Genomic DNA, 56,981 nt, shown 5'->3' with positions numbered 1-56,981 from the left:
CAACCTCGCGGTTCCTATATTCGCCGCGAGCGCACTGCACCCGTCCGCGTCGGCGCTGGTGTGGATCGTCGACACCTACGTGATCTGCTTCGCCTGCCTGGTGATCCCCGGCGGAGCGGCGGGGGATCGCTTCGGGCGCAAGGGAATACTGCTCGCCGGGCTGGCCTTGTTCGGGGTCGGCGCGCTGATCTCCGCGGCGGCGCCGAATGTCGCCGTCCTGCTCGCCGGCCGCGCCGTCACGGGGATCGGCGCCGCCGCCGTGCTGCCGAACACGCTCGCGATCCTGCTGCACGCGGTACCCGCCGAACGCAGGAGCGCGACGATAGCGACCTGGGCCTCGATGACCGGGATCGGCGGAGTCGTCGGCAACATCGGCGGCGGAGCTCTGCTGACGAGCGGGTCGTGGCGCTGGCTCTTCGGTGCGAGCATCCCGGTCGCGTTGATCCTCGCCGCGCTCGTGGGCCTGGTCGCGCCGGTGTCGCCGCGCAGTGACCGAAGCCTCGACCCCCTCGGCACCGTGCTGCTCGTCGGAGCGTCGGTCGCGCTGCTGATCGGCATCGTTCAAGGTCCGGAGGCGGGCTGGGACAGCGCGCTGGTGATCGCCGGATTCTGCTGTGCCGCCGCGCTGTTCGCGCTCTGGACGTTCGTCGAACTGAAAGTGGAGCACCCGCTGCTGGACCCGCGAATACTCCGCCTGCCACGCCTGCGCAGCGCCTGCCTCGGCATGACGGCGGTCTTCTTCGGCATGTTCGCGCTGTTCTACGTCAACGCGTCGTTTCTCCAATACGGCAAGGGATTCGGCGTCCTGCACACCGGGCTGGGCATCATCCCTCTGACCGTCCCGGTCATTCTCGGCACCCGGCACGTCGGACGCCTCGTGCACCGCATCGGTCACGACGCCACCGTCGCCCTCGCTTTCGTGTTCGTCGGCGGCGGACTGCTGGGCATCTCCACGAGCGCCGAGCAGACGCCCTACGCCGCCTACGCCGCATGGCTTGTCGTGACCGGAATCGGTGTGACACTGGCACTTCCGACGCTGTCCGGCGCGATCGCCACGTCACTGCCGCCCGCCCAGGCCGGAGTCGGAGCCGGACTGCAGGCCACCACCCGCGAGTTCGGCAGCGCGCTCGGCGTCGCGGTCATCGGCACTGCGCTCAACTCCCGGTTCGTCGCCGCGCTGCCACCCGATATTCGCGCCGGCCACGATCCGCGCACCGTGGCCGAGGCGCTCGCCGCCACCACCTCCGCGCGTGCCCACGAGGTCGTCGCGGCGTTCGTCTCGGGCGCCGAGTTCGGATTGCGCGTGATCGGCGTGGCTGTGCTCGCCCTCGGGGCCTTGGTCGTCCTGCAATCGCTGCTGTCTCGACGCGGGCAATCGCACTGAGGGGAGCGGTCGTAAGCCGACCCCGCAGACCACCGGCGGCCCAATCGGGTCGCCGGTGAGTACGCCGAATCCTGACACTCGCCTCCCCGACGGACCACGCTGACGAGCCGGGGCGGCCGAGGTGGGATGCGCAACAAAGTCTTCATGTCGATCTTCGGCGAGAGCGGGTATGCGTGTGGCTGAGGCAAGTCGACCGAAGGAGGACAACGTGGCCGTTTCGGCTTCGCGCCCGCAGTATCGTGCCGATCGCCGACACCGTTCCGGCTCGGCCGAGCAGGCGGGTTCCATCCACCTGACCATCGCCGCATGGGTTCTCGTGCTCTGCGTGCTGAGTTTCACGCTGGCACTGCTGTGAAAACCTGGGCCGCGGTGCGTTTCCGCTGCCGAAGCGCACCGTGGCCCGCGTGACGACGAGAGGAGTTCGATCTCGTGGAGGACGTACTACGGCCGCTGATCGTCCTGTTCGGCACGGTCGCCATCACCGTGTCGGCGGGGCTGCTGGTCGACGGGATGTTGCGCTACAGCGCGCGACATCGTCCCGATACGCACCTGCCGATGCTGTTGCGCCGGGTGCAGTCGCCTGTGCAGGCCCTGCTCGGCGCGATCGCGCTGCATGCCGCCTATCCCTTGGCGGAGTTGAACTTACGACAAGACGCGGTGATACGGAACATCCTGGCCGCGGCGGCGATCATGGCGGCGGTGTGGCTGGTCATCCGGGCCGCCGACGCGGTCGCCGAGAACATGCTGCGGCGCTATGCCGGACGCACGAACGAGATTTCGCGCGTGCGCCAGCTGCGCACGCAGCTCGGACTGGTGCGCCGCATCGTCACCTCGGTGCTGGTGGTCACGACCGCCGCGGTGGCGATCCTGCTGCTGTTCCCGAGTCTGCGCACGCTGGGCACCTCGCTGCTGGCTTCGGCCGGCGTGATCGGCATCATCGCGGGCGTCGCGGCGCAGTCGACGTTGAGCAATCTCATGGCCGGGTTGCAGATCGCCTTCGGCGATTCGGTGAAGATCGGCGACACGGTGGTGGTGGAAGGCGAATGGGGGACCGTGGAGGAAATCACCCTGGCCTTTCTCACCGTGCGGATCTGGGACGACCGCAGGCTGACCATGCCGGTCTCCTACTTCAACAGCAAGCCGTACGAGAACTGGTCGCGGGGCGGTTCGCAGCTCACCGGCACGGTGTTCCTGCACCTCGACCACAGCACGCCGGTGCCGTTGCTGCGCGAACACCTGCACGACTACCTTCGTGACCACCCGGAGTGGGATCGCCGCAACTGGAATCTGGTCGTCACCGACAGCACACCGACGAACATCGTGGTGCGCGCGACGATGTCGGCGGCGGACGCCGACGACGCGTGGAACCTGCGCTGCGCGGTCCGCGAGGAACTGCTGGACTGGCTCGGCCGTCACCATCCGCACGCCCTGCCGAAGATTCCCACCGCGATCACCGACGCCGACGGCGAGCGCCGCGCAATGGCCATGGCGGCCAACGGGTCCGGCGATTCGGGCAGTCGCGACGGCGAATGAGAACGAATCGCCGATGTCCGTTCGGTAGCAGCTAGCCGACGAGAACCGAAGTTGTTGGTGGGACTGGTCGTTCTATCAATCTGTCTCTCCGCACAAAGCGCGTCGGGACGTTGCTCAGCTGCCACAAACCCGCCCGAGAGCGGCGGTCGCCGAAGATTGTGCGGGTTACGGTGGCGGGACGTGAACTACCCCGCGGGAGGCTTTCATGTCCGCACAGCAGGCCGATCCGGATCTTACGGTGTCAGGTCGACCGGCATCGACACATCTCGAGGACGTTCGCGCGATCTCACAGCGAATGGTCGGGCACTTTCTGCAAACCGTCGCACCGTGTAACACCCTGCCGGGTGACGCCTTGGGCGGTGACGTGGCCGCGGTGACGCGCGTGTGCATCGAGCTGGCGATGCGCATGCTCGACGGTGGGGAGGGCATCGGTTCGGATATCGAGCGGATCGGCGCGACCGCCGCGCAATGGGCGCGCGAGGGCATCCCGATCGACACCATCCAGCACGCCATACACGAGGGTTTCAAGCTGGGCTTCGATATCGTCCTGGCGAAGGCGACGACCAGCGACCAGCAGAGGCTGGTCAATGTCGCGCGCCGGCTGATGGACATTCTGGACACCATCAGCTCGACCGTGTCGGTCGCCTACGTGCGGGAGCTGAAAGCGGTTGTCAGCGAGCACCATACCGCCGTGCATACGCTCACCTCGGCGCTGCTCGGCGGCAACAGCACCTCCACCATGGCGCGCGAGTGCGGCGTCCCGATCGCCGACGCCTATCACGTGCTGGCGGTGCACATTCCGCCCCACCGTGACGAATCGAACCCCAAGCTCGATCCGAAAGTGGTGGCGCGGCGCAAACTACGTCGCGTGCAGGCGGAGCTGGCCACCCGGTGCGGGGAGAGCGCGCTGTCGCTGTTGAGCGTCGACGGCGGAACGATTCTGCTGCCCGCCGCCGAGTTCGACGACGCCGCACTGGAATTCCTGGTGAAGTGGTTGACGGACGCCGCGCAGACTCCGGTCAGGGCGACCGTGGTGGAGGCGGGACTGCGGCGGATTCCCGAGGCCGCTGACGAGGCGCACGAGCAACTGGACATGGTGCAGCGGTTGCAGTTCGACTCCGGGTTGTACCGGTTCAACGACATGGCGTTGGAGTATCAGCTGACCCGGCCCGGCCCGGCCCGCGACTTCCTGGGCTCGCTGCTGGATCCATTGGAGGAGTATCCGGAGTTCCTCGAGACGCTGAAGACCTATATCGCCACCAATCTGAACCGGCAGCGTACGGCGCGGCTGCTGTATGTGCACACCAACACCGTCGACTACCGCCTCAAACGGATCGGTCAGCTCATCGATTTCGACCCGACCCAGGCGTCCGGGCTGTGGTATCTGCGCTCGGCGATGGTGGCCCGCAGTCACCGTGACGCCGACGTCATTCCGCGGCGGGCCGCGCGGTAGCGGATCATGCGTCGATGCTCAGACGATGCAGCGTTCCATTCCAGGCGAACGGCGGCTGGTATCGATCGCCGACGTGGAGTCCGCAGTCGTAGCCCACGGACAGAATCGTGGGCTCGCGCGGGTTCGTCAGCGGGAGCCGGTGGTTGCCGTGGGCGCCTCCGGCCACCGTGCCGTCCACCATCGCGCCGACGTGCAGGTTCTCGCCCATGGGGCGCAGTACGCAGCCGACGCGGTGCAGACCCGGGGGCAGTATCCGGTCGGCTCGCACGTGCAGTGTTCCGGCTGCGGTCGTGACGGCGACTCGGGGTGTCGAGTCGATGACATAGACGGCCACGCCGCCGCCCCGGTTGCCCAGGGCGAACAGGAGTCCGCGGGATGCGGCTTCCGGCACGTCGATGTCGGCGATGATGCTGCCGCCACCGAACAGTGTGGGCAGTGTTCTCTCGACGACATGTGCTCCGCCGGAGGAGAACACGGTGAATTCGGCGATTGCGAAGGATTGTCGCGCGAAGGCGTCGCCCGGTGACTCGTGGCCGAAATCGGCACTTCGCCAGCGGCACTCGAATCCCTGCGGCAATCTTTGCGTCCGCCACAGTCCGTGGACGGGTGTGTCGTCCACTCTTGTCGCCGAAGGATTGGCAGCCGCCGTCTCGGAGTGCCTTTGCGAACCAGGAAGATCGAATCCATGGAGCGCCTTTTTCGCCTGCACGTCTCGACGATAAGGTGCGTCCGCCGGTATCGATCGCCGAAATCGGCCATTCGTGGAAAACACATGGACGCGCCGGATGCGTTGTCTCCGAGCATATGTCGCTGACGACAAGAATTCGCCAACGGCATTGGCGCAGCCCGGCGTCGATTCGCCGGTGGTTCGCTTCGTCCGGCGAAAACCGTTGTCGGCCGTGAGCCGGGGCGGTCTGGGGCTATTCGGGGCGGACGGCCAGTAGAGCCGGTGTGCCTTGTGGTGCGGTGGAATCCATTTCGTCGATCTGGGCCGCCAGTTCGTCTGTCGGCGCCACCGAGCTCGTTCTGACGAACACCGGCAGCCGGGTGGCCGTCCACAGCAGTGCGGCGATCACGACGATGGGCAGGCGGCCGAGAATGCCGATCGGGCTGGGGGTGAGGGTGTTTCCCAGTTGGCGCACGAGGCTCAATCCCTCGCGCAGGGCGCGGGCCAGTGCGGTCGCTTCGCGTCGGCCGAGACCGTGGCCGGTGCGATGCGCACTTTGCCCCGCCAGCAGCACCGGCACGACGAATGCCGCGTGGGTCCGCAGCCAACCCTGCATATCAGGGTGCACGGTCGAGGGGATCCCGGCGTCGGAAAAGACTGTCGCCCAACGCTCGTCCGAAACGGTCGACGGCGTGCCACGGCGCAGAACGGTGAACTCCAGTTCGCCGTCTCGAATGACTGCCACCACCGCCGGAAAGCCGAATACCGTGCGCTCCGGTCCCACCGCGTCGCGGAAGCGGTCGAGGGATTCGAAGATGTTGAACATGAACATGACAGTGCGCGCGGCGCAGTCGGCCAGGCGCTGTAGCAGTACGTCGACCTCCGACCCGAGGACCGTGACCAGCACGAGATCCCATGGCGTCGTCGTGTCCAACTCGGCGGCGACGCGCACGGCGGCCTGTTCGCCGGTGGCGGTGACGATCGCCTGATCGCGGCGCAGGCGCTCCAGCCGAGATCCGCGTGCGACGACGGTGACATCGTGACCCGCGCGGGAGAGCTGAAAGGCGAAAGTGCTGCCGTGTGCGCAGCGGGTCACCGTTTCGGGAGGGATTCGTTAGTCCGAACCGGACGCCATAGGCGAGAAAAACTCTCTGCCACTTTCAACATATAGCGCACTGGGGGTCTTGCGGCAAGACCCCGGTCGTGCCGCAGAATGTCCGGCCGAAGCCAGTACCTGCTGAAAATCAGGGATCTGTGACGTGCGTGTGCGTCGCGGAGCTGCGCGAAGCAGCTGGCCGAAAACGCAGACCTCGAGGGAATGGGCGGTTCATGTTCGATGTGATCGTTGCCGGGGGCGGACCGACCGGCTTGATGCTGGCCAGTGAGTTGCGGCTGCACGGGGTCCGAGTTCTCGTGCTGGAGAAGGAGGCGGAGCAGACTCCGTTCGTTCGCGCGCTCGGTCTGCACGCGCGCAGTGTCGAGGTGTTGGACCAGCGTGGTCTGCTGGAGCGGTTCCTCGCGCACGGCCAGCAGTTCGCGGTGGGTGGTTTCTTCGCCGGTATCGAGAAGCCGTGGCCCACGCGGCTGGACACCGCGCATCCCTACGTGCTCGGCATCCGGCAGCCCATCACCGATCGCCTGCTGGCCGAACGCGCCGCCGAGCTGGACGCCGAGATCCGGCGCGGCTGCGAGCTGGTCGGCCTGACCCAGAACGAGCACGGGGTGACCGTCGAGCTGGCCGACGGCACGGAGTTGCGCTCGCGCTACCTCGTCGGCTGTGACGGCGGACGCAGCACGGTGCGCAAGCTGATCGGCGTCGGCTTCCCCGGCGAGCCGAGCCGGGTCGAGACGCTGCTGGGCGAGATGGTGGTGGACGCGCCGCCGGAGACGCTGGCCGCCGTGATGGCCGAAGTCCGCAAGACCGAGAAGCGGTTCGGCGCCATGCCGCTCGGGGACGGGGTGCATCGCGTGATCGTGCCCGCCGCGGGGGTGGCCGAGGACCGTACCGTCTCGCCGACACTCGAGGAGTTCAAGCAGCAGCTGCGGGCGGTCGCGGGCACCGACTTCGGCGTGCACTCACCGCGCTGGCTGTCCCGTTTCGGCGACGCGACCCGGCAGGCCGAGCGCTACCGGGTCGGCCGGGTGCTGCTGGCGGGCGACGCGGCGCACATCCACCCGCCGACCGGCGGGCAGGGGCTCAACCTCGGTATCCAGGACGCGTTCAACCTCGGGTGGAAGCTGGCCGCCGAGGTCGACGGATGGGCCCCGGAGGGGCTGCTGGACAGCTACCACGCCGAACGGCATCCGGTGGCCGCCGACGTGCTGGACAACACCCGCGCGATGATGCAGCTGATGTCCCTCGAGCCGGGACCGCAGGCTGTGCGAAAACTGGTGGCGGAACTGATGGATTTCGAGGAGGTCAACCGGTACTTGATCGAGAAGATCACCGCGATCGGGGTCCGCTACGACTTCGGCGAGGGGCATGAGCTGCTCGGACGGCGGATGCGGGACGTGGGGTTGAAGCGGGGGCGCCTCTACGGGCTGATGCACAGCGGCCGCGGACTGCTGCTCGACCAGACCGGCTTGCTGTCGGTTGCCGGGTGGGCGGATCGGGTCGACCACGTCGTCGACGTCAGCGAGGAACTGGACGTGCCCGCCGTGCTGCTGCGGCCGGACGGCCACGTGGCATGGGTCGGTGACGATCAGCGGGATCTGCTCGACAAGTTGCCTCGCTGGTTCGGCGCCGCGAGCTGAATTCGCCAGGGCTGGAAGGGATGTGACGCGGCCGGTGCGGATATCGCACCGGCCCGCTCCACGGACCCGGTCATCCTCCTTCAGTGTGCGGCGTTGGCATCCATCGAGGGCCGGTCGGCGGCAGCGCTCGGTGGCCGATCGTCTGCGCCGGCCCCGATGAATCCGGTGACGACCGCGATCACCAAGACGAATGCGACCAGCGCGCACCCGGTCCGGGTGATATGGAACAGCTCCCAGCGCCGCAGGATGTCGGCATAATCGTCGGGTGGCGTCCCCACCGCCCAGCGCTTGATCTGCTGGTTGATCGGCACGTTCCCGAGGCGGGTCACCAGGAACGACAGGAGCGTCAGCGCGGACGCGCTCCCCGCGACCCATCGCGGCCATGACCTCGATCGCGCTGCCAGCAGCAGCGTGCTCAGGATGGCCAAGCCCATCAGCGACTGCATCACCACGCCGTTGACTCGCATCAGCGCGGTATGAAACGTGAACCGAACCTCGAGGGGCACCTCACGAAACGCGTACAGCACGTTCACCGCGCCGTATCCGAACGCCCCTGCGAGCAGCCCGGGAAACAACAGCGCCGCCGCACGGACGGATTTCGACAGCATCGCAACTCCCATCGCACGATCGCAACACCGAGTTGCGATATCGTCAGCATGCCCGGTTGCCGTCGATATCGCAACAAGGAGTTGCAATGAGTTCTGCCGCGCCCCTCGGACGCGGGCCGAAGGTCCGTGCCGCCGTGCTCGCCGCGACCGTCGACGAGCTGAGCGAACACGGCTACACCGCGTTCACCGTCGACAACGTCGCCCAGCGCGCCGGTGTGCACAAGACGACCGTCTACCGGCGGTGGCCCGACCGTGACGCCCTGATCGCCGATGCGCTGGCCGAGAGCGTCGCCGCGGAGATAGCGATCCCCGACACGGGTTCGATCGAGGGCGATCTTCGCGCGCTCGCGCGGAGTCTGGTCGCGTGGATCAACAGCCCGTCCGGCCAGGCTGTCCTCACGGTCATGGTGTCCAACGCCGCCGGGCTGCCGTCGCCGCCCGACAGCATTCGGCACGTCTTCCGTGATCGAATCCGCCGGGCGCTGCCGGTCGTGCCGCGCGCGATCGCGCGCGGCGAGCTTCCCTCCGGCGCCGATCCCGCGGAACTGATCAAAAGCCTTGCGGCGCCGATCTATTTCCGAGTCCTGATCACCGGCGAGCGGGTGACCGACAGCACGGCGGACGCCGCCGCGGCACTGACGTTGACGGCCGCACGCGCCGGCCTCTTCGGCTGACCGAACATCAGTTCCGTGCGCTGACGCCGCCATCTCCGGCGGAATCACAACAACTCGAAGATGGCAAGCACGCCACGCTATCGAGATCGACTCGGTTGCCTACCGGTCGCGTCCGATTTGTCCCGCGGGGGTCCAGAGCCGCTTCACAATGATCGAAAACACTTCTAGGTCAGCTCGGACTCTCGTGTCGCCCATGCGTATTCCCTCGCCCCGCGGTCGGCACGTCCCCACGACGGGGTGAGGGGAAGGCAGGTCTGATCCATGAAGTGCCAGAGTCGACTGCGCCCAGTGGCGCGACTCGCGTTGTTGATCGGCACGGCGGTGGCCGGACTCGCCGTCGCGCTCCCGGCGCAGGCCGAACCGCTGTGGCCCGGCGGACCGGACATCCCCGGCGTGCCTCCGCTGATCGCGCCCCCACTGATTCCGCCCGCGCCGGTGGTGGCGCCGTGCTCCGCCCAGGCGCGCGGGTGTATGCGCCTGTCGACCAACGAGGCGTGGCTGATGGACAACGGCCGGGTCACCTACGGCCCGACCCCGATCTCGCACGGCAGGCCCGGCTACCTGACCCGGGCGGGCGTCTTCGACGTCGACTTCAAGCGCGAGGACCACTGGAGCACGATGCACCACGTCTGGATGAAGTACGCGGTGTTCTTCGACGGTGACATCGCCACCCACATCGGCCCGATCGAAGAGCAGTCACACGGGTGCATCCGCATGACCCCCGACGGTGCGCGCGAGTTCTTCTACTACCTGGAGCCCGGCGACATCATCGAAGTCGTGCCGTAACGACGTTCCGCTGGATCTTGCGGTCCGATCGGTCACCCATAGGCGCCCGATCGTTTTTAGGTCGGTTGACCTATATTGGGTACGTGAGCGATGAACTCGAATTCGATGCGAATGGCCCGGTCCTGCTCGTGGGCGGATACGGAACCGTCGGCGCCGAGCTGGCGCGGTTGGCGGCCCCGTCGTTGCCGCTGCTGCTCACCGGGCGATCGGTGGAACGAGGGCGCGACCTCGCCGCGGCGACCGGAGCGGCGTTGCGGGTCTGGGATCTGTCCGATCCCGCGCCGTTCCGTGCTCGGGTGCGGGCGGTGGTGAGTGCGGTCAACGACCCCGACGATCGGGTGTTGCGGGCGGCGATCGTCGGCGGGGCGCCGCTGGTCGACATCACCCGCTGGACCGCGCGTCTACAGCGCGCCGCGACGGTGGCGGCGATGCTGAATCCGGTTGCGCCGGTGCTGCTGTCGTCCGCGTGGATGGGCGGGGTCACCAGTCTCGTGGCCGCACATCTGGCCGAGGAGCTCGGCGGCGCCGACACCGTGGAGGTGGCGATCCGCTGGGACCTGCGCGACCGTGCGGGCGCCGACTCGGTGGAGTTCATGGACCGTCTCGGACTGGACTACGAGGTGGTCCAGGACGGGCAGCGGCACACCATCATGCCGCTCACCGACTCCCGCCGCGTCCGCATCGGCGACACCCTGACCCGGGTCGCCCGTATCGATACCCCCGAACAGTTCACCCTGCCGCTGACGCTGGGCGCCGTCACCGCGGCTACCAGGATCGGATTCAGTTCCGCCGCTTCGACTTCGGCGTTGCTGGCGGTCAAACGGCTCGGATTCTTCCGATGGGGACGCGGGGACTGCTTCACCGGCGCCCGCCGGGCCCTGCTGTACGCGCCCGGTGCGGGCGGCACCGCTCAGGTGCGCGTCGACGTCACCCGCGACGGCCTGACCCGCCGCGCGGTGGTGACCGATCCCGCCGGGCAGGCGCATCTCACCGCGGTCGGTGCGTTCCTCGGAGTGCGACGAGTACTCGGCCTCGACGGTGCGCCCGCAGCGAACGGCGTGCGCTTCCCCGAGCAGACTCCGGTGCCGTCGCACGTCCCGGACGCACTCGCCGCCTACGGTGTCGAGACGCGAATCGACACCGTCATCGCGACCGGTAGGGCCGCATGACCCACCCCGGCGGCGAGGCCCGGCGCGCGGGAGCCACCACCAAAGGCGAGCAGCGCCGGGCCGATCTGCTCGACATCGCCGAACGGATCCTCGTCGACTCCGGCTACGGTGAGCTGACCATGCGCGCCGTCGCCGCGAAAGCCGAAGTGCGCCTCGGCCATCTCCAGTACTACTTCCCCACCCGTACCGACCTGGTCGGCGCGGTCCTGCGCCGGACCTTGGAATCGTCGCTCCGGCGCCTCGAACCGCTGCTGGCGCGGCCGGTCGCCGAACAATCCGCCGAAGACCTCGTCCGCACCCTGCTCGCCGAACACGACGATCCCCGGCTGACGCGGATCTACACCGAGCTGTGGGCGCTGGCCGGACGCGACGAGACTGTCGCCTCCGAGATCCAGAAGTTCTACAGCAGCTACCAATCCCATGTCATCGAGGTCATCGTCGCGCGCAATCCCGACCTCGCCCCCGAGATCTGCCGAGCTCGCGCCCGAGTGTTCGCCATCATCGTCGAAGGAGCCGCACTGTTCCGCTCGGGCATAGCCGCTCACCGCGACGAAACCGCAGACCGAGTGCTGATTGCCACCGCAGCAGCACTTCTCGATGGGCGTTAGGTGCCGGACCCGGCCGGATCAGCCTGGCGTGTGCTGGGTGCGGGATGACCGGGCAGAGAGCTCTGGACCCGAGCCTGCCGAAGGTTGCCGCAGCTGCTGTGCGGGAAGACGCGCAGAATCGTTGCGGTGGTGCGAGATTCGGCGACGTCATTGCGGCTCAAGCTGCGAGTAGTGCACCGGCCAGCGCCAGCGCGGTGATCCAGATGGTGGCCGCGGTGGCGAGCACAAGGGGGCGGATGCCGATCCGGCTCAGGGTGCTGCGGTGGACGCCGGTGCCGAGTGCGAACATCGCGGCGGTGAGCAGCGTGATCTGAAGTGTGCGTGCGGCTTCCACGGCGACGGTGGGCACCGCGCCGGTGGTGCGGAGCGCCGCGAAGGCAAGGAAGGCGAGGACGAACAGCGGAACCAACGGTGTGGTGCGGTGTTTCGCGGAGTCTGGGGTGTGGCGGCGGACTTGCCAGCCGATGACTGCGAGGACGGGGGCGAGCAGGACGACGCGGGCGAGTTTCACTACGACGGCGATGGTGAGCGCGCCGCCGCCGAGCGCGCCGCCCGCGGCGACGACTTGCGCGACCTCGTGGATCGCGGCTCCGGCCCAGATACCGCTGGCCGAGTCGCCGAGTTCCATGGCGTGGGCGGTCGCCGGGATGATCGCGATGAGCGCCGTTCCGAACACGACCACCAGCGCGATGGTGGTCAGCAGTTCTTCTTCTTTCGCGTCGACCACGCTGTCCACCGCGGCGACGGCGGCGGCTCCGCAGATGGAGAAGCCGCAGGCGATCAACAGTCGCTGGGTCCAGTTCAGGCCGAGCATCTTGCCGAGCATCATGGTCCCGCCGATACCGAAGACGACGACCGTGACGACCACCGCCAGCGCCGCGGGTCCGAGCCCGAGGATGTCGGTGAACGTCACTTGCAGGCCCAACAGTGCGACGCCGATACGGAGCAGGCGTTTCGAGCAGAACTGCAATCCGGGCTGGACTCGCTGCGGGAGGGAGACCGTGTTCGCGGCGACCGCGCCGACGACGATCGCCGCCAGCAGCGGGCTCAGACCGGGCAGCAACCGCCCCAACATCGAGACGGCAGTGACGGCGACGGCGGCGAGCGCGAGCCCGGGCCAGTACTCCTGTACCCAACTCGTGGTACGGCCGGTGACTCCGTGCGGTCGCGCCGATGCGCCGGCGTCTTCAAGAATGATTGGCGGAGAGAATGTTTCGGAGTGAACCATGATCCTCGGCTGATGTTGTCGCGGGTCGGTGGCGGTCGGCGATGGCGCTCGGGCCGCGCGCCCGGATGCGGGTACCCCCGAGGCGTCGGCCGCCGAAGTGAAGACCTTGCTCACCCGGCGACCTCTGCTCCGGTCGCGGCCCGTGCGGACGTGTCGAGCAGCTCCCGCAGGAGCTCCTCCGCGCGCGGCCAGTAGCCGTAACCGGAGGCGGGATCGAGGTGGCCGACATCACCGAGGCCGACCAGCCGGCTGCCCCATGCCTCGGCCATCGCCGCCGCGCGGCGGAAGGCGGCGAGCGGGTCGGTGGTGCTTGCGGCCACGATGCTCGGGAACGGCAGCCGCCGCCACGGGATCGGCGTCCAGCCGTGCGAGTCGAGCTCCTCGATCGACGGATATCTCTGCGGCAGAGGCGTTTCGAAGTCAGGCGGGGCGGCGAGCAACGCTCCTCGCACCCGCCGGGTGGCCTGCTGGGCCCAGTGCACGGTGGTCATGACGCCCGCGCTGTGTGCGACGAGCACCACGGGGCCGTCGATGTCGCCGAGCACGGCATCGAGTGCGGCGACCTGTGCGGTCCGGCTGAGCCGGTGGTGTTCGAGCGGCGGTACCGTGCGCACCCGATCGAGCCGGTCGGCGAGCAGGGTCTGCCAGTGTTCGGCCACGTGGTCGCGCATTCCGGGGACGATGACGACGGTCGGTTCGACGATGCTGCTCATGGCGTGTGGCGCATCCTTTCGATGATCACAGCGAGGCGGTGGAATTCAGTACGGCGAGCCTGCGCAACCCGGCCGGGTAGGCGCGTTTGCCGAGAATCAGCGCGGCGATGGCGACCAGGTACGTCAGCGGCGCCAGCCGCAGCGCACCGGCGAGCCCGAGGTGGTCGGCGAGCACGCCGACGACGAACGGGCCGAGGGCCAGGCCGAGCAGGCTGTTGGCCAGGGTGAGGGCGCCGAAGGCCGAGGCACGCACGGAGTGGTGGGTGAGAGTGGCGACCATGGCCGCGGCAGGCCCGGACGATCCGCCGGAGAAGAACGCGCCGATGCCGATCAGAAGCAGTTGCGGCGCACCGGTGTCCAGGCTGAAGCCGAGGGTGAGGCACACGAGCGAGATCAGGCAGAACACGATCGCGGCGGTCCATTTGCGGGATATGTCGGCGCGGCCGACGCGGTCGGTGATCATCCCGCAGCCCACCATGCCCGCGCCGACGAGCAGCACGAATATCGAGGCGGTCGCGCCCGCTCTGTCCGGCGCCAGACCGTAGTAGCGGTGGAAGAAACTCGGCATCCACGACAGCAGCACCGCGGCGGTGAAGATTTGCAGGGCGCTGCCGAGGTAGGCGCACAGCACTGCGGGATCGGTGAACAGTGTCGAGACCGGCGCGCGGAACCCTCTGGCGTTCGCGCGCGGCGTCGGCACGGCGGCGTGGCCGGCCAGCTTCGCATCGCTGATCAGGGTCCGGAACAGCGCGGCAAGAATCAGGCCGAAGACGGCCATCGCGGCGAAGGCCCACCGCCAGCCGAACTGGACGGCAATGACGCCGCCCGCGGCCACGCCGAGGACCGATCCGAACGAGCCGCCTGCCATGAACGCCCCGCTCAGCGCGGCGTGCACGTGGGGCGCGAACACGCTGAGCACCACCGCGATGCCGACGCTGCCTTAGGCGGCCTCACCGACCCCGACCAGGAAGCGAGCGCCGAGCATCTGTTCGTAATCGGTGGCGGTCGCGCACACCAAGGTGGCCGCGCTCCACAGGACAGCCATCAGAACCAGGCTGCGCACCCGGCCCCACCGGTCGGCCAGGAGCGAGAGCGGCAACGTCAGCAGGCCGACCATGAGCGCGACAATGCTGCTCAGCGAGGCCAGCTTCGAATCGGACAGTGCCCATTCGGTTTTCAGGAAGGGGAAGACCGCGCTGAGAACCTGTCGCGACATGTAGTCGGCCAGCAGCAGGCCGAAGGCCAGGGCGAAGACGACCCACGGATAGACCCGGCGGATTGCTGGGGCGCGGGTGGCCGCCATGGCCGGGACGGCGGCAGGGGAGCCTGCCGTCCCGGTGGCGGTAGTGTGCAACTCCATTGGTGCTCCTACGAATCCGGTGCGCGGAGACGGTGCGCGCGCACCGGAGCTGTGAAAGGAATCGAGAGCCCGGGGCTCACCTGGGCCGTTGGCCCCGAGGCGGGCGACGCCCGGCGTGGCATCGCCCGGAATGCTCAGGCGTGGTGGGTGAATCCGACCTGGCCGGGCTTGCGATTGGGAGCGAATCCGATCTTGGCCAACGTCTCGTCCGCGTTGGCGTAGCGCTCGTCGAGCTTGTAGATCTCGCGCGCTTCCTTGCCGGTCGCGACTTCGCGGCCGAGTTCACCCGCGAGGCGGACCAGCTGCTCGATCTGCTGCACCGAGGTCATCTTCTGGCCCTTGCGGCCCCACAGGGTGTCCTCGTTACCGCAGCGCGCGTGCAGGCCCATGGCGATGGCCATGGTGTTGACGGGCAGCACGCTGCGCATGAGCGTCTCCAGCGTCAGCACCGCGCCGTCGGGAACACGGCGGATGAACTCCATCATGTTGTAGGGGTTGGGTCCGTCGAAGCCGCCGCCGATGCCGACCCAGGTCACCAAGAGCGGACCGGTGTACGCGCCGCGCCGGATCAACCGCTCCACCGTCTCGAGCTGCGGGATGTTGGCCAGCTGGAAGTGCGGCTGAATCCCGTTGGCCTGCAACCGCTTCAGGTGCTCTTCGACCCAAGCGGGGCCGGCGGGGACGTACATCTCCCGGTAGGCCTCGTATACCTCCGGTCGCGTGAACGACGTGCCCGCGATGTCGTCGCCGGTCATCAGCTCGACGATGTTCATCTGGTTGGTGTTGATGGCGATGGTGACCTGATCCGGTCGCGGGTCGAGTTCGGCGAGCAGGTGCCGGGTGTCGTCGGAAAGCCACTTGGCTTCCGCGCCTTCGCCTTCCGGTGCGAAGGAGATGGAGCCGCCGACCTGGAGGATCATGTCCGGCACCGCCTCGCGCAGGCGGCCGAGCAGCTCGTTGAACTTCGACAGCCGCTTGGAACCCTTGCCGTCGAGTTCACGCACGTGGATGTGCAGTACGGTGGCGCCCGCGTTGTAGCAGTCCACCGCGGCTTGGACGTGCTCGTCCACGGTCAGCGGCAGGTCCTCGCGGAAGTCGTCGATTTCCCACTCCGGGCCGTACGGGGCGGCGGTGATGACCAGCTTCTCTTGGTTCTCCGGGAACAGCGAGTCGTCGTGGAAATACATGAGAGTGCTCCGATCGGGATCGAATCGTGGGATCGCGTGCGAGATGTCGGCAGAAGACCGTGCCGGGTGCGCTCACCGAACACGGCGTCTTCCGTTTCGCTGATCAACTCGCTGTGATGTAACCCACGGTAATCCAGATCACTCACCGATGCTTATCCTCGCGGGACGCGAATTTATTCATTTCGGGACATGCGCATGGCTGCCGCATCCAGGTGCAATGGCCGGCCGGATGCTCTTCGCGCACGAGGCCAGGGATGCGACCGCGCGCCGTTGCGGACACAGGAGCGCTGCAAGTCGGCCGGCGTTCATTCGGTCGGGTGCAAAGGCACTTGCGACAGCCCACCCCAGCACAATCTGATCACGGCATCGATGGCGTCGGATTTCGGGATCGCCCGGCCGGTGTCGAGCCAGTACTGCGCCGCGACCTGGCTCGCGCCCACCAGCCCAGCGGCCAGCAGGCGGGCCTGTTGTGGGTTCAGCCCGGAGTCGTGTGTCACCGCCTCGCAGACCGTGTCCACGCAAGCGTCGGTGGCGCGGCCGATACGCAACTGCACCGAGGGTTCGCTGGCCGCGCTGAATTCGAACACCAACCGGAAACCGTGCGTCTCGTGGTCGACGAAGTCGAAGTATGTCTGCACCGCGGCGCGCACACGCTGCTTGTTGATCGATGTCGAGGCCAGTGCTTGTCGCAGGCTTTCGGTCAGGGTGTCGATATGGTCCTGCAGGACGGCGAGATACAGGTCCAGTTTTCCCGAGAACTGTTTGTACAGTATGGGTTTGGTGTAGCCGGCGCGCTGCGCGATTTCGTCCATGGTGGTCGCGTGATAGCCGCGCGAGACGAAGACCTCGGTGGCGGCGGCGAGGGCGTATCGACGTCGGAAGTCCCGCTGGGCGGCACGGTCCGGCCTCTGCGGTGATGTGGACAGTGGGTATTCGTGGGGTATGGGGTCTGCGGTCATCGCTATGGCCTCCCGGGCGATTGCTCTAGGTCGGCCAGTGCCTTGTGCAGGTGATCGGCGAGGTCCCAGACATCGGGGAAATCGTCGGGGCAGGCGACGATGCCGAAGTCGAGGTGCCCGTCGTAGGACATGACGGTGATGTTGAGGCTGCCTGCCAGTTCGGTGAGCAGGGAGACCGGGTAGCTGTGCTGGACGCGGATTCCGCGGAGGTACAACGGAATTTGCGGGCCGGGGACATTCGAGATGACGAGGTCGACCAGGGGAAGGCTCGGTGCCGCTGCTCGGAGGAGGGCGCGGGTGGGTCGGCCGTGGAGCAGCGGTGTGAGCAGGGAGGTGGCTTTGTGCAGCAGGGTGGGCGGTTGGGTCTGGAATCGCTTCTTGGCTTCGAGCAGGTTGCTGTGCAGCTGTTCGAGCCGATGTTCGGGGTCGGGTTCGGCGATCGGTAGCGCAGTGAGCATGAGGGAGAACTGGTTTCCGGCGGTGCCGAATTGCTCGGGGGTGCGTACGGATACTGGAATCGCGGCCACCAGGGGATGGTCGGCGGGCTGGTCGTGGTCGAGCAGCCAGCGTCGTAGCGCCGAGGTGCACAGCTCCATCACCACGTCGTTGACGGTGCCGTCGACGCGGTCCTTGATGTTTTTGACCGCGTCGAGGGGGAGCGAGGTGTAGGCGAGACTGCGTGTGGGGGTGGTGGGTGCCTTGATCGGAACGTCGGGGTGTTTCGCGCGGAGGTCGTCGCGGGCTTGGAGCAGGGCGGGACCCGCGTGCAGAAGGGACTGAACGCGGATTGCCTGGCGGCCGATCATGTTCGGCAGACTGCGGGCGAGCAGTTCGGCGGTGGACGGGTTGCGGTCGCGGGAGATGCCGTCCGCGGGTGGCGGTGTGGGCAGACTCTCGGGGTGGAGGTCGAGGATGACCGCCATGATCTCGGCGCCGGAGATGCCGTCGATCACCGAGTGGTGGATCTTGGTGTAGACGGCCTGCCGTCCGTCGGCGAGCCCGGAGATCAGATCGCATTCCCACAGTGGTCTGGTGCGGTCCAGCGGTGCGGCGTGCCGTCGTGCCACGTAGTCGGCGAGGTGTTCGTCGCCGGCGTCGTCGGGTAGTCGTATGTGCCGTATGTGGTAGCCGAGATCGATGTAGTCGCAGTCCTCCCAGTACGGCAGATCGAGCCCGAACGGGACCGTGCGCAGGCGACGGCGCAATGGCGCGATCAGGTGGAGGCGGTCGGCGAACAGCTGCCGCAGGGAGGTGACATCCAGCGGCGTTTCGGGGGCCGCGGCGGAGTCCAGCACGGTGACCGTGCCGACATGCATTGGCGCCGAGTCGGTTTCGAGGTCGAGCAGTTGCAGATCCAGCGAACTCAACTGGCGTGGCCTGCCCGGCTCGGGTGCGGCGGGAATGGTGACCGTAGACGTCCGCGCGGGTGTCGGGGTATCTCGGGCGGCGTACAACGACTCGCCGGGTGTGGTGATTCGGAGGCCGACGTCGCGCGGAGCACGTGTATCGGGCGCTGAGGAATGCATGCTTCCCTCTCAGGAGTCACGGTGAGTTTTCGTGCATCGCGGCACGGCGGCGGAAAGCCGTTCGAATGGAGCTGTCGGCGGGCGTAATTCGACCTTGCTCCGAGAACGTGAGCGCAAGTCTAGTTTCGATCGGCAGCACTCGCTGCCCGATCCCACGCCGCGAATTGTGTATTTCGCGTTAACAGTTGGTGCGTGTAACGCTCTGTTAATAGCTAGTGCTGAAGCGTGGTTTCGGGTCGGTAGCAGCGAGAACGTGCTGTATCACACTGGCGGGGCACGGTGCCAGGGTTTGATAGTTGACATATCTCACAGCTGCATTCTGTTCATCTGTCCAAATGTGCTGAGACCAGCGATATCGCCGAATGGGCGCGGGAAAATCAAGGTGGTCGCCTGCGGAGTGGGTGGCCGGATGGGCCTCCGGCTGATATCAAAAGAATTGGCACCGCTGCCTCGTCGGCCGAATTCTGTTGCGTCGTAGACGTATTTCCTGTGTCGAAGTCGACGCTGCTTCCGGACGATGCGACGCCCGGTCGAGTCGCACTCGAGGCGCTGGAATCGGAGTTCGCCGAGCGTCCGGGGCGGATGGTGACCAGCGTCTGCGCATGATCATTCCGGTGGTGCGTAACGACTACCGTGCGGTCGAGGCGTATCCGGCGAAGCGGGAGACCGCGGCACCCACGGTCTCCGCACCCACAATCCTCGCGGTGTGTTCACACGCAGCCGGTCGCACCGCTGTTCCCGCCGGGCATCACCGCGTCGGCTCTGTTGTCCGCGCCGGGTGACAGGGTGCCCCGGCTGTTGTCCGTGATGGAGGCGAGCAGCTGCCAGCGTTCGCCCGTCCAGTTGTACACCCCCACGGTCTGGCCGGTGCGGTTCCAGTAGGAGGTCAAGCGGTCGCCGACGCCGCCGTTGCCGATATCGTGCAGAAAACAATTGGCATCGACCTGAATGATCATGCTGCCCTTGCCATCGGCTCCGTCCCAGCCGCAGAACATCCCGCCCGGGCAGCTGTAGCCCGGCGCCGCGGATGCCGGGGCGGGCGAGATCGTCGTGACGCCTGCGCCCGCGAGCGCGCCGAGCGTCAGAGCGACCGCGGCGAGTGGGACCGTACGCGTGGCGTTTCTGTAGAACATGGGTTCCTCCCTCTGGCAAATCACCCCCTGCGGGTGATGTTGCGAGCGTACGAACCGCCGATGCCCGCGACGTCCGCCGAAATACTCACCGCCCGTACTCATTCGGAGCGGTGGTGGCCGGCCGGCGGCCAGCCCGCTACCGGACTTGTTCAACCGGTTTGAATGCGGCGAGGGCTCGAGGAATGGCCCCATGCTCGTGCTGCCGAGGTCGACAGCCGCCTGTGGATCATGAGGGTTGGCTAGAGCTCGAGTATGTCTCCCTGCGTTGTCCGACACGCATTCGACAAGGCAGGGGGTTTCGTCCGGTTCGGGCGAAGTTTCGGCTACCGGAACCGGTTGCGGAAAGCCCCCTTACGCACCGGCATTCGGCCGATTCTGTGACCCGGAACACGTCCTAGCTGCATGGTTGCCGCTGCGTGGAAGCCAGGTGGAAGCAAGTCGCCGCAGAGGGAACGCAATATTGCGTTTTCTGTTGTGTTCTTGCATCTGTAAGAGCATGATCCAGCTAGCCTAGGTGTGAACAACCGATCCGATGACCGGGATTACCGAATCGAGAGCCAATGATGTTGGTACATAAAGGGTTGGTGTCGGGTGAATCAGGGGTGTGGCGATGAGCGAACACAGTGAGCGAATCCTGTGCCAGCGCGCATCGCACATGCCGGAGCCGAGCGTCAGTGAGGCGAAGGCATGAGCGCGCCGACGGTGGGGGTGCTGCCGACGGCTCCGCAAATTCTGTGTGCGTTTCAGGGACGGCGTTTCCAGGATCGCGAGCTGTTACGGTCCGCGCACGCGCTCGCCGAGCTGCACGCTCGGCGCGCGGAAGTGCGTGACGCCTACCTGGTCGCCGAAATCGATTGTCGACGTAGCGAACTCGTCGACGACATCAACGACTGGATCGCGCAGGAGGTGCCGCAGCACCGCAACGGCGCCTCGCTGCACACCGAGAGCCTCGGCGCCGTGGTCGACCGCATGGCGCGCAGCTGGGTGAACGCGAACCAGGCGATCGACGCCGACGGGCCGCGCAGTGACAACACCCATAAACACTGGTACCACTTGGCAGAACTCGTCGACGGCTACACTGATCTGGTAACCGACGTGGCCGGAGGCCGCCGTCGACTGCCAGGGCAGTAGCTGCTCCCGGCGGCCCGGCGGGGTACCGCGCCACCGCCACGACGGCGACGTCCCCGGGCGGAATGTCATCCGACCAGTGCGTCCGCCCGGACGCGAACGTCGCCGCCCGTAGTGACGGCGGGCGCAACGGGGCGCCCCGCCCGGCGTGCCGCGTGGTCGACTGGCGCGGCACGCCCGATGGTTGCTCGGCCGAGCCGGGCCTGGCACGAATTCGCAAAGCCAGTGCGGCTCATCCGGATTGCCCGATCGAGTGGGGCCGGGCGGGAATTCGCGAAGCTCGCGCGGCTCAGCCAGTTACCGACCGAGTAGAACTCGGTACGAGTTCGCACAGCTTGCTCGGCTCAGCCAGGTTGCGCGGCCGGCAGGCGGGCTCGGCGCCGTTCCCGCCGACGACGTCGAAAGCGGCGAATCCGGCCGGCCAGCACAACGATCAGGGTCAGGCCGATCAGCAGGAACGTTCCCGCGATCATGGCCGCGGCCATCGGATGGAAGATCGCGAGCGTGATGACGCCCGCAACACCGAGATCCTCCAGCGTGCTGGTCACGATATTGCTGGCAGGTTCCGGCGAGGTGTTGATCGCCATCCGGAGGCCGGCCTTGACGAGGTGACTGACCAGCGCGGCGGTGCCGCCCACCGCCGCCGCGGCCAGCTGCGGCAGCGAATCATCGGAACCCGCGAGGAGCGCCGCCACCACGGCGCCCGCGGCCGGACGCACCACGGTGTGCAGCGTGTCCCAGAACGTGTCGAGGTAGGGGATTTTGTCGGCCACCGCCTCGACGAGGAACAGCACCGCCGCGGCGACGAGCACGTCGGTGCGTTGCAGACCCTCCGGCACGTCGTCGGAAAGTCCGGTGATGCCGAACAACCCGAGCAGCAGCACCACGGCGTAGGCGTTGATACCGCTGGCCCAGCCCGCGGTGAAGATCAAGGGGAGCAGCGACACCCTGTGATCCTATGCGGCAGTGCGCTCGTCGCACCGTCCCGAGCGCCCTCACCACAGCGGTCGAGACCTCGCCCAGCTGCTTCCAATACAGCGCAGCTGCTTTCAGTACGGCACCGAGCCTCGAGCACGGACCGCCGCGCCTAGAGCACGCACCGCCGCGCCTAGAGCAGGCTAAGCGCAGGGCCCCGTGCACAGTCAGCACAGCGCCCAGGCGCGCTCGACACAGCGCTCCGAACGCATCAACGCAGCGCCGCACGGCCTTTCAGCCTGCCGAGCAGCACCAGCGCCACCAAGGTGACCAGCACCAGCAGCGTGGTACCGGCCGCCGCGTCGAACACGTCCCCGCGATCGGTCTGCCCGAAGATGGTGACCGGCAGCGTGCGCCAGGTGGCCGGATAGACCATGATGGTCGCGCCGACTTCACCCATCGACAGCGCGATCGCCAACCCCGCCGCCGCGCCGAGCGCGGGCAGCAGCAACGGCAGCGTCACCCGGCAGAGCACCCGGACAGGTCCCGCGCCAAGAGATTCGGCGGCCTGCCGGTAGGCAGGATCGAGCCGGTCGAGGGCGGCCGATACCGCGCTGAAGGCATAGGCGAGCACCAGTACCGCGTGCGCCAGGATGACGATCCACCGGGAACCGCCGAGCAGCAGCGGGCGTTCGTTGAAGGCGACGAGCACGCCGAGGCCGATGGCGACCGAGGGCACCGCGACGGGCAGGTGGAACACGGCGTCGGTCAGCCTGCGGCACCAGGTCGGCGTCTCCCTGGCGGCCAGCGCGGCCCAGGTGCCGACGACGAGCGCGCCCGCGCCCGCCAGCAGCGCCGTCTGCAAGCTCACCGACAGGCTGGCCGCCTCGTCGCCCGACAGCGCCTCCCGGAAGTTGGCCAGGCCGAGATCCGAAGGGAGCGGACCGGTCCAGCTACCGGCCAGCGATGCCGCGACGACGGTGGCGATCGGGGCGACGAAAACGATCGTGACGACCAGACCGAACACCGCCAGTACCGCGGCGCGGCCGGTTCGGGTCCACACCAGCATGGTCACTGTCCTTTCCGCGCGGTCACGCGCGCGAAGACGAAGCGGTAGGCGGCGTAGAGCGTGAGCGACAGCGCGACCTGCACCGAGGCGAGCACCGCGGCGCCGGGCAGGTCGAAGGTCACGATGCCGCGGGTGTAGATCAGCGCGGGCAGCGTGAGGACGCCCTTGGCGCCGGTGAACAGCACGATGCCGAATTCGTTGAGCGTCAGCAACAGAACGAGACTGCCGCCGGCGACCATGGCGGGCCACGCCTCCGGGAGCACGATCTGGCGCAGTACCCGCCACGGCGAGGCGCCGAGACTGGCCGCCACGTCGAGCTGTTCGCGGGGTAGCTGGGCGAAGGCGGCGAGCAGTGGCCGCACCACGAACGGCGTGAAGAAGGTGATCTCCGCGGCGATCACGCCGAGCGGGGTGTGCAGGAAGTTCAGCGCGGGAGTGTCACGGCCGGTGAGGTCGGCGAGCAGCGCGTTGACCGCGCCCGCCGTGCCGTACAGGAACGTGAACGCGAGCGTCACGAGGAACGACGGCAGGGTCAGCACGGTGTCGATCAGCCTGCCGACCAGCGCCGAGCCCGGGAACGGGACGAACGCCAGCACGACGGCGAGGAACGCGCCGAGCACGAGACACCCGGCTGTCGAGGTGAATGCGATGGAAACGGTGCGCCACAACGCGTTTCGGAACGAGTCCGAACCCAGGACCGAGGACCACACCTCGGTCCCGCGCCCGTCCGGGGTGACCGTCGACTCGGTGAGCACCCGCAGGATCGGGTATCCGGCGACGAGGAGCACCACGAGCACCGGCGGCAGCGTCCAGAGTACCGCGCGCCGGGTCCGCCGCCGGGCGTCCGGTGCGGCGGGTTCGGCACTGGCCGCGGGGCGATCCAGCAGCATCGCGCTCATCGCGTTCCTCCTCGTGCGACCGTTCGGCGGGGCGCGACCACGAGACCTCTCATGTGCGCGCTCCGTTTCCATCGGAAGGCGCTGCGGCGGTAGGTGACTCGATACCGACCCGGCGCGGGACGAGCACGCCCGCCGGATCGGGGAATCGCACGCCGACCACCGATCCGGGTGTCGCGGTCGCATGTCCGGGTACGTCCACGGCGAGCGGATCGGGCAATCCGTCCACGTCGACCTCCAGCCGCGTCGACGCGCCGCGCCATATGCTCGTGATCACCGTGCCGCGCAATGCGTTTCGCTCCGCCGCCGTCGTGAGTGTGACCGTGTGCGGCCGGATGCACAGCAGCGCGGCCGAATCCGGGTCCCAAGGGAGGCTGCCGATGCCCGGCTCCGGCGCATGGGCGCGCAGCGTGTGCGTGCCCGCGGTGACCAGCGCGGTGCCCCCGGATACCCGATTCACGATGCACGCCAACAGATTCGCTCCGCCGAGGAAAGCGGCGGTGAAATCGCTGGGAGGCCGCTGCCAGAGGTTCTCGACAGTGTCCACGTCGACCAGCCGGGCGTCGCGCATGACGGCGATCCGATCGGCGAGGGCCAACGCCTCGGTCTGATCGTGCGTGACGTACAGCATGGCGGTGTCCGGCAACGCCTCTCGCAGCTGCCGCAACTCGCCGAGCATGGACTGGCGCAGCTGGGCGTCGAGCGCGGCCAGCGGTTCGTCGAGCAACAGCACCGGGGGCCGGATGGCGAGCGCCCTGGCGATCGCCACGCGCTGCTGCTGGCCGCCGGACAGTTCGCGCGGCAGCCGCTTGGCGTAGTCGGCCATGCCCACCATGGTCAGTGCCTCGCTCACCCGGTCCGCGAGGGCGTTGCGTGGCACGCGATGCGCCTTCAGCCCGAAGGCCACATTGCCGTACACGGTCATGTGCGGGAACAGCGCGTAGGACTGCACCACGACGCCGATGCCGCGTTTGGCCGGGGACAGCTGCGTGACGTCGCGCCCGGCCAGCCGGACCGCGCCCGAGGTCGGCCGGACGAATCCGGCCAACACCTCGAGCGCGGTCGACTTGCCCGACCCGCTCGGGCCGAGCAGCGCGACGGTCTCGCCCGCGGCGACGCGCAAGCTGAAATCGGCCAGTGCGACGGTGGTCTTGCGGCCGGAGCCGTACCGCACGCCGACTCGGTCGAACACGATGGCGGGTTCGCCGTCGGTGGCGGTCCGTGCCGTCCCGGTGGCGGTGGACGATTCGGTGAGCGTGTCGCCGGGGGTCATGTCAGCCTCCGATGGCCTTCTCGTAGGCGGCCACGTCGTCGTTCAGGCCGACGAGGACCTGGGTCCAGTCGGGACGCACGACCTGGACGCCGTGCAGCAGTGCGGCCGGGGTCGTGCCGGAGCCGGTGGCGGGCGCGCCGGTCAGATCGGTGCGGGCCGAGACCGCGAACGCGTCCGGGCCGAGCGTCTGCTGCACCTCCTTGCTCAGCAGGTAGTCCATCAGCTTCCTGGCGGCGTCGGCGTGCGGGGCGCCCTTGGCCAATCCCATGAAATAGGGCAGCGCGACGGTGTGCCTGGCACCGTCGGCCGAAGCGGGGAAGAAGATGCCGAACTTGGAGCCCTTCGAGGTGATCGACTCCGTGTTCATCTGGACGTCGCCGTTGGCGATCAGCAGCTCGCCCTTGTCGACCTTGGGCTGCAGCTTGCCGGTGGAGGCCGAAGGGCCGACGTTGTTGACCTGCAACCGCTTCAGGTAGTCGAGCGCGCCGTCCTTGCCGCGCAGCTGTTGCAGCAGGATCAGCACGGCGGTGCCGTCACCTGCCTGGCCCGGCGTCGAATACTGGAGCTTGCCTCGGTATTCCGGCTTCAGCAGGTCTTCCCAGGTGAGCTTCGAGGCGTCGACGGAGTTGTTCGCGATGAAGTTCAGATAGTTGCCCGCGAGGCTGACGAACCTGCCGTTCGGGTCTTTCTCGGTGGCGGGAAAGGCCGAGGTGTCCACGCCCAGTGGCTGCAAAAGCCCTGCGGCGTCGGCCTTCTGGATGAACGGAGGCAGGGTGACCACGATGTCGGCCTGCGGATTGGACTGCTCCTTCTCGAGGCGGTTGACCACCTCGCCGGAGCCCGCCGCGACGACGTCGACCGCGATGCCGGTCTCGGCGCGGAACTTGTCGAATCGAGTCCTGTACCAGGCGTCGAGGCCGTCGGCGGAGTAGACGGTGACCGTCTGCCCGCCGGAGCCGCCGGAGCCCGTGCCGCCGCAGGCCGCGGTGGCGGCGACCGCGGTGGCGGCGACGACGAGCACGGCGGTCCTGGTCAGGATGCGGGACAGGCGCGTGGGGGAAGTACGCACGATGGGAGCAACTTTCGCTTGGGGTGTCGAATTGTCGGAGGGACGGGACTCAGGCGCGCTCGGCGCGGATCAGCTCGGCGAATTCGGCCACCGAGGGCAGCACGTGGGTGGCGCCCGCGGCGCGCAGCCGCGGTTCGTCGTGCGTGCCGGTCAACGCGCCCGCGACGATGCGCGAGCCCGCGGCTAGGCCCGCGGCGATATCGCTGGTGGTGTCGCCGAGTACAGCGACGCGATCGACGGCGTCGATGCGCAGGCGCAGCAGCGCGGTGAGGACCAGGTCGGGGTAAGGGCGGCCGCGACCGGCGTCGGAGGGCGCCAGCGTGAGGTCGGCGATGTCACGCCAGCCGAGCGCGTCGAGCAGCCGGTCCTGGGTCTCCCGGCTGAAGCCCGTGGTGAGCGCCACCCGTACGCCCGTCGCCCGCAACGCCGAGATGGCCTCGGCCGCACCGGGAATCGGCGCGATGTCGACCTCGTCGATCAGGTCGTCGTAGGCGGCCTCGAAGGCGTGGTTGGCGGTCTGCGCGCGGTCCTCGTCGCCGAGCAGCGCGCGGAACACGGCGATCTTGGACTGGCCCATGGTGTCCAGCACGTACTGCCGGGCCCGTTCTCGCTGCGGCCCTTCGGTTTCCAGTCCCGCGGCGGTCGCGGCCACGTCGAAGGCGCGCAGCACCAGACCGCCGTCGGCCACGGTGGTGCCTGCCATGTCCAGGACGGCGAGGTCGATCGGGTTGTGCGGCATGATGGCTCCTCTCAGAGTCCGAGCAGGTCGGCGGTGTCCTCGCCGAGTACGGGGCCGAGCGTCATGCCGCGGCCGCCGGGGCCGGTGATCACCCAGACGTGCTCGTCGGCCTTGGCGCGGGTGACGATCGCGGCCGGGTCGACGCTTTGGCTGTACACCCCGGCCCAGCGGCGCACGATCGGCGGCAGTTTGCGGCCGAGCAGTTCCTCGGTGACGGAGGTGAGGTGTTCGTAGGGCGCCTCGTCCACGTCGAAGGCGAACGGTTCGGTGTATTCGTGGGTGTCGCCGATGGTGAGGCCGCCGTGCAGGCGCTGCACGCACAGCAGCTGCATCTTGTGCTCGGCCGCGGTGGCGGTCTGGGACTGCTCGCGTTCGAGCGCGTCCACCTCGGGTCCCGCGAAGCCGGGGTAGTAGCGGAAGCTGTCGCCGTCGGCGATCGCCGTGGTCAGCGGCTCGCCCAGCGGCGCGGTCTGCATCATCTGGAGCCGAACCCGGCGCACGGGGATCGTGCCGACCAGCTCCCTGGTCAGCCCGGTGTGCGCGGCGCCGGGGCAGACCAGCGCCAGGTCGGCGGTGAAGGCGCGGCCTCGGTCGTCGAGAACCGTTGTGCCGGAGCCGGTGTCGGTGACCGACCGGGCTTCGGTGGCGTCGTGGAAGGTGTAGCGGCCGGTCGCCGTGAGGTAGGCGCGCAGCGCGGGCAGCGCCTGGCGCGACTCGACCGCGGCGTCGGTCGCGCAGTGCAGACCGGCGAGGTACTTGCCACGCAGCGCCGGGTTGATCGCGCGCACCCGCTCGGGCTCCAGCAGGTCGAAGCCGCGCGCCTCGGCGCTGTCGCTCGCCGCCGCGGCGGCCGCCACCGCCAGTTCCTCGGGGGTGCGCACCAGCGTGATGGATCCGGCCGGGCGGAAGCCGACGCCGGGGACCTTGCCGCCGATCTCCTCCCAGAGCTCGCGCGAACGCAAGGTCAGGTCGAGCTCCGCCGCCGACCGCCCGGACACCCACACCAGGCCGAAATTGCGCACCGTCGCGCCGCGTGCCTCGGGCTCGCGCTCCAGCTGTACGACCTCGTGCCCGCGACGGATCGCGGCCCAGGCGTGGGCGGTGCCGAGAATTCCACCTCCGATGATGACCACTCGCATGGGACCCATGGTGAGCAATGGTCTAGACCGATGGGTGTTCCCCGCGCGAACGTCGGGTTAACAATTGGTATAGACCAATTGCGGGTAGGCTGTCGGGCATGGAAGCAACGGAGGTGACGCGCGGCAGGCGCGGCGAGACGTTCGGCAGGAGCGCCGAATTGGCCATCCCGGAGCGCTTGCCGAAGTCGTATCGGGTGCGCACCGAGCTGGAGGGGATGATCGGCGAGCTGGACGAGGGCGATCCCGTGCCCTCGGAGCGCGAACTGGCCGTGCGGTTCGAAGTCGCCCGCGAGACCGTCCGGCAGGCGTTGCGAGATCTCTTGGTGGAGGGCCGGATTCGGCGGCAGGGCCGGGGGACGGTGGTCTCGCGGCCGAAGATGGTGCAGCCGTTGTCGCTGCGCTCCTACACCGAGGGCGCGCTGAGCCTGGGCCGGGTGCCCGGCCGCATCCTGGTCACCTGGGAGGACGTCCCCGCCGACGCGGACACCGCCCGCGATCTCGGGCTGACCGCAGGCATGCCCGTCATGCACCTGGAGCGGGTGCTGCTCGCCGACGGCGAGCGCATCGGACTGGAGAGCACCTTCCTGCCGCTGACGCGCTTCGCCGGCCTTCGCGACCACTACGACCCGACGACCTCGCTCTACGCCGCGGTGCGCGCCTCGGGCGTGGAATTCGGCGCCGCCACCGAACGCATCGAGACGGTGCTGGCCTCTCCGCGCGAGGCTGCGCTGCTCGAATGCACCACGGCGCTGCCGCTGCTGTTGCTGCACCGGCGCAGCGTCGACGACGACGGAGCTCCGATCGAACGGGTGCGCGCCCTGTACCGTGGCGACCGGATCGCGTTCGAGGCGCGACTGTCGGAGTAGCTCACCGGATCTGCGGGGCCACCTTCGCGCCGAGCAAATCGATGTTGTGCAGCACTTTTTCGTGCGGCAGTGTGCCGACGCTGGTATGCAGCATGAACCGGTCCAGGCCGAGCGTGTCGCGCACCGCGGCGATCTTCTCGGCGACATAGTCCGGCGTGCCGACGAACAACGAGCCGCTCTGCGAGCGCGAGGCGTCGAAGTGTTCGCGGGTCATCGGGCCCCAGCCGCGCTCGCGGCCGATGGTGCTCATGGCCAGCGCGTACGGCTGGTAGAAGTCGGCGACGGCCTGCTCGTCGGTGTCGGCCACGTAGCCGTGCGCGTGCACCGCGACCGGCTGCCGCTCGTGCCCGCCCTCCGTCAGCGCGCGGTGATACAGGTCGACCAGCGGCCGGAAGCGCGCGGGCTGGCCGCCGATGATCGCCAGCGCCAGCGGTAGGCCGAGCAGCCCGGCGCGGATCACCGACTCCGGGCTGCCGCCGACGGCGATCCATACCGGAAGTGGACCGTCGTCGGTGCGCGGATAGGCCACCGCGTCGCGCAGCGGTGCGCGGAACTTCCCGGACCAGGTGACCGGCGCGTCCTCGCGCAGCCGCAGCAGCAGCGCCAGCTTCTCCTCGAACAGCTCGTCGTAATCGCCCAGGTCGTAGCCGAACAGCGGGAACGACTCGGTGAACGAACCGCGCCCGGCCATCAGCTCGGCGCGCCCGCTCGACAGGCCGTCCAGCGTCGCGAAGTCCTGGTACACGCGGACCGGGTCGTCGGAGCTGAGCACGGTGACCGCGCTGGTCAGCTGGATGCGCTCGGTGCGCGCCGCGATCGCCGCCAGCACCACGGCGGGCGCCGACGCGGCGAAGTCCGCGCGGTGGTGTTCGCCGACGCCGTACACGTCCAGGCCCGCGCGCTCGGTCGTCACTGCCTCCTCGACCACCTCGCGCAGGCGCTGCCCGGCGCTCGGCGCGGGCCGGTCGCCGACCGGATACAGCTCGGCGAACGTCGTCAGTCCCAGTTCCACAGTTCGAGTCCCGTCGGTGCGTAGTTACTGTGCCAGGGTAAACGGACTGCGGTCCGGCTCTATTCCGCCCCGGCGCGGGCGGGCGGGTGCCACCGGCCGGGTCCAGATACTCTTGTCCCATGTCCGTGCGTACCCGTAAGCCACTCGTTCCCGGCACGCTCTCGCCCACCCGCGAGGTGCCGCGCTCTATCGAGCGACCGGAGTACGCGTGGAAGAAGACCGTCAACGAGGGGCGCGAGCCCTGGGTGCAGACACCGGAGACCATCGAGAAGATGCGCATCGCGGGCAAGATCGCGGCGCAGGCGCTCGAAGAGGCCGGTAAGGCTGTCGCGCCCGGCGTCACCACCGACGAACTGGACCGCATCGCCCACGAGTTCCTCTGCGACCACGGCGCCTACCCGTCGACGCTGGGCTACAAGGGCTTTCCGAAGTCCTGCTGCACCTCGCTGAACGAGGTGATCTGCCACGGCATTCCGGACTCCACCGTCATCGAGGACGGCGACATCGTCAATATCGACGTCACCGCCTACATCGACGGCGTGCACGGCGACACCAACAAGACCTTCCTCGCGGGCGACGTGGCCGAGGAGGTCCGGCTGCTGGTGGAGCGGACCGAGGAGGCCACCATGCGGGCCATCAAGGCGGTCCGCCCCGGCCGGGCGCTCAATGTGATCGGCCGCGTCATCGAGTCCTACGCCAACCGGTTCGGTTACGGTGTGGTGCGCGACTTCACCGGCCACGGCGTCGGCCCCACCTTCCACAGCGGCCTGGTGATCCTGCACTACGACCAGCCCGCCGTGGAATCGATCATCGAGCCGGGCATGACCTTCACCATCGAGCCGATGATCAACCTCGGCGGCATCGACTACGAGATCTGGGACGACGGCTGGACCGTGGTCACCACGGACCGCAAGTGGACCGCCCAGTTCGAGCACACCCTGGTCGTCACCGAGACCGGCGCGGACATCCTCACCCTGCCGTGAGCGCCGCGCGCGGCGGCGCCCGATCCGGCCGAGCTTCGGAGCGGTCGCGATGAGGGGCGCGCTGCTGATCGCGGGCACCACCTCCGACGCCGGGAAAAGCGTTGTGGTGGCTGGCATCTGCCGCATGCTGGCCAGGAAGGGCGTGCGGGTGGCGCCGTTCAAGGCGCAGAACATGTCCAACAACTCCGTCGTCACGCTGGACGGCGGCGAGATCGGGCGCGCTCAGGCCTTGCAGGCGCGCGCCTGCGGTCTGGAGCCGAGCGTGCGCTTCAACCCGGTCCTGCTGAAGCCGGGCAGCGACCGCCGCTCGCAGCTCGTGGTGCGCGGCAAGGCCGTCGGCACCGTCGGCGCCGCGGACTATTTCCGACACCGGCAGGAGCTCCGCGCGGTCGTCGCCGCCGAACTCGCCGCGCTGCGAGCCGAATTCGACGTGGTCATCTGCGAAGGCGCCGGATCGCCCGCCGAGATCAACCTGCGCGCCACCGATCTGGCCAATATGGGTCTGGCCGAGGCCGCGCGGCTGCCGGTGCTCGTCGTCGGCGACATCGATCGCGGTGGGGTGCTCGCGCATCTGTTCGGCACCCTCGCCGTCCTGGAACCCGCTGACCAGCAGCTCGTTTCGGGATTCGTGATCAACAAGTTTCGCGGCGACGTCGAGCTGCTGCGGCCGGGCCTTGATCGGCTCACCGAGCTGACCGGGCGGCCCACCCTCGGCGTCGTGCCGTTCGCCGAGGATCTGTGGATCGACGCCGAGGATTCGCTCGGCACGATCGCCGACGCCCCGGTCGGTCGCCCGGCCGCACCCGCGGGAACGGAATGGCTGACGGTCGCGGCCGTCCGGCTGCCGCGCATCTCGAACTCCACCGACGTCGAGGCGCTGGCCTGCGAGCCCGGCATCGCGGTGCGCTGGGTGCGCGATCCCTCCCGGCTGGCCGACGCCGACCTGGTGGTGCTGCCGGGCAGCAAGTCGACGGTGTCGGATCTGGAATGGTTGCGCCGCAGCGGAATCGCCGCCGCGCTGGCCGACCGCGCCGCGGCTGGCAAGCCCATCCTCGGCATCTGCGGCGGCTATCAGATGCTGGGCCGCCGCATCGTCGACGACCTGGAATCGGCGGCGGGCGCGATCGACGGACTCGGTCTGCTCGACTTGGACGTCGAGTTCGCCGAGCCGAAGGTGCTGCGCCGCACTGATGGTCGCGGCGCGCCGGGGCCGGACCCAGCCGAGCCGCTCGGCACCGCGGGTATCCCGTTGCACGGCTACGAAATCCACCACGGACGTGTGACGCGCAGCGGTGACCCGGCCTGGCTCGACGCGGCGGGCGAGCCGGAAGGCAGCGTGCGCGGCGCTGTCTGGGGAACGCACCTGCACGGGCTGATGGAGTCCGACGACTTCCGGCGCGCCTGGTTGCGCGAGGTCGCGCGGGACGCGCGGCGCACGGGTTTCCACGTCGCCGAAGGTACTTCGGTCTCCGCCGTGCGCGCCGCCCAACTCGACCTGCTCGCGGATCTGATGGAGCGCCACCTCGACACGAACCTGCTGGCAACGCTCATCACCGAGGGCGTGCCGGAGGGCATGCCGACGCTCCGTTCGGATCTCCTCGCGCCGGACGTCCAGTACCAGCCCTAGGTGGCTCCTCCTCCGCCTTGCCAGGCGACGATCCGATCCACGGAGGCATCCCGCCGGACCTCGAGACAGGGCCTAGCGACGGCCGCTAACGGTGCGGATGGGTGACCTCCTCCGGCAGCGGCTCGCTCATGGCGACCCCCGAGCCGGTCCATGTGTAGGTAATCGACACGGGACCGCCCTGCGGCGCGGCGAACGGCTCGTCGGCGACCAGCCACTTGTACTGCACGGTGACCGAGTCGCCGTTCGAGCCTGCCACGTGCGTGAACGCGTAGGGCTCGAAAGTGGCTGTGCCCAGGTACTTTCCGTCGTGGAAGAACAGCACGTGGATGGGCGCGCCGGCGGATACCCCGCCCACGGCGCGCACCCAGAGCAGCTGTCCGCAGCTGCCCGGCTGGTCGGTCGAGGCGCGGTCCGCCACCCAGCCCTCGCCCAGTCCGGCCAGCGCGCTGCGCACGCCCGGCGACGCGGGGTCGACGCAGCGGCCGGGGCCGCCGATGCCGTTGTCCGGCGCGGTGACGGTGCCAGGGGTGGACGGGCTGGGCTGCGGCGCCGTAGGGGTCACGGGCTGCGGCTGGTTCGTCCCCGGCGCGGCGACGGAGGGCGGGGCCGCATCGTCTGGGGCGGGTTGCCGGGGCCCCGCGGGCGCCGACGTCCCCCCGGGCGCGGATGTCGGCGCGGCCACCGCAGTCGTCCGCTGCGAAGTCGGTGTCGGCTGCGTCGAATCGTCGCTCCCGCAGCCTGCTGTCAGCGCTGCCGCCGCGGCAACCAGCGCGGCCAGTCGAACCCTGTGGTTCATTGTCCCCTCGATTCTGTCGCGACCGTGCCATCACACGCTCGTATGGTCCATCGCGGCCGCACCGGACATCGCTACGCTGGGCAGGGTGAATGCGCCTGCTGGCTTGTTGGTGACGGTTGCCGCCGATCTGGATTCGGTGACGACCGCCGGGCCCGAAGACGATCCGGCCGATGCCGGGGTGAGCCGCGCCGCGATCGCCGCGGTGTGGGAATCGGTGCGCGACTGGTATCGGCTGGGGACCACGCCGGCGATTCAGGTGTGCCTGCGACGGAACGGGAAGATCGTCCTGAACCGGGCGATCGGGCACGGGTGGGGCAACCGGCCGGGCGACGGGCCGGAGGTCGCGCGGGTGCTCGCCACGCCGGACCTGCCGTTCTGCGGGTTCTCCACCGCCAAGGGCGTCTCGGCGGCACTGCTGGCCATGCTGGTCGAGCAGGGCGCGTTCGCGCTGAACGACCCGGTGTGCGAATACATTCCGGAATTCGCCGCCAATGGCAAACAGCGGATCACGATCGGTGACGTGCTGTCGCATTCGGCGGGCGTGCCGTTCGTGACGCCGCCGTATCGGGGGTACCAGCTGGTGGTCGACGAGGAGCTGGCGGTGCGGGCGCTGGCCGATCTGCGACCCAGCTGGCCGCCCGGTCGTTTCCGCGTCTACCACGCGCTGACCAGCGGGTTGATCCAGCGACTGCTGGTGCAGCGGGCGACGGGGAAGCGGATGCGGGAGCATCTGCACGAGCAGGTGCTCGCGCCGCTCGGCTTCCGCTGGACCAACTTCGGCGTGCGACCCGACGAGGTCGATCGAGTGGTGCCGAGCGTGCCGGTCGGTCCTGGTCCGTCGCGGGCGTGGAAGTTTCTGGCGCGCAAGGCGCTCGGCGGCGGCATGGGCGCGGCGATGACCGACGAGGCGACCCGCGCCTTCCTCACCGCGGAACTGCCGTCGGGCAATCTCGTCACCACCGCCTACGAACTGTCCCGCTTCTACGAAATCCTCGCGCGCGGAGGAGAACTCGACGGCGTGCGGATCATGCGGCCGGAAACCCTGAACGCGGCGGTGCGGCCCGCGAAGCGGATACCCGGCATCGCGGGCCGGGTCAGCGTGGCGGGCTACGAACTCGGCGGGAGCCGCTCGAAGTTCGGCCGCCACACCGAAACCCATTTCGGCCGCAGCGGGCTGACCACCCAGTACGGCTGGGCCGATCCCGCCCGCGGCCTTTCCGGCGCCATCCTGACCAACGGCAAGGCGATAGCAGACGCCGACCGCCCCTGGCAGCTGGTCGCCCAGATCTCGGCGGCCATCGCCCGCAAGGAGTCCTGAACCGTACAGCTCTCCCACCGGTGCTCGATGGCCGGTCGGTGCCGCTGATTTCGGGCATTGACCGTAATTCTCGCCTGCCTTACCTTCATGTAAGGAATTCGGTTGCGGGTAAGGCGATTCGGAGGGATCGCGGCCCGAGCCGATGGCCCAGCGGGATGAGGTGCAGGGTATGGCGATCGACAGCAGACCCATCGGTGAGCGGGGAAAGGTCGTGTCCGCGACCGTGACGAGCAAGGGGCAGATCACCATTCCGGTCGACGTGCGCGTGGCGCTCGGGCTGCGCACCGGCGTGGTCGTCGCCTTCGTGCCGACCGATTCGGGCAGCTACGAACTGGTGCCGGAGAACCGGACTGTCAAGTCGCTCAAGGGAATCGTCGGCTGGACCGGTGCGCCGGTGCCGCTCGGCCGAGACGAGACCGGGGGAGTCGCGTCGTGATCGGACTGCACGCCGACATCCTGATCCGCTACCTCGCGCAGGACGACCCCGATCAGGCGGAGCGGGCCGGTCAGGTCATCGAAGGGCTGAGCAAGAACCGCCCCGGCTACGTCACCGTGCTCGTGCTGGCCGAGATCCACCGGGTGCTGCGCCGCCGCTACGGGCTGGACGCCGAGACCGTCACCGAGATCGTGCTCGGCCTGCTCGCCTCCGCCGAGATCGTGATCGAGCGGGCCGACACCGTCCGGCAAGCCCTGCGCCGCTGCGCTGAGGGCGCCGACTTCGAGGACGCGCTCGTCGAACAACTGGGGCGGGAGGCGGGATGCGATCTCACCGTCACCCTGAACCCGGCGGCCGCGACGACCACCGGGATGCGATTGATGGTGTGAGCGGTGCGGCGGACACGCCGCGGGGGTGAGTAGCGGCGGTGTAGCGTACTCGGACATGGAGTCTCGGCGGATCACGGTCGGTGACCGGGCCTGGACCGTGCGGGTCGACGGCCCGGAAACACGGCACACGGTATTGCTCTTGCCCGACGCGGGCGATCCGGTGGACGTATACGACCAGGTCGCCGCGCGGTTGCACACCTCCGACCTGCGCACCCTCGCCGTGGAGTCCGTCGAAGGACTCGACTCGGCCGGGGTGCACGCGATTCTCGACCAGCTCGGCGTCCCCTACGCGCACGTCGCGGCGCGCGGCGCGGGCGCCACGGTGGCCTGGCAGACCTGCTCCGGCCCGTTCGGGCGGTTCATCAGCCTGGTGGTCGCCGACCGCGGCCATCCCGCGTCGCCCGCGGCCGACGGCACCGTCGACGACCCCGGCTGCCGTCCGCTGGAACTCCCAGTGACCGTGCTGGTCACCAAGCGGTTGCCGCGGACGGTCGCCGACGGCTCCGGTCGCTTCGTCTACGGCGAATTCCGCGTGGTGCAGGTCGACGTCGACAACGTGGCCACCGAAGCCGACCACGAAATGGCCACCGAGATCGTGCTACGCACCAGCCTCTGGTGATTCGGCCTTGCGCCGGTACACCGCCAGCCAGTCCAGCCAGTTGTCCATCTCGTCGAAGGCCTTGGCGCGCGGCTCGGGGGCGGAAAGGAACACGTCGTGGCGGGCGCCCTCGATCGGGACGATGTTGGTGCGATCGCCGAGGCAGCCGGACCAGCGCTGGATCTGCCTGACGTCGAGCACCGTGTCGGCCACGTCGGCGGCCGGACCGTACGCGCGCAGGAACTTGGTCAGCCGGGAACGCAGGATCAGCGCGGGCACCCCGATGTCGAGGCCCTGATGCAGCCGGAAGTGACCGCGGCGGATCGCGCGCAGCCAGCCGAAGCGCACCGGCGCACCCGCCAGCGGCTTCCAGTCCAGGTTGTAATCCCACTCGCCCGCCGCGCTCTTGTGCAGGCTGTCGCCGTAGGTGCTGATCGCGCCGCCGGGCATCTCCAGCATGGAACGGAACCGGCCGAGCATGCCGATGATCGGCGTGCCGATCGTCCGGTAGTAGGACGGACCCTGCAGGTCGAACCACGGGCTGTTGAGCACGAGCCCGACGATGCCCGAAGCGGCGACGCCCGCCGTCCGGTTCAGCCGGTCCAGCCACAGCGGCAGGATCAGGCCGCCGGTGGAGTGCGCGACCAGCAGTACCTGCTCACCGGCCTCCGCCTTGACGATGCGCAGCGCCTCGTTCAACTCCTCGTCGTAGAAGGCCAGGTCGGTGACGTAGTGCGGGCTCTGGCCGTCGCGCAGCGAGCGGCCGCACTTGCGCAGATCGAGGGCGTAGAAGCGGTGACCGCGCGCGGCGAAGTGCTCGGCGAGATGCTGCTGGAAGAAGTAGTCGGTGAAGCCGTGCACGTAGATCACGGCGGCCTCGGTGGCGGCCGCGCCGGAATCCGGGAGGTAGCGCACCAGGGTTGCCGAGATGTCGCCCTCGCCGTCGGGGTCGGCGCCCAGCGGGATGGACCGCTGCTCGTACCCTGCTCCGAGGACATCCGGCCGCCACTTGCCTCCGGTCCGCTCCGTGATATCGGACACGTCTAGCGAGGTTTCGTTCGTCACGAGACCCAATGTAGGCGAGGTCCGGCCCGGAAAGAAGATCGCTCGCGACCTGGAGCGGGGGAGGTATCTATGTCACATTCACCGGGTTCGTTGCTGGAATGCGACGTCGCGAGGTGCACAATTGGCGATAGGTGAACGGCGGGTAACCTTATCGACCGCCGAGTCACGCCAGGCTCGAAACGAATACCTGCGCCCGTCGCAACAACCGCATAGCGCCCGTGCCCAGGCAGACCACCGTGCCGGTGGCCGCGCCAGAAGTGACAAGGAAGTCGATCTACCCGTGCCGAACGCTGCCATGACTGAAAAGACCGATGTAGTACTCATCGGTGCCGGGATCATGAGTGCCACCCTCGGTGCGCTGCTTCGCCAGCTGCAGCCGGAATGGTCGATCTCGTTGTTCGAGCGGCTGGACGCCGCGGCGGCGGAGAGCAGCGATCCCTGGAACAACGCGGGCACCGGACACTCGGCCCTGTGCGAGCTGAACTACAGCCCGCAGAACGCCGACGGCTCGGTCGACGTGACCAAGGCCATCGACATCAACGAGCGCTTCCAGGTGTCGCGCCAGTTCTGGGCCTACGCGGTGGAGAACGGTGTCCTCGGCGACCCGTCGCGCTTCATCAACCCGATCCCGCACGTCAGCTTCGTGCACGGCGCCGACGACGTGCAGTACCTGCGCAAGCGCTACGAGGCGCTGGCGCCGCACCCGCTGTTCGAGGGCATGGAGTACATCGACAGCCCCGACGAGTTCGCGCGCAGGCTGCCGCTGATGGCCAAGGGCCGCGACTTCTCCGACCCGATCGCGCTGAACTGGACCGACGGCGGCACCGACATCGACTTCGGTTCGCTCACCAAGGAACTGCTCGCCTACCTCGGCGCCACCGGCGCCAACCTGGCCTTCGGCCACGAGGTGCGCGACCTGAGCAAGCAGTCCGACGGCAGCTGGAAGATCCGGGTCCGCAACCTGCGCACCCGCCAGACCCGCACGGTCGAGGCCAAGTTCGTCTTCGTCGGCGCGGGCGGCGGCGCACTGCCGCTGCTGCAGAAGTCCGGCATCAAGGAGATCGCGGGCTTCGCGGGCTTCCCGGTCAGCGGCCAGTTCCTGCGCTGCACCAACCCGGACCTGATCAACAAGCACGAGGCCAAGGTGTACGGCAAGGCCGCCGTCGGCGCCCCGCCGATGTCCGTGCCGCACTTGGACACTCGCGTCATCAACGGCAAGCCCGGCCTGCTGTTCGGCCCGTACGCGGGCTGGACCCCGAAGTTCCTCAAGGACGGCAGCAACACCGACCTGTTCAAGTCCATCCGTGCCGGTAACCTCGCGCCCATGCTCGGCGTCGGCGTCACCGAGCTGTCGCTGGTCAAGTACCTGGTCTCCGAGCTGCTCAAGTCGCAGTCCGGCAAGGTCTACACCATGGAGGAGTTCATCCCGCGGGCCGACGGCCGCGACTGGGAGCTCATCACCGCGGGCCAGCGCGTGCAGATCATCCGCCGCAAGGGCATCGGCGGCGTGCTGGAACTCGGCACCGCCGTGATCGCCGCCGAGGACGGCTCCATCGCGGGTCTGCTCGGCGCCTCGCCGGGCGCCTCCACCTGCGTCACCGCCATGCTCGACGTGCTGCAGCGCTGCTTCCCGGGCCAGTACGCCGACTGGACCCCGCGCCTGCGCGAGATGATCCCGTCGCTCGGCGTGAAGCTCTCCGAGGACAAAGCCCTGTTCCACGAGATCTGGGACTGGACGAACAAGTCGCTGAACCTCGCGAACGCGAACACGCCGAGGCATGCAGGGGTCGCGCTGACGCCGTAGGTGTGATAGCAAGGCGCGATGATGTCAACGGTTGCTCTCAAACGGTCATGGGCGCAGGATCTCGATACGGCGACCCTGTATCAGCTGTTGAAACTTCGCGTCGAAGTCTTTGTCGTCGAGCAGAAGTGCGCCTACCCGGAGTTGGACGGACTCGACCTGCTGCCGGAGACCCGGCACTTCTGGCTCGACGACGAGGGGGAGGTCATCTGCACCCTGCGCCTGCTGGAAGAGCACGAGAACGGCGTCAAGTCGTTCCGCATCGGACGGTTGTGTACCGCCGTGGCCGCTCGTGGGCACGGGTACACGACCCGGTTGCTACAGGCGGCGCTGGCCGAGGTCGGCTCGGCGACGGTGCGGTTGAACGCGCAGACCTATCTCGTCGACATGTACTCCAAGCACGGCTTCGTGGCCGACGGTGAGGAGTTCGAGGACGACGGGATCATGCACGTGCCCATGCGGCGGGGGTAGGTAGGTTCGCGGGCTGTGTTTTCGGCGCGCTGGCGCGCGCGTGTTCGCGGCCCCCTGGTGTCTCGCGTCCGAGCGTTCGCGTCTCGCGCCTGCGGCGCATGCGTCGCGAACGCTCGGACGCGAGACGGGCCGCGAACGGGCTCGTAAGACTCGCCCCGGGGGTGGTCGGTGGTGCGTGGGGGTTGTGTTCTGGCTGGTGGAGGTGCTGGGCGCGGTCGGGGCTTTTCGGCTGTGTCGTGTGCCACCTTTCGAGCACGGGAGGCAGGCTGCGGACGGGGTCATATGACGCGCTCCGGGCGTGGTGGGGAGTCTGCGAGGGGCTCGTTCAGGTTCGACCGTCTGGCAAGCGCTCGGTCGGGGTGGTTCGTGGACAAGGCATGCGCGCCGCTTAGGGTGGGGGACGTGTCCTTGTCCCGGGTAGAAACCGCGCCGTCGTCTCGCTCGTCTCGTGTGGATACCGAGGCGGGGTTTCCGTTCTCGGCGGTGGTCGGGCAGGAGCGGTTGCAGCTGGCGTTGATCTTGTGCGCGGTGCATCCCGGTATCGGCGGCGTGCTGGTGCGCGGCGAGAAGGGGACCGCGAAGTCGACCGTGGTGCGGGCGCTCGCGCAGCTCCTGCCGCCGGTGGTGGACGAGACGGGTGCGCGGCCGGCGCGGCTGGTGGAGCTGCCGGTCGGCGCCACCGAGGATCGCGTGGTCGGATCGCTGGATCTGGAGCGGGTGCTGCGCGACGGCGAGCAGGCGTTCCGGCCCGGTCTGCTGGCGGCCGCGCACCACGGTGTGCTGTACGTCGACGAGGTGAATCTGCTGCACGACCATCTGGTGGACGTGCTGCTCGACGCCGCGGCCATGGGCCGCGTGCACATCGAACGCGACGGCGTCTCGCATTCGCATCCCGCGCGCTTCGTGCTGGTCGGCACCATGAATCCGGAAGAGGGCGAACTGCGTCCGCAGCTGCTCGACCGGTTCGGGCTCACCGTCGACGTGGCCGCCTCGCGCGACGTGGACGTGCGGATGGCGGTGGTGCGCCGCAGGCTCGACTACGAGGCCGACCCGGCGGGGTTCGCCGCCCGCTACGCCGCCGCCGACCGGGAGATCGCCGGGCGCATCCTGGCGGCCCGCGACCGGTTGCCCGAGGTCGCGCTCGACGACGTGGAGCTGCGGCGGATCGCGGCCCTGTGCGCGTCCTTCGACGTCGACGGCATGCGCGCCGACCTCGTGGTCGCCCGCACCGCGACCGCGCACGCGGCCTGGCGCGGCGGTGACGCCGTCACCGAGGACGACGTGCGGATCGCCGCGGAACTCGCACTGCCGCACCGGCGTCGGCGCGACCCGTTCGACGAACCCGGCATCAGCGAAGAGCAACTCGACGAAGCCATGAAAGAGGCCGCCGCGCAGGCCGATCGCGCGGAGGAGCCGACGCCGCCAACCGAATTCGACGGTGATCGCCCTGAGGCCGAAGGCTCCGACGGAGATCGCGGTCCCGAGGACCCCGACGACGGACCCGACGCGCCGCCCGAAGGCCCCGGCGGCGGTCCCGCCCCGCGCGAAGGACGCACCGGCGCACCGAATCCCAGCGCCGCGAAGCCGCCGCGATGGGAGGTGCCCGGCGTCGGCGAAGGCGCGCCGGGCCGCAGGTCCCGCGCCCAGACGAGGCACGGCCGGGTCGTCCGCTCCACCACCGAGACCACCGCGGGCCTGCATCTGCTCGGCACCGTCTTCGCCGCCGCGCCGCACCAGCACGGCAGGGGGCGCGTCGCGGGCCCCCTCGCCCTCGAAGCCGAGGACCTACGCGGCGCGTATCGCGAAGGGCGCGAAGGCAATCTGGTGGTCTTCGTGGTCGACGCGTCCGGCTCCATGGCGGCCAGGGACCGGCTGTCGGCCGTCACGGGCGCGGTGGTGAGCCTGCTACGCGACGCATACCAGCGCCGCGACAAGGTCGCCGTGATCACCGTGCGCGGCCAGGACGCCGAACTCGTGTTGCCCCCGACTTCCTCGGTCGACATCGCGGTCCGACGCCTCGCGGGTCTGCGCACCGGCGGTAAGACGCCGCTCGCGGCGGGCCTGCTGAAGGCGCGCGAGGTGATCCACCGGGAACGCGTGCGCGACCCGCGCCGCCGCCCGATGCTGGTGCTGCTCACCGACGGTCGCGCCACCGGCGGCGTCGACCCGGTGCCGCGCGCCCGCGCCGCCGCCGCCCTGCTCGCCAAGGACGCGGTCACGGCGATGGTGGTGGACTGCGAGCGGGGCATGGTGCGGCTCGGGCTGGCGGCGGAGTTGGCGGGCGCGCTGCGCGGCGGATATCTGCGGCTCGCGGAGTTGACCGGCGCCGCGGTCGCGGACATCGTCCGAGCGGGCTCCGTGGACGGTCCGGCGGCGAGGTCTGCCCGCGCGGCCTGACCGGCGCGGGCCAGGTGGTAGTGACGCACAAGGAGATTCGATGCCCAAGGGCGTGCCGGAGACGGTTCCGGACGATGGACTGACCACGCGGCAGCGGCGCAACCAGCCGGTGCTCGCGGTGCACACGGGTCCGGGTAAGGGAAAGTCGACCGCGGCGTTCGGGATGGCGCTGCGGGCCTGGAACCAGGGATTCGACGTCGCGGTCTTCCAGTTCGTGAAGAGCGCGAAGTGGAAGGTGGGCGAGGAGGCGGCGTTCCGCGCCCTCGGGCGGCTGCACGAGGAGACCGGAGCGGGCGGCGCCGTGGAGTGGCACAAGATGGGCGAGGGCTGGTCCTGGACCCGCAAGCACGGCACCGAGGAGGACCACGCGTCCGCCGCCCTCGCCGGCTGGCAGGAGATCGCGCGCAGGCTCGCCGCCGAACAGCATCGCTTCTACGTGCTCGACGAATTCACCTACCCGCTCAAATGGGGCTGGGTCGACGTGGACGAGGTGGTCGAGACGCTGGTCGGCAGGCCGGGCAACCAGCACGTCGTCATCACCGGTCGCGACGCGCCGCAGGCGTTGCTCGACGCCGCCGACCTGGTGACCGAGATGACCAAGGTCAAGCACCCGATGGACGCGGGTCGCAAGGGGCAGCGGGGGATCGAATGGTGAACCGGCGCGGTGTGGTCGCGCGCCGTCCGGTGGCGTGATGGGCGGTGTGCCTGCGGTCGTCGTCGCCGCGCCCGCCTCGGGGAGTGGGAAGACCACGCTCGCAACGGGTTTGATCGGCGCGCTGCGGCGGGCCGGGCACCGTGTCGCGCCGTTCAAGGTCGGGCCGGACTACATCGACCCGGGATACCACGGGCTCGCGGCGGGACGGCCCGGCCGCAACCTCGACCCGGTGCTCGTCGGCGCCGATCGGGTGCTGCCGCTGTACCACCATGGCGCCGCTGGCTGTGATCTCGCGGTGGTCGAAGGCGTCATGGGACTGTTCGACGGCCGCATCGACGAGCACGAAACCGGCCCCGTCGCCGAGGGATCCACCGCCCAGGTGGCCAGCCTGCTCGGCGCGCCCGTGGTACTGGTGGTGGACGCCCGCGGGCACAGCCAGAGCCTGGCCGCGCTGTTGCACGGCTTCGCCACCTTCGACAGCGGCGTGCGGCTCGGCGGCGTCATCCTCAATCGCGTCGGCAGCGAACGCCACGACCAGGTGCTGCGCGCGGCGTGCGCGCGGGTCGGGCTGCCCGTTCTCGGCTCGCTGCCCCGCATGGACGCCCTCGAGGTGCCCTCCCGCCACCTGGGTCTGATTCCCGCCGTCGAGCACGGTGCGGCGGCTGCGGCGGCCGTGGCGGCGATGACGGAACTCGTTGCCGCCCACGTGGATCTGGCGGCCATTGCGGCGCTGGCGCGACCGACGTTCGGCGGGGTCGCCTGGGATCCGGTCGCGGCGGTGCGGGAAGTCGCGGGCGACGCGGCCCTGCGTTCCGGTTCGAATGGCACGGTCTCCACCGACCAAATGAGCTCTTCGGACCTAGCGGGCGGGCGTGCGGAGGGCGAGGAAAGTGGCCGCGAGCCTGCCGGGTCGACGTCAGCGTCGTCGATCGGGGACGGCCGGGAGCTTTCTGACGAGGATGCGGTCGATGCCACCCAGACGAGCCGCGCCGGTCGGTGGGGCGGCGATGCACCGAGTCCGGGACGGTCGACCACGGGACGCGGCAGGCCGACCGGTGCCGAGGGCGATTCCGATAGTGATGCGGCGATTCGGGCAGACCGCGGGCCCGTGATCGCCATGGCGGGCGGTCCCGCCTTCACCTTCGGCTATGCCGAGCATCGCGAACTGCTGACCGCGGCCGGGGCGCGGGTGGTCGTCTTCGATCCGCTGCGCGACGAACTACCCACCGGCACAGCGGGTCTGGTGCTGCCCGGTGGATTCCCCGAGGAGCACGCCGCCGATCTCGCGGCCAACACGGCCCTGCTCGCCGCCGTTCGCGAGCACGCAGGCGCCGGGTTGCCGATCCACGCCGAATGCGCGGGCCTGCTCTACCTCACCCGATCCCTCGACGGCCACGCCATGGCGGGCGTCGTCGACGCCGACGCCGAATTCGGCCCGCGCCTGACCCTCGGCTACCGGGACGCCGTCGCATTGGCCGATTCCGCGCTGTGGCGGGCGGGGGAGCGGGTGCGCGGCCACGAGTTCCACCGCACCAGGCTCGTCGTCGCCACCACCGACGCCCCGGCCTGGGGCTGGCACGACGGCGCGGGCGCCCGTGTCCGCGAGGGCGCGCTCGTCGGCCACGTCCACGCCTCCTACCTGCACACCCACCCCGCCGGAAACCCCACTGCGACAGCCCGTTTCGTCGCCGCGGCGGCCGACTACGCCCGTGTGCCGCACTGAGCTCCGCGCGCCTGTCGCGTCCGCCCACGCGGGGCAGGTTGCACCGCGGACCGCCGCCGTGTCGACGCCGCTGCCCGCGGCCCGTCTGTTAGGTGGTCGCCGATGACCGGCCGATCCGGGGCCCGGCCACCGGACCTTCCCGGCGCATCGCACCGATCAGGAGTTGTGCCGGTCGCGATCGGCGTCGGTATGCGACCGGGCGCGGCCTCCGCGGCGATTCTGGCCGCCGTCCGGCACGTGCTCGACGACGCACCCCTCGTTTGCCTCGCCACCATCGACCGGCGCGGCGACGAACCGGGCCTTCGGACAGCCGCCGAAGAACTGGGAGTCCGCGTGCGCACCTTCACCGCAGCCGAATTGGATGCCGTCACGGTGCCCACACCGGCGGCCCGCACCAAGGCGGCGGTGGGTGCAGCCGGTGTCGCCGAGGCCGCGGCCGTTCTCGGATCGAATGGAGGAGTTCTGATGCGCGCCAAAGAGATTCACGGCGATGTCACCGTGGCGGTGGCGCGCATCGGCTGAACAGGGCTGCACTGGGACTGTCGCCGCGCCCAGGCACACGCCAGGACCCGGCCCCTGGTGCGACGGCCGCGCGCTGCGATGGCCGCCGCGACAGGCGTCGCCGAGGCTGGGGCCGTCTTCGGGTCGAACGGGGGAGTTCGGATGCGTGACCAAGAGATTCACGGCGATATCGCGCTGCCGTGGCGCGCCTGCGCTGAACGGGCTCACAGGGGCCCGTCGCCGCGCCCTGGTCCACGCCGAGGCGCGGCGCGCAGATCAGGGCGCCACGGACGACCAATCGGCGAACCCGGTGGGATCGTGGCGTCCGAGGGAGGCGTGTTCGAACAGACCCCAGCCCTCGGCGGAACCGCAGCGGGCGTGCGCCACGTGATCGATGACGCCGAAGGGGACGCGGGCGGCGATCGCGGGGTCGGTGAGGTCGTAGCGGCGGGACTCGGACCAGTCGCGGCCCTTCCACTGACCGTGCAACCAGTCGGGGTCGCCGCCGTAGCCGCAGCCGACGTGCAGCGGGACGCCGGCGCTCGGGGTGATCTCGACCTCCAGCGACTTGCCGTCCGGTGTGGTGAGATCGAGCCGCGCGGCGACGGGAATCCTGGTGCCCGAACGGTATCGGATGCTGACGCGCGGCCAGCCGAGCTGTTCGGTGCGGCCGTCCGGCCAGACGCGCACCGCGTCGTTGAGGGTGCGCCTGCCGTCCGGTTCCTCCTGCACGATCACCACGATCGCGAAATCGTCGAAACGCAGCGGCACGTACAACCACCAGAAACCGCCGGAGGGCTCGGCGGCGGCGCGTCCGGGCGGCTCCGTCTCACCGATCGGCCGGATGCCCCAGGAGCGGTCGCGGGTCCCGGTCCACACCGCGGGGTCGACCGTGATGTCCGTGCCGTCCACGCTCAGTGTCCCCGCCCACGAACCGACCTGCGCGAAGCGGGACGCCTCGATGATGGGCCTGCTGCCGTTGAGGATCAGATGCGGTTGTTCCTGCACGGCGGGGAAGGCTCCGGTCCAGGTGAGATCGCAGCTCAGTTCGTCGTGTTCGCAGACGACGCGCACCCGCTGCAGCGGTTCGAGCACCTCGACGCGGTACCCGCCCACCTTCATGTCCAGACTGCGATCACCGAGCGCGTCGGAGAAGCGCACCGAGCGCACCTCGTCACCGCGGCGGACGGCGACGTAGGCGTCGGTCACCCCCAGGTTCGGGTAGACGCCGAGCCCGCTGATCAGCAGGGTGCCGCCGTCGCGGTCGTGGGCGTTGAAATAGCTGCGGTCGTAGAAGTTCCGGTCGCTGGTGCCGACCCTGGTCATCGGGAGCGGGGTCTGGTGGATCGGGTATTCGTCGAGCGGCGCGGGTGTGGTCACGGTGTTCCTCATGTCCAGTCGTAGGTTCCGTCGAGCAGCGCCTCCAGGCTTGCCCGGTGCATCACGTAGTCGTCCCGGTCGGGAGTGTCGGTGTCCTCGCCGAAGTGGATCATTCTGCGCTTGACCCTGGCCATCACGATCGCGTGCCGCAGCGCGGCGTAGACCAGGTAGAAATCCAGGTCGCGCACCGTATAGCCGGTCAGCTCTTGGTATTTCGCCACCACCTCGGAGCGGCGCAGGAAGTCGGGCAGGCCCGGCTGGTCGAAGCGGGTGGCGAGATCCTGGAAGAACCGGTGGATGAAGACGATCCAGGCGATGTCCAGCTCACGCGGACCCAAACCGGCCATCTCCCAGTCCAATACGGCGACCGGCTCGAACCCGTCGTAGATGATGTTGCCCGGCCGGGAGTCGCCCCAGGACAGCACGTCCGGACCGGGGTCCTCCGGCCAGTGCGCGTCCAGCCAGTCGAAGGCGCGCTCGATCAACGGGACCGGATACCCGTCGTCGGCCAGCGCCCAGCGGTACCAGGCGCGATGCCAGTCCACGTGCCTGCGCAACGCCTGCCCCGGCCCGTCCAGCATCGGGAAACGGCTCGCCGGGTCCGGGATGGCGTGGATCTTCGCCATTACGGCGAGCGTCTTGGCGGTGAGCAGCGCGCGTTCGGCGGGTTCGGCGTCGAACAGCCAGCCGTAGAAGACATACGGCGGGTTGTCGGCGGGAACCCGTCCTTCGATTCGGCGCATCACGAAAAACGGTGTGCCGAGCACGCTTTCGTCGGTCTCCAGCCAGCACAGCGGCGGCACCGGCACGTCGGTGGCGGCCGCGACCCCGGCCATCACGTGGTACTGCTTGGCCAGATCGTAGGTCTCGAAGACCGGGAAATCGGCGGCGCTCGGGGCCAGCCGCGCGACGAACGAGCCGCCCTCGTCGCGGCCGTTCACCCGCCATTCGGCATCGAAGAGCACCGAGGCGCTCGACATCCCGGAGCCCTGCGGCAGCGTCAGCTCGTGGACGCGCGGCGGCTCGTCGGCCGAGACCTTGCCCGCGAGCCAGCGCGACAAATCCTCGGTGAGTCCCTGTAGATCGCGTTCGCTGATAGTGAGCTGGCGCCGCTCGGTCGGATCGGGCTCGTCGGCCATCATCGTCCTCCTGTAGTCGGGCGGCGGGCCGCCCACCACCCGGCAATTCCGCCCGGGATACGTGACTGTAACGCGTTCTAATTCGGTGTCGCCGGGAATCGTCGGGAATAGTTCGCTGACCGAACTCCGGGGTTGACAGGGGTCGCCCTCATCCTTCTGGAGTACCGCGGCTACCCCGTGCGACGGAGCTGGAAATCGGGATGCCGCCGGAAGCGCCGAGGCGGCCCGCGCGGCTACCTTCGCTCACGGAAAGTCACCCAGGGCAGCGAGGAGGGATTCGTGCGGCAGCGCGACGGGCGAACCAGGCGCAGCGTCTCCGAGTGTCGGCGAGGTGCTGCCGTGCGGAATCGCAGCGAGGGGACCATCAGCGCAGTGCCCCGGCGCAGCGGTGTCGAGCATCGGCGAGGGGCGGCTCTGCGGGAGCGCGACGGGCGAACCATGAACTCGGCGTCCGCGGGCACGGCGGTGCCGAGTGTCGACGAGGTGTCGCTGTGAGCGCCATCGGTACGGAGGTGCTGGAACGAGACCGCGAGGACGTGGTCGATTCGTCGCCCCGGTGGTCGCTACCGGCCCGCATCGGCTTCCGGTTCTGTTTCGCCTACCTGCTGCTGTTCTGTCTGACGTTCGCGCAGATCCTGTTCGTCTTCACCGGTGTCGCCATGCGCTGGCTGCCGGAATCGGCGATCCGATGGCAGATGGACGTGGTCGAGCCGGTGGCCCGATGGACGGGCGAGCACGTCTTCGGCGTCGACGCGGTGATTCACGAGAGCGGTAGCGGTGACCAGACCATCATCTGGGTGCTGATCTTCTGCCTGCTGGTTGTCGCCGCCGTCGTCACCGTGACCTGGTCGGTACTGGACCGTCGCCGCGCAGGCTACGGCGCCCTCGGCGGGTGGTTCGTCACCTTCCTGCGGCTCTGCCTCGGCGGGCAGATGCTCTGGTACGGCTTCGCCAAGGCGGTGCCGAACCAGATGCCCTACCCGTCGCTGACGCGACTGCTCGAGCCCTACGGCAACCTCAGCATGACCGAGGTGCTGTGGAATCAGGTCGGCGCGTCGCCGTCCTATCAGGTGCTGCTCGGCATCGCGGAAGTGCTCGGCGGCCTGCTGCTGTTCTGGCCGCGCACCGCGACCGTGGGGGCGATGCTGAGCCTGGTGAGCATGGCGCAGGTCTTCGTGCTGAACATGACCTACGACGTGCCGGTCAAGATCCTGTCCTTCCACCTGATGCTCATCGCGCTGGTGGTGCTGGCGCCGCAGGCCAGGCGGCTGGCGAATGTGCTTGTGCTGGAACGGTCTTCGGAACCGGCCACGCAGCCGTCGCTGTTCCGCTCGGCGCGCGCCAACCGGATCGCCGCCGCCTTGCAGGTGGCGCTCGGCCTGTGGACGTGCTCGGGCGCCGTGTACACCGCGGGGGACTCCTGGCACGAATATGGTTACGGCGCACCGAAGCCCGCGCTGTACGGCATCTGGAATGTCACCGAGTTCACCGTGGGCGGCCACCCGCTGCCGCCGTTGACCACCGAGCCGACCCGGTGGCAGCGCCTGGTGTTCGACAAGTTCGCCACCAGCTACCAGCGCATGGACGGCGCGTTCGTGCCCGTCCTCGCCGACGTCGACACCGCCGCGGGCACCCTCACCATGACCGCGCCGTCGACCGCACCGGATGTCGCGCCGACGCGGGTGGCGACCTTCACCTTCGAACGTCCCGAGCCCGACCGGCTCACCCTGCGTGGCGATCTGGGCGGCCGGCCGGTCACGCTCGCCCTGGAAGAGTTCGACCTGAACGACCTTCCGTTGCGCGGCGAGCGATTCCACTGGATCCAGGAGGTTCCGGACCTGAACTGAAAGGGCCGGCCCGCGGGACTGCGGGCCGGCCCAGGGTCAGCGGTGGAGCGGGTCAGCCCTTCATCAGCTCGACCGCGGGCCGTTCGCCCTCGCCTTCGTCCGAGGCTGCCTCGGGCGCGTGCTCGTCCGACGCCGCTTCCGGTGCGTGGGAGCGGCTCGGCAGCAGGACCGCCATCACGATCACGACCAGCGCCAGCACGGCGGAAACCCCGAAGGCCAGGCTCATGCCGTCGAGGTGAGCGGCGACGGGATCGGCGCCCTCGTCGATCAACTGGGTGCTGCGGGTGGACATGACGGTCACCACCAAGGCGGTGCCGAAGGCCGCGGCGACCTGCTGCAGCGTGCCGAGCATGGAGCTACCGTGCGAGTAGAGGTGCATCGGGAGCGCGCCGAGACCCAGGGTGAAGACGGGCGTGAAGGCCGCGGCCAGCGACACCATCATCAGGACGTGCAGGCCCAGCAGCTGCCAGTACGGCATGGTCATCGAGATCTGCGTGAAACCGGCCAGGGACGCGGCGACGCCGATCGAACCGGGGATCACCAGGACGCGGCCGCCGAAGCGGTCGAACAGGCGGCCGACGGTCGGGCCGAGCAGACCCATGGCGAGACCGCCGGGCATGACGAGCAGGCCGGTCTCGAGCGGGCTCAGACCGCGCAGGTTCTGCAGGTACAGCGGCAGCAGGATCATCGAGCCGAGCATCGCGAGGAACGCGATCGACATGAGGATCAGCGCCTTGGCGTAGGTGCTGATCAACAGGATGCGCAGGTCGAGCAGCGGCGTGCCGGTGCGCTGCAGGCGCAGCTGGCGCGCGGCGAACACGCCGATGAGCGCCAGTCCGGCGGCGACGATCAGCGCGGGGCCGGTGACGTTGCCGGACTCGAACCGGCTGAGGCCGTACACGAGGCTGCCGAATCCGACCGCGGCCAACGCCACGCTGGACACGTCGATCGCGCCGGACTGCGGTTCGCCGATGTTCTCGAGTCGCTTCAGCCCCAGCCAGGTGACCGCGGCGGCGATGGGCAGCACCATCACGAACAGCCAGCGCCACGAGCCTGCCTGCAGCACCAGCCCGGACAGGACCGGTCCCATGGCGGGCGCCACCGAGATGGCGAGGGTGACGTTGCCCATGACCCGGCCGCGGTCCTGCTCGGGCACGACCGTCATGAGGGTGGTCATCAGCAGCGGCATCATGACCGCGGTGCCGCCGGCCTGGATGATCCGGCCGAGTAGCAGCACCTCGAACGCCGGGGCGACGGCGGACAGCGCGGTGCCGGCGAGGAAGACGAACATCGCGATCGCGTAGGCACGGCGGGTCGTGACCCGCTGGAGGAACCAGCCGGTGGCCGGGATGACCGCGGCCATGGTGAGCATGAACGCGGTGGACACCCACTGCGCCGACCGTTCGGTGACATCCAGGTCGGTCATCAGGCGCGGGATCGCGTTGATCATGATGGTCTCGTTCAGGATCACCACGAAGGTCGCGAGCACCAACAATAGGATGACGGTCGGCGTCCGCCGCCCGGTCGGACTGGCGGATGGGACGGCGGGCATCGGGTTACCTCCGAGGTGATCGTGAGCGTGCGAAGACGTGTGGCCCGGTGCCGAGTTATCGAGCCGTGTTCCGGCCGCCACACGAGATCAGACGAGAACTGTTGGCGCAACTCATCGGGCGCGGGACAGTATTCCGCTCACCACCGACGAAAATCACTCGATTTTGCCGGGCTCCTGGTGAATCGAGCCATGGAAAAAGCCTGCCGACCAGCGGCTTTCAGCGGAGCGTCTCGGCGATGGTGACGCTGGTCACATCGCGTGGCGCCCTTCGGTCGGCGACTTCGGCCGCTCCCTCGATAGGGGGAGGACGCGAAGAGCTCGCCGTCACCCGCGCGGAAAGCGCTTGCTGCCTCGGCGTCCCCGCGCGGCCGGGTAGCCGAGCCTCGGATAGCCGAGGCCGCCCCACGGTCCCGGCTGGACGTGGGTCGCTTCGACGCCCGGGGTTCGGCGGATGAAACTGTGGATTCGCTTGTGCCGCAACGGTTGCCGGGATGAATGCGAGCACGCGCGGTGCACGAGGCGCGGTGGCGGCCGGTCGTGCGCGAGTAGTGGAGACGTTCCGGTCGGCGCTCGCCTTTCGCACCGCCAGTGGTGCGCCGCGGTGAGCTATCGCTCGGATTCGGCGCGGTTTGCGGCGCTGCGTGCCGACGCCCGCCGGGCAGGCCGTAGGCTCGAACACTGTGCCGAACACGTCTGACAACACCGAGGAACAGGTGGAATCCCACGCCGCCGCCCAGCCTGCGGGCGATCCGAACTACCTGGTGGGGCTCGATCTGAACGGCCGCCGCGTCGTCGTGATCGGCGGCGGAACGGTGGCCCAGCGCAGGCTCGGCCTGCTCATCGCCTCGGGCGCGGACGTGCACGTCATCAGCCGTGAGGTCACCCCGGCGGTCGAGGGGATGGCCACCTCCGGGCAACTCACCGTCACGTTGCGCGCCTATTCCGACGGCGATCTGGAGGGCGCCTGGTACGCGATCGCCTGCACCGACGAACCCGAGACCAACGCCGCCGTCGTCGAGGAAGCCAACCGGCGCTGCGTCTTCTGCGTGCGCGCCGATGTCGCCCGGCTCGGCACCGCGGTCACCCCGGCCACGGCCCGCTACGACGGCCTCACCCTCGGTGTGCTGGCCAGCGGGCAGCACCGCCGCTCGGCTGCGGTGCGCAACGCGCTGCTGGAAGCGCTGCAATCCGGTGTGGTGAGCGATGATTCGTCGCCGATGACCCCCGGTGTCGCGCTGGTCGGCGGCGGACCCGGCGATCCCGATCTGATCACCGTGCGCGGGCGCCGACTGCTGGCTCGGGCGAACCTGGTGGTCGCCGACCGTCTCGCGCCCCCGGAACTGCTGGCCGAGCTGGGACCAGACGTCGAGGTGGTCGACGCGGCCAAGATCCCGTACGGCCGCGCGATGGCGCAGGAGGCGATCAACGCCGCGCTCATCGAGGGCGCGAAGGCGGGCAAGTTCGTGGTGCGGCTCAAGGGCGGTGACCCGTACGTATTCGGTCGCGGCTACGAGGAGCTGGAGGCCTGCGTCGAGGCGGGTATTCCGGTGACCGTCGTCCCCGGCGTCACCAGTCCCATCTCGGTGCCTGCCGCCGCCGGCATCCCGGTGACCCACCGCGGCGTCACGCACGAGTTCGTCGTGGTCAGCGGGCACGTCGCGCCGGATCACCCGGATTCGCTGGTGGACTGGCCCGCGCTGGCCCGGCTGCGCGGCACGCTCGTGCTGATGATGGCGGTGGAGCGGATCGAGCAGTTCGCCACCGCACTGCTGGACGGCGGACGTCCCGCCGACACCCCGGCGACCGTCATCCAAGAGGGCACGTTGCGCACCCAGCGAGTGCTGCGCGCCGACCTCGGCACCGTGGCCGCGCGCGTCCGCGAGGAAGGCATCCGGCCGCCCGCGATCGTGGTGATCGGCCCGACCGCCGGATTCTCCGCGGAGCTCTGACAGGCCGCGAAACAGATGTACCGGGGTTGTCGACGGATCTCGTCCGGCCGCGCCCGCTGTGCGTACTCCGCGTTCGCTCCGACCGTGCGCGGGGTTGCCGACGGGCTTCGTCCGGCGAGGAAGTCGGCGGCGCGGGGCGCTGTCGGGGGCTTCATCCGGTCACGCCCGTGGGAACGGAGCACTTCGGCTATCAATTACAGTGACTCCCTGTGCTCCAGAATCCCGCTGCGACGATGCAGTACCCGGTGACGCAGCGGGCCTTCGGGCTCGCGATCCTAGTTTTGAGCGGGCTGCAACTCATGGTCGTGCTCGACGGCACGGTGGTGATCTTCGCGCTGCCGCGGCTGCAAGATCAGATGGGACTGACCAGCGCGGGCAGTGCGTGGACGGTCACCTCCTACGGCCTCACCTTCGCCGGGCTCATGCTGCTCGGCGGCAGGCTCGGCGACGCGTTCGGCCGCAAACGCATGCTGATCTACGGCGTCGCCCTCTTCACGCTGGCCTCGCTGGCGTGCGGCCTCGCCCAGGGACCCGCGATGCTGATCGCCTCCCGCGCGGTGCAGGGCGCCGGGGCCGCGGTCGCGGCGCCCGCCGCATTGGCCCTGGTGGCAACGACTTTCGCGCCGGGTAAAGCGCGGAACCAGGCGATCGCGATCGTCGGGTCCATGGTCGGCATCGGCTCGGTCGGCGGACTCGTGGTCGGCGGCGCGCTGACGCAGCTGTCCTGGCGCTGGATCTTCCTGATCAATGTGCCGATCGGCCTGCTCATCGTGCTCGGCGCGGTCTACTGCCTGGCCGACACCGGGCACCACCGCGTCGCCCTCGACGTGCGCGGCGCCGTGCTCGGCACCCTTGCCTGCGCCGCCATCGTCTTCGGGGCCACCGAAGGACCGGCGATGGGCTGGACCAGCCCGGCCATCATCGGCTCGCTGATCGGCGGCCTGGTGTTGCTCGTGGTGTTCGTGCTCGCCGAACGCAATGTCGACGACCCGCTGCTGCCGTGGTCGCTGTTCGGCAGCCGTGACCGCGTCACCACCTTCCTGCTGATCCTGCTCGCGGGCGGCGTGCTCGGCGCGATGACGTACTTCGTCGCGCAGTTCCTGCAGAACGTCATCGGCTACGGTCCGCTGGAGGCGGGTGTCGCGTCGATCCCGTTCACCGTCGGCATCGGCATCGGCGGCGCGCTGGCCTCGAAACTGGCGATGATGGTCGCGCCGCGCTGGCTGCTCGCGGGTGCGGCCGTGGTGCTCGCCCTCGGCCTGCTGTTCGGTTCGACGCTCGACCGCGACGTGACGTACCTGCCGACGCTGCTGATCCTGCTGATCGTCATCGGTTTCGGCGTCGGCATCGCGATGGTGGTGGCGCCGCTGTGCGTGCTGGTCGGCGTGCCGCCCAACGACATCGGCCCGCTCGCCGCGGTCGGGCAGATGTTCATGAACCTGGGCACGCCGCTGGCGATCGGCGTGCTGACCCCGATCGCGGTGTCGCGCACGCTGTCGCTGGGCGGCAAGACCGGCAATGTCTCGGGCATGACCTCGGCGGAGATCGACGCGCTCGGCAGCGGGTACACGCTCGTGCTCGCGGTCTGCGCGGGCGTCGCGGTGCTGATCGGGCTGATCGCCCTGACGCTGCGCTTCACGCCGCAGCAGATCGCGCAGGCCCACCACGCCCAGGAAGAGGCGCAGCGAGCCTGAGCGCCGCGCTTCAGAACCGCCCGGCGACCTTGCGCGGGGTGACCCGGACGATGACCCGGGCGGCGTCGTGCACCGAGGCCGGGTTGAAGTCGGCGTACAGCTGGCCGGTGTACTCGAGCGAGAGCTCGTTGGGCAGGGTCTTGTCCGGATCCGGCGTCAGGGTCGCGGTGCCGCGGATCTCGGCGTAGACGTAGGGGTTCTCGGGCGGGTTGATCAGCAGGGTCACCCGCGGGTCCTTGGCGAGGTTCTTGGCCTGCTGACGCTCCACCGTGGTGGAGAACAGCAGGTCGTCGCCGTCGCGCTTCAGCCAGATCACGGTGAGATGTGGTTGCCCGTTCGCGCCGACGGTGGCCACGGTGGCGAACACGTTCGACTCGTCGAGGTACTTCTTCAGGTCATCGGAGAGCACAGCTGTACCGGTCATGTCCCGGTGGAACACCTGGACGCATCCGCGCATTCCCGGCGTGTCCTCGCTCCGCGTCCGAATTTCATCCTTCGCGGTATTCGCTTGTCCAGGAACGGCTTCGGGCCGAAACATGGAAGACCCGGGGGCCTTTGCCCGCCCCCGGGTCTCGGTGTGCCGCCCATGTCGCCTACCGGTATCGGTGGGATCGGATCACTCTCACCGCGACGCGTCCTACGTTTGGACCACCTCCGCATGGGCGCGGAGAGCGGGTTTTGAACCCGCACCTCGTCGCATCGCGTCCGCTCCTCGAGACCCGGTCGTCGGCGGCGAATACTCAATCTGGAGCGATAGTCTGAGTTTGTGCCACGGCTCGCCCGCTCGGCGGCCGGTCCGTGGCTTCAGGCTGATCTTCAGGTTGAGCTTGCGCTCTTCGCGCATCCCCCGCGGCGCGGGGGAGTTCGTGGGGCATCAGCGGAACAGGTAATCGAAGACCACCTTGCCGGTCTTGCGATCGGTGACCTCGGCGGCGTTGGCCTCCTCGCGAGCGAACTTCACCGCCTGCGCCAGCTTCTCGATCCGGCCGACCACCTCGTTGACCCGCCGCGCAGGCAGCGCGCCGGAGAACTTCACCGTCGTCCAGTAGCCGACGGCGATGTCCTCGTAGTACACCTCGACCTGGGCCGGGTGCTTGTCGGTGGCCTCGGCCTTCACGTGGTTGCGCGGCACCTTCTTGGTGCGGATGGTGCGCACGTGCTCGGTGCGCCAGGTGTCGGAGGAATCGTCGAACGCCCAGGCCTCGGCGGCGTCGAGCACCGGGAGCCGCTTCACGAAGGCCAGCAGATCAGCGAGCTGCTTCTCCAGGAACAGCAGGTACGGCACCGGGACGTCGTCCAGCAGCGTCTCTCCGTCCACCACCACATCGGCCGCGGCGGTGCGGTTCGCCCAGTCCTTGGTCGCGGTCACGTCGAACAGCCGGGTCAGCGTGGCGGCGGTCTGCCGCAGCACCTCCTCCGACTTCACCTGGACGCGCGTCGACTCCGGCGGAAGCTGTTCGCCCTCTTCGTCCTTCGGCTGGTAGACGCGCGAGATGCCGGCCAGCAGCGTCGGCTTCTGCAGCAGGTTCTGGGTCTCGGCGAGCTCGCGCAGCGCGCCGCTCTTCACGCCCTTCTCCACCGCGATGATCTGATTCAGCTTGGTCATTCGTCCTCCCCGTCGCGCCGCGACTCCTGTACTCGGCCGCCGGTCGCTCGATTCGTCGTCCGCGACGCCAGATTTCGGTAACCCCCCGTCGTCGCTGCGGCAACGGTACCGGCGCCCCGGCGGGAGCCGCATCCCATTTTCCTTGCGCGCGCCACGGTGGGATTTGTCGTGCGGAGCTCAACACAGCAGATAGCACAAGCACAGCAGCTCGGCGACATGTAGCCCACACACTCTGCGCATAGCGGAAGGCCCGAGCCATCGCGACACACGAGCGGTCGCCGACACGATTCCCGCGGTGCAGTTCGCCACCGCGGTGGTGGTCAGGTGTGCCGCGGTGGCGAATTCCACTGACCGGAGGCGTTGTCGGCGGCCGCGCGGTCGAGAAGACTGGACCGATGTCCTCGAAGGTGGAGCGGGAGCTGCTGGAGCGCTGGACGGCATTGGCCGGGCCCGCGGCCGAGCCTGTCGGAGCCGACCTGGTGCGCCGCTACGGCGAGCCGCATCGGCGCTATCACACCGTCGAGCACTTGGCGGCCATGCTCCGCGTGATCGATGAGCTGGCCGACCAGGCCGATGACGCGACTGCGGTGCGGTATGCGGCGTTCTTCCACGACGCCGTCTACGCCGTCGACCGCGCCGACAACGAGGAGCGTAGCGCCGAACTGGCCGAGGCAGTCCTCGAGAAGCTCGGCGCGCCGACCGAACTCGTCCGCGAAGTGGCACGCCTGGTGCGTCTCACGACCACCCACGACCCCGCACACGACGACCGCAACGGCGGGGTGCTCTGCGACGCCGATCTCGCGGTGCTCGCCGCCGACGAACCCGGCTACGCCGCGTACACCGCCGCGGTCCGCGCCGAATACGCCCACGTACCCGACGATCTGTACCGCGCGGGCCGCACCGCCGTCCTCGAGGCCCTGGCCCGCCAGCCGCGCCTGTTCCACACCGAAATCGCCCGGCACCGCTACGAATCCACCGCCCGCGCCAACCTCCGCCGCGAACTCGCCGCATTGGCCGAGCCGCCCCGCTGAACGCACCCACGTGACGCATACCGTTTGCGCGGCTCGCAGGCGCTGTGCCTCTGTGCTGAGTGTGCGGGCTATGCATCGCCGAGCTGCTGTGCTTGTGCAACCGCGCCGTGATCGCCGTGTCGACCTCGGTCGAGCCCTCGTGCCGAGCTGTCGCGCGCTGGACTGACGCGGTGAG

Annotated in this window: 52 protein-coding genes and 1 pseudogene (1 of these 53 only partly in view); 28 read left to right on the top strand and 25 right to left on the bottom strand. The window is 69.2% G+C overall.

Annotated features, from left to right (window positions below; translation table 11 throughout):
* From ACRWNM_RS19325 to ACRWNM_RS19310, 4 genes are all read left to right on the top strand, one after another.
* Positions 1 to 1,384 carry the 3' portion of an MFS transporter gene (locus ACRWNM_RS19325; RefSeq protein ID WP_431969398.1) on the top strand. The gene continues 122 nt to the left of window position 1, outside the view, so only the last 1,384 of its 1,506 coding nucleotides appear in the window; its start codon lies off the left edge, out of view; its stop codon occupies positions 1,382 to 1,384.
* A gap of 208 nt (positions 1,385 to 1,592) precedes the next feature.
* On the top strand, positions 1,593 to 1,739 hold the full coding sequence (locus tag ACRWNM_RS19320; RefSeq protein WP_357400409.1) for a hypothetical protein: 147 nt from the start codon (positions 1,593 to 1,595) through the stop codon (positions 1,737 to 1,739).
* A 74-nt stretch (positions 1,740 to 1,813) separates the two neighbouring features.
* Positions 1,814 to 2,917 (top strand): mechanosensitive ion channel family protein, encoded by a 1,104-nt coding sequence (locus ACRWNM_RS19315; protein WP_431969395.1) that lies wholly within the window; start codon positions 1,814 to 1,816, stop codon positions 2,915 to 2,917.
* A 205-nt stretch (positions 2,918 to 3,122) separates the two neighbouring features.
* The gene (locus tag ACRWNM_RS19310) at positions 3,123 to 4,370 is read left to right on the top strand and encodes a PucR family transcriptional regulator (RefSeq protein WP_431969393.1); all 1,248 of its coding nucleotides are present in this window, start codon (positions 3,123 to 3,125) and stop codon (positions 4,368 to 4,370) included.
* Positions 4,371 to 4,374: 4 nt separating this feature from the next.
* Here ACRWNM_RS19310 and ACRWNM_RS19305 read toward each other — a convergent pair whose 3' ends face one another.
* The gene (locus tag ACRWNM_RS19305; protein WP_431969391.1) at positions 4,375 to 4,989 is read right to left on the bottom strand and encodes a hypothetical protein; all 615 of its coding nucleotides are present in this window, start codon (positions 4,987 to 4,989) and stop codon (positions 4,375 to 4,377) included.
* Between the two features lie 301 nt (positions 4,990 to 5,290).
* Positions 5,291 to 6,133 carry a ketopantoate reductase family protein gene (locus ACRWNM_RS19300; protein WP_431969389.1) on the bottom strand — a complete coding sequence of 281 codons (843 nt, stop codon included), beginning with the start codon at positions 6,131 to 6,133 and terminating at the stop codon, positions 5,291 to 5,293.
* 233 nt (positions 6,134 to 6,366) lie between these two features.
* On the opposite strand from ACRWNM_RS19300, the gene rox reads away from it, so the two are divergent.
* Positions 6,367 to 7,791 (top strand): rifampin monooxygenase, encoded by a 1,425-nt coding sequence (gene rox, locus ACRWNM_RS19295; protein WP_431969387.1) that lies wholly within the window; start codon positions 6,367 to 6,369, stop codon positions 7,789 to 7,791.
* 80 nt (positions 7,792 to 7,871) lie between these two features.
* On the opposite strand, the gene ACRWNM_RS19290 is transcribed toward rox, so the two are convergent.
* Complete coding sequence (locus ACRWNM_RS19290) at positions 7,872 to 8,399, bottom strand: anthrone oxygenase family protein (protein ID WP_431969385.1); 528 nt, start codon at positions 8,397 to 8,399, stop codon at positions 7,872 to 7,874.
* Between the two features lie 86 nt (positions 8,400 to 8,485).
* Here ACRWNM_RS19290 and ACRWNM_RS19285 point away from each other — a divergent pair, with 86 nt between their 5' ends.
* The 4 genes from ACRWNM_RS19285 (at position 8,486) to ACRWNM_RS19270 (ending at position 11,636) form a co-directional block, all read left to right on the top strand.
* Complete coding sequence (locus ACRWNM_RS19285) at positions 8,486 to 9,073, top strand: TetR/AcrR family transcriptional regulator (protein WP_431969383.1); 588 nt, start codon at positions 8,486 to 8,488, stop codon at positions 9,071 to 9,073.
* A 288-nt stretch (positions 9,074 to 9,361) separates the two neighbouring features.
* On the top strand, positions 9,362 to 9,859 hold the full coding sequence (locus tag ACRWNM_RS19280; RefSeq protein ID WP_431969381.1) for a L,D-transpeptidase: 498 nt from the start codon (positions 9,362 to 9,364) through the stop codon (positions 9,857 to 9,859).
* 83 nt (positions 9,860 to 9,942) lie between these two features.
* Positions 9,943 to 11,028 (top strand): saccharopine dehydrogenase, encoded by a 1,086-nt coding sequence (locus ACRWNM_RS19275; protein WP_431969379.1) that lies wholly within the window; start codon positions 9,943 to 9,945, stop codon positions 11,026 to 11,028.
* Positions 11,025 to 11,636, top strand: coding sequence for a TetR/AcrR family transcriptional regulator (locus ACRWNM_RS19270; protein ID WP_431969377.1), 612 nt, complete (start codon positions 11,025 to 11,027; stop codon positions 11,634 to 11,636). Before ACRWNM_RS19275 ends, ACRWNM_RS19270 begins: the two co-directional genes overlap by 4 nt.
* A 157-nt stretch (positions 11,637 to 11,793) precedes the next feature.
* Here the strand turns inward: ACRWNM_RS19270 and ACRWNM_RS19265 are convergent, their stop codons facing one another.
* From ACRWNM_RS19265 to ACRWNM_RS19235, 7 genes and pseudogenes are all read right to left on the bottom strand, one after another.
* Entirely contained in the window at positions 11,794 to 12,711 is a 918-nt protein-coding gene (locus ACRWNM_RS19265) for a YeiH family protein (protein ID WP_431969375.1), read from the bottom strand.
* Positions 12,712 to 12,974: 263 nt separating this feature from the next.
* Entirely contained in the window at positions 12,975 to 13,577 is a 603-nt protein-coding gene (locus ACRWNM_RS19260; RefSeq protein WP_431969373.1) for an RBBP9/YdeN family alpha/beta hydrolase, read from the bottom strand.
* A 25-nt stretch (positions 13,578 to 13,602) separates the two neighbouring features.
* Positions 13,603 to 14,880, bottom strand: a pseudogene (locus tag ACRWNM_RS19255) (MFS transporter).
* A gap of 191 nt (positions 14,881 to 15,071) precedes the next feature.
* Positions 15,072 to 16,124 (bottom strand): 3-keto-5-aminohexanoate cleavage protein, encoded by a 1,053-nt coding sequence (locus tag ACRWNM_RS19250; RefSeq protein WP_431969371.1) that lies wholly within the window; start codon positions 16,122 to 16,124, stop codon positions 15,072 to 15,074.
* Between the two features lie 305 nt (positions 16,125 to 16,429).
* Complete coding sequence (locus ACRWNM_RS19245) at positions 16,430 to 17,083, bottom strand: TetR/AcrR family transcriptional regulator (protein ID WP_431969369.1); 654 nt, start codon at positions 17,081 to 17,083, stop codon at positions 16,430 to 16,432.
* 2 nt (positions 17,084 to 17,085) lie between these two features.
* Positions 17,086 to 18,609 carry a WS/DGAT/MGAT family O-acyltransferase gene (locus ACRWNM_RS19240; protein WP_431969367.1) on the bottom strand — a complete coding sequence of 508 codons (1,524 nt, stop codon included), beginning with the start codon at positions 18,607 to 18,609 and terminating at the stop codon, positions 17,086 to 17,088.
* Between the two features lie 710 nt (positions 18,610 to 19,319).
* Positions 19,320 to 19,742 (bottom strand): peptidase inhibitor family I36 protein, encoded by a 423-nt coding sequence (locus ACRWNM_RS19235; RefSeq protein ID WP_431969365.1) that lies wholly within the window; start codon positions 19,740 to 19,742, stop codon positions 19,320 to 19,322.
* A 771-nt stretch (positions 19,743 to 20,513) separates the two neighbouring features.
* Here ACRWNM_RS19235 and ACRWNM_RS19230 point away from each other — a divergent pair.
* On the top strand, positions 20,514 to 20,873 hold the full coding sequence (locus ACRWNM_RS19230) for a DUF4254 domain-containing protein (RefSeq protein WP_068064588.1): 360 nt from the start codon (positions 20,514 to 20,516) through the stop codon (positions 20,871 to 20,873).
* 341 nt (positions 20,874 to 21,214) lie between these two features.
* On the opposite strand, the gene ACRWNM_RS19225 is transcribed toward ACRWNM_RS19230, so the two are convergent.
* The 7 genes from ACRWNM_RS19225 to ACRWNM_RS19195 all read right to left on the bottom strand — a co-directional run bounded on the left by ACRWNM_RS19225 (position 21,215) and on the right by ACRWNM_RS19195 (position 27,970).
* Entirely contained in the window at positions 21,215 to 21,817 is a 603-nt protein-coding gene (locus tag ACRWNM_RS19225; RefSeq protein WP_431969363.1) for a DUF4126 domain-containing protein, read from the bottom strand.
* A gap of 239 nt (positions 21,818 to 22,056) precedes the next feature.
* On the bottom strand, positions 22,057 to 22,854 hold the full coding sequence (locus ACRWNM_RS19220; RefSeq protein WP_431969361.1) for an ABC transporter permease: 798 nt from the start codon (positions 22,852 to 22,854) through the stop codon (positions 22,057 to 22,059).
* A gap of 2 nt (positions 22,855 to 22,856) precedes the next feature.
* On the bottom strand, positions 22,857 to 23,753 hold the full coding sequence (locus tag ACRWNM_RS19215) for a 2-aminoethylphosphonate ABC transporter permease subunit (RefSeq protein WP_431969359.1): 897 nt from the start codon (positions 23,751 to 23,753) through the stop codon (positions 22,857 to 22,859).
* A 49-nt stretch (positions 23,754 to 23,802) separates the two neighbouring features.
* Entirely contained in the window at positions 23,803 to 25,023 is a 1,221-nt protein-coding gene (locus tag ACRWNM_RS19210) for an ABC transporter ATP-binding protein (RefSeq protein ID WP_431969357.1), read from the bottom strand.
* A gap of 1 nt (position 25,024) precedes the next feature.
* The gene (locus ACRWNM_RS19205) at positions 25,025 to 26,092 is read right to left on the bottom strand and encodes a 2-aminoethylphosphonate ABC transporter substrate-binding protein (RefSeq protein ID WP_431969355.1); all 1,068 of its coding nucleotides are present in this window, start codon (positions 26,090 to 26,092) and stop codon (positions 25,025 to 25,027) included.
* Between the two features lie 49 nt (positions 26,093 to 26,141).
* Positions 26,142 to 26,831 carry a phosphonatase-like hydrolase gene (locus ACRWNM_RS19200; protein WP_431969353.1) on the bottom strand — a complete coding sequence of 230 codons (690 nt, stop codon included), beginning with the start codon at positions 26,829 to 26,831 and terminating at the stop codon, positions 26,142 to 26,144.
* 11 nt (positions 26,832 to 26,842) lie between these two features.
* Positions 26,843 to 27,970, bottom strand: a complete 1,128-nt coding sequence (locus tag ACRWNM_RS19195; RefSeq protein WP_431969351.1) for a TIGR03364 family FAD-dependent oxidoreductase — start codon at positions 27,968 to 27,970, stop codon at positions 26,843 to 26,845.
* Positions 27,971 to 28,185: 215 nt separating this feature from the next.
* On the opposite strand from ACRWNM_RS19195, the gene ACRWNM_RS19190 reads away from it, so the two are divergent.
* Positions 28,186 to 28,836, top strand: a complete 651-nt coding sequence (locus tag ACRWNM_RS19190; RefSeq protein ID WP_431969542.1) for a GntR family transcriptional regulator — start codon at positions 28,186 to 28,188, stop codon at positions 28,834 to 28,836.
* Position 28,837: 1 nt separating this feature from the next.
* Here the strand turns inward: ACRWNM_RS19190 and ACRWNM_RS19185 are convergent, their stop codons facing one another.
* Entirely contained in the window at positions 28,838 to 29,848 is a 1,011-nt protein-coding gene (locus ACRWNM_RS19185) for an LLM class flavin-dependent oxidoreductase (RefSeq protein ID WP_431969349.1), read from the bottom strand.
* 119 nt (positions 29,849 to 29,967) lie between these two features.
* Between ACRWNM_RS19185 and map the strand changes: the two genes are divergently transcribed.
* Together map and ACRWNM_RS19175 are read left to right on the top strand one after the other, a co-directional pair.
* The gene (gene map, locus ACRWNM_RS19180) at positions 29,968 to 30,831 is read left to right on the top strand and encodes a type I methionyl aminopeptidase (protein ID WP_431969347.1); all 864 of its coding nucleotides are present in this window, start codon (positions 29,968 to 29,970) and stop codon (positions 30,829 to 30,831) included.
* Positions 30,832 to 30,880: 49 nt separating this feature from the next.
* Positions 30,881 to 32,458 (top strand): cobyric acid synthase, encoded by a 1,578-nt coding sequence (locus tag ACRWNM_RS19175; protein WP_431969345.1) that lies wholly within the window; start codon positions 30,881 to 30,883, stop codon positions 32,456 to 32,458.
* Between the two features lie 85 nt (positions 32,459 to 32,543).
* Here the strand turns inward: ACRWNM_RS19175 and ACRWNM_RS19170 are convergent, their stop codons facing one another.
* The gene (locus tag ACRWNM_RS19170; protein WP_431969343.1) at positions 32,544 to 33,020 is read right to left on the bottom strand and encodes an LppP/LprE family lipoprotein; all 477 of its coding nucleotides are present in this window, start codon (positions 33,018 to 33,020) and stop codon (positions 32,544 to 32,546) included.
* Between the two features lie 319 nt (positions 33,021 to 33,339).
* Between ACRWNM_RS19170 and ACRWNM_RS19165 the strand changes: the two genes are divergently transcribed.
* The 4 genes from ACRWNM_RS19165 (at position 33,340) to ACRWNM_RS19150 (ending at position 36,016) form a co-directional block, all read left to right on the top strand.
* Entirely contained in the window at positions 33,340 to 34,572 is a 1,233-nt protein-coding gene (locus ACRWNM_RS19165) for a serine hydrolase (protein ID WP_431969341.1), read from the top strand.
* Between the two features lie 169 nt (positions 34,573 to 34,741).
* Positions 34,742 to 35,008 carry an AbrB/MazE/SpoVT family DNA-binding domain-containing protein gene (locus tag ACRWNM_RS19160; protein ID WP_431969339.1) on the top strand — a complete coding sequence of 89 codons (267 nt, stop codon included), beginning with the start codon at positions 34,742 to 34,744 and terminating at the stop codon, positions 35,006 to 35,008.
* Positions 35,005 to 35,397 (top strand): PIN domain-containing protein, encoded by a 393-nt coding sequence (locus ACRWNM_RS19155; protein ID WP_431969337.1) that lies wholly within the window; start codon positions 35,005 to 35,007, stop codon positions 35,395 to 35,397. Before ACRWNM_RS19160 ends, ACRWNM_RS19155 begins: the two co-directional genes overlap by 4 nt.
* Positions 35,398 to 35,452: 55 nt before the next feature.
* Entirely contained in the window at positions 35,453 to 36,016 is a 564-nt protein-coding gene (locus ACRWNM_RS19150; protein WP_431969335.1) for an alpha/beta hydrolase, read from the top strand.
* On the opposite strand, the gene ACRWNM_RS19145 is transcribed toward ACRWNM_RS19150, so the two are convergent.
* Positions 35,996 to 37,060 (bottom strand): alpha/beta hydrolase, encoded by a 1,065-nt coding sequence (locus tag ACRWNM_RS19145; RefSeq protein ID WP_431969333.1) that lies wholly within the window; start codon positions 37,058 to 37,060, stop codon positions 35,996 to 35,998. The genes ACRWNM_RS19150 and ACRWNM_RS19145 overlap by 21 nt on opposite strands.
* A gap of 295 nt (positions 37,061 to 37,355) precedes the next feature.
* On the opposite strand from ACRWNM_RS19145, the gene mqo reads away from it, so the two are divergent.
* The 6 genes from mqo to ACRWNM_RS19115 all read left to right on the top strand — a co-directional run bounded on the left by mqo (position 37,356) and on the right by ACRWNM_RS19115 (position 44,629).
* A complete protein-coding gene (gene mqo / locus ACRWNM_RS19140; RefSeq protein WP_431969331.1) occupies positions 37,356 to 38,864 on the top strand; it encodes a malate dehydrogenase (quinone) in 1,509 nt (502 codons plus the stop codon).
* 18 nt (positions 38,865 to 38,882) lie between these two features.
* Positions 38,883 to 39,332: a GNAT family N-acetyltransferase gene (locus ACRWNM_RS19135; RefSeq protein ID WP_431969329.1), complete on the top strand. Its 450-nt coding sequence runs from the start codon at positions 38,883 to 38,885 to the stop codon at positions 39,330 to 39,332.
* Positions 39,333 to 39,782: 450 nt separating this feature from the next.
* The gene (locus ACRWNM_RS19130; protein ID WP_431969327.1) at positions 39,783 to 41,729 is read left to right on the top strand and encodes a VWA domain-containing protein; all 1,947 of its coding nucleotides are present in this window, start codon (positions 39,783 to 39,785) and stop codon (positions 41,727 to 41,729) included.
* Between the two features lie 40 nt (positions 41,730 to 41,769).
* Positions 41,770 to 42,384 (top strand): cob(I)yrinic acid a,c-diamide adenosyltransferase, encoded by a 615-nt coding sequence (gene cobO / locus ACRWNM_RS19125; RefSeq protein WP_431969325.1) that lies wholly within the window; start codon positions 41,770 to 41,772, stop codon positions 42,382 to 42,384.
* 37 nt (positions 42,385 to 42,421) lie between these two features.
* Complete coding sequence (locus ACRWNM_RS19120; RefSeq protein WP_431969323.1) at positions 42,422 to 44,107, top strand: cobyrinate a,c-diamide synthase; 1,686 nt, start codon at positions 42,422 to 42,424, stop codon at positions 44,105 to 44,107.
* 165 nt (positions 44,108 to 44,272) lie between these two features.
* Positions 44,273 to 44,629, top strand: coding sequence for a cobalamin biosynthesis protein (locus ACRWNM_RS19115; RefSeq protein WP_431969321.1), 357 nt, complete (start codon positions 44,273 to 44,275; stop codon positions 44,627 to 44,629).
* 255 nt (positions 44,630 to 44,884) lie between these two features.
* Here the strand turns inward: ACRWNM_RS19115 and ACRWNM_RS19110 are convergent, their stop codons facing one another.
* Together ACRWNM_RS19110 and ACRWNM_RS19105 are read right to left on the bottom strand one after the other, a co-directional pair.
* Positions 44,885 to 46,000, bottom strand: a complete 1,116-nt coding sequence (locus ACRWNM_RS19110; RefSeq protein WP_431969319.1) for a hypothetical protein — start codon at positions 45,998 to 46,000, stop codon at positions 44,885 to 44,887.
* The gene (locus ACRWNM_RS19105; protein WP_431969317.1) at positions 45,997 to 47,127 is read right to left on the bottom strand and encodes a phosphotransferase family protein; all 1,131 of its coding nucleotides are present in this window, start codon (positions 47,125 to 47,127) and stop codon (positions 45,997 to 45,999) included. The genes ACRWNM_RS19110 and ACRWNM_RS19105 overlap by 4 nt, the downstream gene beginning before the upstream one ends.
* Before the next feature lie 339 nt (positions 47,128 to 47,466).
* Here ACRWNM_RS19105 and ACRWNM_RS19100 point away from each other — a divergent pair, with 339 nt between their 5' ends.
* Complete coding sequence (locus tag ACRWNM_RS19100; RefSeq protein ID WP_431969315.1) at positions 47,467 to 47,622, top strand: hypothetical protein; 156 nt, start codon at positions 47,467 to 47,469, stop codon at positions 47,620 to 47,622.
* Positions 47,619 to 48,974: a DoxX family protein gene (locus ACRWNM_RS19095; protein ID WP_431969313.1), complete on the top strand. Its 1,356-nt coding sequence runs from the start codon at positions 47,619 to 47,621 to the stop codon at positions 48,972 to 48,974. The genes ACRWNM_RS19100 and ACRWNM_RS19095 overlap by 4 nt, the downstream gene beginning before the upstream one ends.
* Before the next feature lie 52 nt (positions 48,975 to 49,026).
* Here the strand turns inward: ACRWNM_RS19095 and ACRWNM_RS19090 are convergent, their stop codons facing one another.
* On the bottom strand, positions 49,027 to 50,526 hold the full coding sequence (locus ACRWNM_RS19090; protein WP_431969311.1) for an MDR family MFS transporter: 1,500 nt from the start codon (positions 50,524 to 50,526) through the stop codon (positions 49,027 to 49,029).
* A 713-nt stretch (positions 50,527 to 51,239) separates the two neighbouring features.
* Here ACRWNM_RS19090 and cobA point away from each other — a divergent pair.
* Positions 51,240 to 52,475 (top strand): uroporphyrinogen-III C-methyltransferase, encoded by a 1,236-nt coding sequence (gene cobA, locus ACRWNM_RS19085; protein WP_431969541.1) that lies wholly within the window; start codon positions 51,240 to 51,242, stop codon positions 52,473 to 52,475.
* A 233-nt stretch (positions 52,476 to 52,708) separates the two neighbouring features.
* A complete protein-coding gene (locus ACRWNM_RS19080) occupies positions 52,709 to 54,169 on the top strand; it encodes an MFS transporter (protein WP_431969540.1) in 1,461 nt (486 codons plus the stop codon).
* Between the two features lie 10 nt (positions 54,170 to 54,179).
* On the opposite strand, the gene ACRWNM_RS19075 is transcribed toward ACRWNM_RS19080, so the two are convergent.
* A complete protein-coding gene (locus tag ACRWNM_RS19075; protein WP_431969309.1) occupies positions 54,180 to 54,593 on the bottom strand; it encodes a PPOX class F420-dependent oxidoreductase in 414 nt (137 codons plus the stop codon).
* A gap of 450 nt (positions 54,594 to 55,043) precedes the next feature.
* A complete protein-coding gene (locus tag ACRWNM_RS19070; RefSeq protein ID WP_431969307.1) occupies positions 55,044 to 55,775 on the bottom strand; it encodes a hypothetical protein in 732 nt (243 codons plus the stop codon).
* A gap of 395 nt (positions 55,776 to 56,170) precedes the next feature.
* Between ACRWNM_RS19070 and ACRWNM_RS19065 the strand changes: the two genes are divergently transcribed.
* Positions 56,171 to 56,806 (top strand): HD domain-containing protein, encoded by a 636-nt coding sequence (locus tag ACRWNM_RS19065; RefSeq protein ID WP_431969305.1) that lies wholly within the window; start codon positions 56,171 to 56,173, stop codon positions 56,804 to 56,806.
* Positions 56,807 to 56,981: the final 175 nt, after the last annotated feature.

The organism is Nocardia sp. bgisy134, assembly GCF_965341865.1.
GTDB lineage: Bacteria > Actinomycetota > Actinomycetes > Mycobacteriales > Mycobacteriaceae > Nocardia.
Note: the sequence above shows the minus strand (reverse complement) of the source record. Positions and strands in the feature narration are given on the sequence as shown.

Coding starts and splice junctions, on each gene's coding strand:
- ACRWNM_RS19285 (WP_431969383.1), top strand. CDS start 8,486: ATGAGTTCTGCCGCGCCCCTCGGACGCGGGCCGAAGGTCCGTGCCGCC.
- ACRWNM_RS19070 (WP_431969307.1), bottom strand. CDS start 55,775: ATGACCAAGCTGAATCAGATCATCGCGGTGGAGAAGGGCGTGAAGAGC.
- ACRWNM_RS19240 (WP_431969367.1), bottom strand. CDS start 18,609: ATGCATTCCTCAGCGCCCGATACACGTGCTCCGCGCGACGTCGGCCTC.
- rox (WP_431969387.1), top strand. CDS start 6,367: ATGTTCGATGTGATCGTTGCCGGGGGCGGACCGACCGGCTTGATGCTG.
- ACRWNM_RS19150 (WP_431969335.1), top strand. CDS start 35,453: ATGGAGTCTCGGCGGATCACGGTCGGTGACCGGGCCTGGACCGTGCGG.
- ACRWNM_RS19290 (WP_431969385.1), bottom strand. CDS start 8,399: ATGCTGTCGAAATCCGTCCGTGCGGCGGCGCTGTTGTTTCCCGGGCTG.
- mqo (WP_431969331.1), top strand. CDS start 37,356: ATGACTGAAAAGACCGATGTAGTACTCATCGGTGCCGGGATCATGAGT.
- ACRWNM_RS19245 (WP_431969369.1), bottom strand. CDS start 17,083: ATGACCGCAGACCCCATACCCCACGAATACCCACTGTCCACATCACCG.
- ACRWNM_RS19270 (WP_431969377.1), top strand. CDS start 11,025: ATGACCCACCCCGGCGGCGAGGCCCGGCGCGCGGGAGCCACCACCAAA.
- ACRWNM_RS19120 (WP_431969323.1), top strand. CDS start 42,422: ATGGGCGGTGTGCCTGCGGTCGTCGTCGCCGCGCCCGCCTCGGGGAGT.
- ACRWNM_RS19065 (WP_431969305.1), top strand. CDS start 56,171: ATGTCCTCGAAGGTGGAGCGGGAGCTGCTGGAGCGCTGGACGGCATTG.
- ACRWNM_RS19200 (WP_431969353.1), bottom strand. CDS start 26,831: ATGCCGCACAACCCGATCGACCTCGCCGTCCTGGACATGGCAGGCACC.
- ACRWNM_RS19250 (WP_431969371.1), bottom strand. CDS start 16,124: ATGTATTTCCACGACGACTCGCTGTTCCCGGAGAACCAAGAGAAGCTG.
- ACRWNM_RS19215 (WP_431969359.1), bottom strand. CDS start 23,753: ATGAGCGCGATGCTGCTGGATCGCCCCGCGGCCAGTGCCGAACCCGCC.
- cobO (WP_431969325.1), top strand. CDS start 41,770: ATGCCCAAGGGCGTGCCGGAGACGGTTCCGGACGATGGACTGACCACG.
- ACRWNM_RS19260 (WP_431969373.1), bottom strand. CDS start 13,577: ATGAGCAGCATCGTCGAACCGACCGTCGTCATCGTCCCCGGAATGCGC.
- ACRWNM_RS19090 (WP_431969311.1), bottom strand. CDS start 50,526: ATGCCCGCCGTCCCATCCGCCAGTCCGACCGGGCGGCGGACGCCGACC.
- ACRWNM_RS19310 (WP_431969393.1), top strand. CDS start 3,123: ATGTCCGCACAGCAGGCCGATCCGGATCTTACGGTGTCAGGTCGACCG.
- ACRWNM_RS19160 (WP_431969339.1), top strand. CDS start 34,742: ATGGCGATCGACAGCAGACCCATCGGTGAGCGGGGAAAGGTCGTGTCC.
- ACRWNM_RS19195 (WP_431969351.1), bottom strand. CDS start 27,970: ATGCGAGTGGTCATCATCGGAGGTGGAATTCTCGGCACCGCCCACGCC.
- ACRWNM_RS19080 (WP_431969540.1), top strand. CDS start 52,709: ATGCAGTACCCGGTGACGCAGCGGGCCTTCGGGCTCGCGATCCTAGTT.
- ACRWNM_RS19220 (WP_431969361.1), bottom strand. CDS start 22,854: ATGCTGGTGTGGACCCGAACCGGCCGCGCCGCGGTACTGGCGGTGTTC.
- ACRWNM_RS19210 (WP_431969357.1), bottom strand. CDS start 25,023: ATGACCCCCGGCGACACGCTCACCGAATCGTCCACCGCCACCGGGACG.
- ACRWNM_RS19265 (WP_431969375.1), bottom strand. CDS start 12,711: ATGTTGGGGCGGTTGCTGCCCGGTCTGAGCCCGCTGCTGGCGGCGATC.
- ACRWNM_RS19190 (WP_431969542.1), top strand. CDS start 28,186: ATGATCGGCGAGCTGGACGAGGGCGATCCCGTGCCCTCGGAGCGCGAA.
- ACRWNM_RS19110 (WP_431969319.1), bottom strand. CDS start 46,000: ATGAGGAACACCGTGACCACACCCGCGCCGCTCGACGAATACCCGATC.
- map (WP_431969347.1), top strand. CDS start 29,968: ATGTCCGTGCGTACCCGTAAGCCACTCGTTCCCGGCACGCTCTCGCCC.
- ACRWNM_RS19175 (WP_431969345.1), top strand. CDS start 30,881: ATGAGGGGCGCGCTGCTGATCGCGGGCACCACCTCCGACGCCGGGAAA.
- ACRWNM_RS19075 (WP_431969309.1), bottom strand. CDS start 54,593: ATGACCGGTACAGCTGTGCTCTCCGATGACCTGAAGAAGTACCTCGAC.
- ACRWNM_RS19135 (WP_431969329.1), top strand. CDS start 38,883: ATGATGTCAACGGTTGCTCTCAAACGGTCATGGGCGCAGGATCTCGAT.
- ACRWNM_RS19235 (WP_431969365.1), bottom strand. CDS start 19,742: ATGTTCTACAGAAACGCCACGCGTACGGTCCCACTCGCCGCGGTCGCT.
- ACRWNM_RS19105 (WP_431969317.1), bottom strand. CDS start 47,127: ATGGCCGACGAGCCCGATCCGACCGAGCGGCGCCAGCTCACTATCAGC.